Origin of the sequence: Delftia acidovorans NBRC 14950 (assembly GCF_001598795.1) — a bacterium.
Lineage (GTDB): Bacteria > Pseudomonadota > Gammaproteobacteria > Burkholderiales > Burkholderiaceae_C > Comamonas > Comamonas acidovorans.
Genome location: NZ_BCZP01000028.1, coordinates 1 through 55861, shown reverse-complemented (window position 1 = coordinate 55861; position 55861 = coordinate 1). Strand labels below are relative to the sequence as shown.

At 66.9% G+C, this 55861-nt stretch carries 54 protein-coding genes and 1 other RNA gene (1 of these 55 cut by a window edge); 25 read left to right on the top strand and 30 right to left on the bottom strand.

Going from position 1 to position 55861, the window contains the following annotated elements; genetic code table 11:
- The 4 genes from pssA to DA1_RS25130 form a co-directional block, all read right to left on the bottom strand.
- Positions 1-411, bottom strand: the 5' portion of a protein-coding gene (pssA, locus tag DA1_RS25145; RefSeq protein WP_012206663.1) for a CDP-diacylglycerol--serine O-phosphatidyltransferase. Its footprint begins 423 nt before the window's first position; the window shows 411 of its 834 coding nt (coding positions 1-411); it begins with the start codon at positions 409-411; the stop codon falls past the left edge of the window.
- Between the two features lie 210 nt (positions 412-621).
- Entirely contained in the window at positions 622-1638 is a 1017-nt protein-coding gene (gene ilvC, locus DA1_RS25140; protein WP_012206664.1) for a ketol-acid reductoisomerase, read from the bottom strand.
- Positions 1639-1710: 72 nt separating this feature from the next.
- Complete coding sequence (gene ilvN, locus DA1_RS25135; RefSeq protein WP_012206665.1) at positions 1711-2202, bottom strand: acetolactate synthase small subunit; 492 nt, start codon at positions 2200-2202, stop codon at positions 1711-1713.
- 154 nt (positions 2203-2356) lie between these two features.
- On the bottom strand, positions 2357-4138 hold the full coding sequence (locus DA1_RS25130; protein ID WP_034398836.1) for an acetolactate synthase 3 catalytic subunit: 1782 nt from the start codon (positions 4136-4138) through the stop codon (positions 2357-2359).
- Positions 4139-4415: 277 nt separating this feature from the next.
- Between DA1_RS25130 and DA1_RS25125 the strand changes: the two genes are divergently transcribed.
- From DA1_RS25125 to DA1_RS25100, 6 genes are read left to right on the top strand one after another with little or no spacing between them, the layout of a single operon-like run.
- A complete protein-coding gene (locus DA1_RS25125) occupies positions 4416-4988 on the top strand; it encodes an RNA polymerase sigma factor (RefSeq protein WP_034396049.1) in 573 nt (190 codons plus the stop codon).
- Entirely contained in the window at positions 4985-5443 is a 459-nt protein-coding gene (locus DA1_RS25120) for a DUF3619 family protein (protein WP_034396052.1), read from the top strand. Before DA1_RS25125 ends, DA1_RS25120 begins: the two co-directional genes overlap by 4 nt.
- 20 nt (positions 5444-5463) lie before the next feature.
- Entirely contained in the window at positions 5464-6315 is an 852-nt protein-coding gene (locus DA1_RS25115) for a DUF3106 domain-containing protein (protein ID WP_034398837.1), read from the top strand.
- A gap of 29 nt (positions 6316-6344) precedes the next feature.
- A complete protein-coding gene (locus tag DA1_RS25110) occupies positions 6345-6890 on the top strand; it encodes an RDD family protein (protein ID WP_034396055.1) in 546 nt (181 codons plus the stop codon).
- A 40-nt stretch (positions 6891-6930) separates the two neighbouring features.
- Complete coding sequence (locus DA1_RS25105) at positions 6931-7344, top strand: diacylglycerol kinase (RefSeq protein ID WP_034396058.1); 414 nt, start codon at positions 6931-6933, stop codon at positions 7342-7344.
- On the top strand, positions 7341-7934 hold the full coding sequence (locus tag DA1_RS25100) for an LOG family protein (RefSeq protein WP_012206672.1): 594 nt from the start codon (positions 7341-7343) through the stop codon (positions 7932-7934). Before DA1_RS25105 ends, DA1_RS25100 begins: the two co-directional genes overlap by 4 nt.
- Before the next feature lie 101 nt (positions 7935-8035).
- Here DA1_RS25100 and DA1_RS25095 read toward each other — a convergent pair whose 3' ends face one another.
- Together DA1_RS25095 and DA1_RS25090 are read right to left on the bottom strand one after the other, a co-directional pair.
- Positions 8036-8374: a P-II family nitrogen regulator gene (locus tag DA1_RS25095; RefSeq protein WP_012206673.1), complete on the bottom strand. Its 339-nt coding sequence runs from the start codon at positions 8372-8374 to the stop codon at positions 8036-8038.
- Between the two features lie 71 nt (positions 8375-8445).
- Complete coding sequence (locus DA1_RS25090; RefSeq protein ID WP_034396061.1) at positions 8446-10095, bottom strand: NAD+ synthase; 1650 nt, start codon at positions 10093-10095, stop codon at positions 8446-8448.
- Between the two features lie 86 nt (positions 10096-10181).
- Between DA1_RS25090 and DA1_RS25085 the strand changes: the two genes are divergently transcribed.
- Positions 10182-11399 (top strand): GNAT family N-acetyltransferase, encoded by a 1218-nt coding sequence (locus DA1_RS25085; protein WP_034396064.1) that lies wholly within the window; start codon positions 10182-10184, stop codon positions 11397-11399.
- A 3-nt stretch (positions 11400-11402) separates the two neighbouring features.
- On the opposite strand, the gene DA1_RS25080 is transcribed toward DA1_RS25085, so the two are convergent.
- The 4 genes from DA1_RS25080 to DA1_RS25065 form a co-directional block, all read right to left on the bottom strand.
- The gene (locus DA1_RS25080; RefSeq protein ID WP_080736947.1) at positions 11403-13241 is read right to left on the bottom strand and encodes a methyl-accepting chemotaxis protein; all 1839 of its coding nucleotides are present in this window, start codon (positions 13239-13241) and stop codon (positions 11403-11405) included.
- Between the two features lie 492 nt (positions 13242-13733).
- Entirely contained in the window at positions 13734-15494 is a 1761-nt protein-coding gene (locus DA1_RS25075; protein WP_034396067.1) for a methyl-accepting chemotaxis protein, read from the bottom strand.
- A 181-nt stretch (positions 15495-15675) separates the two neighbouring features.
- Positions 15676-16203 (bottom strand): inorganic diphosphatase, encoded by a 528-nt coding sequence (ppa, locus tag DA1_RS25070; RefSeq protein WP_012206678.1) that lies wholly within the window; start codon positions 16201-16203, stop codon positions 15676-15678.
- A gap of 153 nt (positions 16204-16356) precedes the next feature.
- The gene (locus tag DA1_RS25065; RefSeq protein WP_034396071.1) at positions 16357-16899 is read right to left on the bottom strand and encodes an Mpo1 family 2-hydroxy fatty acid dioxygenase; all 543 of its coding nucleotides are present in this window, start codon (positions 16897-16899) and stop codon (positions 16357-16359) included.
- A gap of 62 nt (positions 16900-16961) precedes the next feature.
- Between DA1_RS25065 and DA1_RS25060 the strand changes: the two genes are divergently transcribed.
- The 9 genes from DA1_RS25060 to DA1_RS25020 all read left to right on the top strand — a co-directional run bounded on the left by DA1_RS25060 (position 16962) and on the right by DA1_RS25020 (position 25314).
- Positions 16962-17798 (top strand): Crp/Fnr family transcriptional regulator, encoded by an 837-nt coding sequence (locus tag DA1_RS25060; protein ID WP_013801494.1) that lies wholly within the window; start codon positions 16962-16964, stop codon positions 17796-17798.
- A 104-nt stretch (positions 17799-17902) separates the two neighbouring features.
- Positions 17903-19336: an aldehyde dehydrogenase family protein gene (locus tag DA1_RS25055; RefSeq protein WP_034396074.1), complete on the top strand. Its 1434-nt coding sequence runs from the start codon at positions 17903-17905 to the stop codon at positions 19334-19336.
- A 75-nt stretch (positions 19337-19411) separates the two neighbouring features.
- A complete protein-coding gene (locus DA1_RS25050) occupies positions 19412-20011 on the top strand; it encodes a DUF2889 domain-containing protein (RefSeq protein ID WP_034396077.1) in 600 nt (199 codons plus the stop codon).
- Between the two features lie 24 nt (positions 20012-20035).
- Positions 20036-20821, top strand: coding sequence for an SDR family oxidoreductase (locus DA1_RS25045; RefSeq protein WP_034396079.1), 786 nt, complete (start codon positions 20036-20038; stop codon positions 20819-20821).
- A 65-nt stretch (positions 20822-20886) separates the two neighbouring features.
- Positions 20887-22023, top strand: coding sequence for a GTP 3',8-cyclase MoaA (gene moaA / locus DA1_RS25040; protein ID WP_013801490.1), 1137 nt, complete (start codon positions 20887-20889; stop codon positions 22021-22023).
- A gap of 86 nt (positions 22024-22109) precedes the next feature.
- Entirely contained in the window at positions 22110-22793 is a 684-nt protein-coding gene (mobA, locus tag DA1_RS25035; RefSeq protein ID WP_034396082.1) for a molybdenum cofactor guanylyltransferase MobA, read from the top strand.
- 52 nt (positions 22794-22845) lie between these two features.
- Positions 22846-24192, top strand: coding sequence for a molybdopterin molybdotransferase MoeA (gene moeA, locus DA1_RS25030; RefSeq protein WP_034396083.1), 1347 nt, complete (start codon positions 22846-22848; stop codon positions 24190-24192).
- 11 nt (positions 24193-24203) lie between these two features.
- Entirely contained in the window at positions 24204-24536 is a 333-nt protein-coding gene (locus DA1_RS25025; RefSeq protein WP_034396086.1) for a thioredoxin family protein, read from the top strand.
- A 46-nt stretch (positions 24537-24582) separates the two neighbouring features.
- Positions 24583-25314 (top strand): TetR/AcrR family transcriptional regulator, encoded by a 732-nt coding sequence (locus DA1_RS25020; RefSeq protein ID WP_225970995.1) that lies wholly within the window; start codon positions 24583-24585, stop codon positions 25312-25314.
- 53 nt (positions 25315-25367) lie between these two features.
- On the opposite strand, the gene DA1_RS25015 is transcribed toward DA1_RS25020, so the two are convergent.
- The 7 genes from DA1_RS25015 to DA1_RS24985 form a co-directional block, all read right to left on the bottom strand.
- A complete protein-coding gene (locus DA1_RS25015; RefSeq protein ID WP_013801486.1) occupies positions 25368-26345 on the bottom strand; it encodes a Bug family tripartite tricarboxylate transporter substrate binding protein in 978 nt (325 codons plus the stop codon).
- Between the two features lie 53 nt (positions 26346-26398).
- Positions 26399-27220 carry a TauD/TfdA dioxygenase family protein gene (locus DA1_RS25010; protein WP_034396088.1) on the bottom strand — a complete coding sequence of 274 codons (822 nt, stop codon included), beginning with the start codon at positions 27218-27220 and terminating at the stop codon, positions 26399-26401.
- A gap of 38 nt (positions 27221-27258) precedes the next feature.
- Positions 27259-29508, bottom strand: coding sequence for a xanthine dehydrogenase family protein molybdopterin-binding subunit (locus DA1_RS25005; RefSeq protein ID WP_034396091.1), 2250 nt, complete (start codon positions 29506-29508; stop codon positions 27259-27261).
- Positions 29486-29932 (bottom strand): (2Fe-2S)-binding protein, encoded by a 447-nt coding sequence (locus DA1_RS25000; protein WP_034396093.1) that lies wholly within the window; start codon positions 29930-29932, stop codon positions 29486-29488. Before DA1_RS25000 ends, DA1_RS25005 begins: the two co-directional genes overlap by 23 nt.
- Positions 29933-29983: 51 nt before the next feature.
- A complete protein-coding gene (locus DA1_RS24995; protein WP_034396096.1) occupies positions 29984-31069 on the bottom strand; it encodes a porin in 1086 nt (361 codons plus the stop codon).
- A 224-nt stretch (positions 31070-31293) separates the two neighbouring features.
- Positions 31294-31740 carry a ribonuclease HI gene (rnhA, locus tag DA1_RS24990; RefSeq protein WP_013801482.1) on the bottom strand — a complete coding sequence of 149 codons (447 nt, stop codon included), beginning with the start codon at positions 31738-31740 and terminating at the stop codon, positions 31294-31296.
- The gene (locus DA1_RS24985; RefSeq protein ID WP_034396099.1) at positions 31737-32567 is read right to left on the bottom strand and encodes a class I SAM-dependent methyltransferase; all 831 of its coding nucleotides are present in this window, start codon (positions 32565-32567) and stop codon (positions 31737-31739) included. The genes rnhA and DA1_RS24985 overlap by 4 nt, the downstream gene beginning before the upstream one ends.
- Here DA1_RS24985 and gloB point away from each other — a divergent pair.
- Both gloB and DA1_RS24975 read left to right on the top strand, forming a co-directional pair.
- Positions 32566-33339 (top strand): hydroxyacylglutathione hydrolase, encoded by a 774-nt coding sequence (gene gloB, locus DA1_RS24980; protein WP_034396102.1) that lies wholly within the window; start codon positions 32566-32568, stop codon positions 33337-33339. The two genes, DA1_RS24985 and gloB, sit on opposite strands and share 2 nt — an antisense overlap.
- Positions 33339-34874 (top strand): transglycosylase SLT domain-containing protein, encoded by a 1536-nt coding sequence (locus tag DA1_RS24975; RefSeq protein WP_012206697.1) that lies wholly within the window; start codon positions 33339-33341, stop codon positions 34872-34874. The genes gloB and DA1_RS24975 overlap by 1 nt, the downstream gene beginning before the upstream one ends.
- 67 nt (positions 34875-34941) lie before the next feature.
- Here the strand turns inward: DA1_RS24975 and DA1_RS24970 are convergent, their stop codons facing one another.
- The 5 genes from DA1_RS24970 to dnaX form a co-directional block, all read right to left on the bottom strand.
- On the bottom strand, positions 34942-36027 hold the full coding sequence (locus DA1_RS24970) for an ABC transporter substrate-binding protein (RefSeq protein ID WP_034396107.1): 1086 nt from the start codon (positions 36025-36027) through the stop codon (positions 34942-34944).
- Positions 36028-36122: 95 nt separating this feature from the next.
- Entirely contained in the window at positions 36123-36554 is a 432-nt protein-coding gene (locus tag DA1_RS24965; RefSeq protein ID WP_034396111.1) for an MAPEG family protein, read from the bottom strand.
- 45 nt (positions 36555-36599) lie between these two features.
- Complete coding sequence (gene recR / locus DA1_RS24960) at positions 36600-37190, bottom strand: recombination mediator RecR (protein WP_034396114.1); 591 nt, start codon at positions 37188-37190, stop codon at positions 36600-36602.
- Positions 37191-37335: 145 nt separating this feature from the next.
- Entirely contained in the window at positions 37336-37668 is a 333-nt protein-coding gene (locus DA1_RS24955) for a YbaB/EbfC family nucleoid-associated protein (RefSeq protein ID WP_012206701.1), read from the bottom strand.
- Positions 37669-37715: 47 nt separating this feature from the next.
- Positions 37716-39908: a DNA polymerase III subunit gamma/tau gene (dnaX, locus tag DA1_RS24950; RefSeq protein WP_034396118.1), complete on the bottom strand. Its 2193-nt coding sequence runs from the start codon at positions 39906-39908 to the stop codon at positions 37716-37718.
- A 100-nt stretch (positions 39909-40008) separates the two neighbouring features.
- Here dnaX and ffs point away from each other — a divergent pair.
- Positions 40009-40105: signal recognition particle sRNA small type (gene ffs, locus DA1_RS24945), an RNA gene on the top strand.
- 65 nt (positions 40106-40170) lie between these two features.
- On the opposite strand, the gene DA1_RS24940 is transcribed toward ffs, so the two are convergent.
- Positions 40171-41547, bottom strand: coding sequence for a TIGR03862 family flavoprotein (locus DA1_RS24940; protein ID WP_034396121.1), 1377 nt, complete (start codon positions 41545-41547; stop codon positions 40171-40173).
- Between the two features lie 271 nt (positions 41548-41818).
- Between DA1_RS24940 and trxA the strand changes: the two genes are divergently transcribed.
- Both trxA and rho read left to right on the top strand, forming a co-directional pair.
- On the top strand, positions 41819-42151 hold the full coding sequence (trxA, locus tag DA1_RS24935; RefSeq protein ID WP_012206704.1) for a thioredoxin TrxA: 333 nt from the start codon (positions 41819-41821) through the stop codon (positions 42149-42151).
- A gap of 266 nt (positions 42152-42417) precedes the next feature.
- On the top strand, positions 42418-43680 hold the full coding sequence (gene rho, locus DA1_RS24930) for a transcription termination factor Rho (protein WP_012206705.1): 1263 nt from the start codon (positions 42418-42420) through the stop codon (positions 43678-43680).
- Between the two features lie 73 nt (positions 43681-43753).
- On the opposite strand, the gene DA1_RS24925 is transcribed toward rho, so the two are convergent.
- Positions 43754-45163, bottom strand: coding sequence for a CoA transferase (locus DA1_RS24925; RefSeq protein WP_034396125.1), 1410 nt, complete (start codon positions 45161-45163; stop codon positions 43754-43756).
- 101 nt (positions 45164-45264) lie between these two features.
- Between DA1_RS24925 and DA1_RS24920 the strand changes: the two genes are divergently transcribed.
- The 4 genes from DA1_RS24920 (at position 45265) to DA1_RS24905 (ending at position 50077) form a co-directional block, all read left to right on the top strand.
- Positions 45265-46458 (top strand): citrate synthase family protein, encoded by a 1194-nt coding sequence (locus tag DA1_RS24920; RefSeq protein WP_034396128.1) that lies wholly within the window; start codon positions 45265-45267, stop codon positions 46456-46458.
- 114 nt (positions 46459-46572) lie between these two features.
- On the top strand, positions 46573-46818 hold the full coding sequence (locus tag DA1_RS24915) for a type B 50S ribosomal protein L31 (protein WP_013801474.1): 246 nt from the start codon (positions 46573-46575) through the stop codon (positions 46816-46818).
- Between the two features lie 155 nt (positions 46819-46973).
- Entirely contained in the window at positions 46974-48713 is a 1740-nt protein-coding gene (locus tag DA1_RS24910; RefSeq protein WP_034396131.1) for a hypothetical protein, read from the top strand.
- Positions 48710-50077, top strand: coding sequence for an MATE family efflux transporter (locus tag DA1_RS24905; protein WP_034396134.1), 1368 nt, complete (start codon positions 48710-48712; stop codon positions 50075-50077). Before DA1_RS24910 ends, DA1_RS24905 begins: the two co-directional genes overlap by 4 nt.
- A gap of 42 nt (positions 50078-50119) precedes the next feature.
- On the opposite strand, the gene phoR is transcribed toward DA1_RS24905, so the two are convergent.
- The 6 genes from phoR to pstC form a co-directional block, all read right to left on the bottom strand.
- Positions 50120-51514 carry a phosphate regulon sensor histidine kinase PhoR gene (gene phoR / locus DA1_RS24900; RefSeq protein WP_012206711.1) on the bottom strand — a complete coding sequence of 465 codons (1395 nt, stop codon included), beginning with the start codon at positions 51512-51514 and terminating at the stop codon, positions 50120-50122.
- Positions 51515-51631: 117 nt separating this feature from the next.
- The gene (gene phoB, locus DA1_RS24895) at positions 51632-52327 is read right to left on the bottom strand and encodes a phosphate regulon transcriptional regulator PhoB (RefSeq protein ID WP_012206712.1); all 696 of its coding nucleotides are present in this window, start codon (positions 52325-52327) and stop codon (positions 51632-51634) included.
- A gap of 20 nt (positions 52328-52347) precedes the next feature.
- Positions 52348-53049, bottom strand: coding sequence for a phosphate signaling complex protein PhoU (phoU, locus tag DA1_RS24890; RefSeq protein WP_012206713.1), 702 nt, complete (start codon positions 53047-53049; stop codon positions 52348-52350).
- 13 nt (positions 53050-53062) lie between these two features.
- Positions 53063-53845, bottom strand: a complete 783-nt coding sequence (gene pstB / locus DA1_RS24885) for a phosphate ABC transporter ATP-binding protein PstB (protein WP_012206714.1) — start codon at positions 53843-53845, stop codon at positions 53063-53065.
- A gap of 38 nt (positions 53846-53883) precedes the next feature.
- Entirely contained in the window at positions 53884-54747 is an 864-nt protein-coding gene (pstA, locus tag DA1_RS24880; RefSeq protein WP_034398840.1) for a phosphate ABC transporter permease PstA, read from the bottom strand.
- Between the two features lie 17 nt (positions 54748-54764).
- A complete protein-coding gene (pstC, locus tag DA1_RS24875) occupies positions 54765-55703 on the bottom strand; it encodes a phosphate ABC transporter permease subunit PstC (RefSeq protein WP_012206716.1) in 939 nt (312 codons plus the stop codon).
- Between the last annotated feature and the right edge of the window lie 158 nt (positions 55704-55861).

Below are 55861 nucleotides of genomic sequence, written 5' to 3'. Positions count from 1 at the left end.
CACCGTGCCGGTATTCACGTTGAAACGCGCCAGCCGCAGTGCAGCGCAGGCGCAATAGACAAAGGCGGCAATCCAGCCCCAGCGACCAATGCCCTTGAGCGCCCATTCATAGGCGATCAAGGCCGGAGCGGCTCCGAAGGACACCATGTCCGACAGCGAGTCCATCTGTTCGCCAAAGGCGCTTTGCGTATTGGTCATGCGTGCCACGCGGCCGTCAAGACTGTCCAGCACCATGGCGCAGAACACGCCTGCGGCAGCCAGTTCGAAGCGGCCATTCATGGCCATCACGATGGCGTAGAAGCCACCGAACAGCGCAGCCAGCGTGAACAGGTTGGGCAGGATGTAGATACCCTTGCGGCGCTTGCGCACCACCACGCCCTCAATCTCGTTGGACTCATTGTGGTTTTGCATCAATCCAGCCTCCAGCACAGCGCCTACGGGCGCGGGCAGCTATTAAAACGATAGTATTCTAAGGGAGCGGACTGCGCCGCCCCGAAAGGGTCAGTGTACCTGCGCGCCGCACCCCTTCCCTGCACGAAAAAGGCCACCCGTCGGGGTGGCCTTGTCCTGCACCTTGCGTAGGCCGCTTGCGCGACCCAGACAAGATGGAATGCAGCAATCTCAGTTGCGGCTCTGGTCAACCAGCTTGTTCTTGGAGATCCAGGGCATCATGGCGCGCAGCTGGCCACCGACCTTCTCGATGGCATGGTCGGCGTTCATGCGGCGGCGGGCCGTCATGCTCGGGTAGTTGGTGCGGCCTTCCTGGATGAACATCTTGGCGTATTCGCCCGTCTGGATGCGCTTGAGGGCAGCACGCATGGCTTCGCGCGACTTGTCGTTGATGACTTCGGTACCCGTCACGTACTCGCCGTATTCGGCGTTGTTCGAGATGGAGTAGTTCATGTTGGCGATGCCGCCTTCGTACATCAGGTCCACGATGAGCTTGAGCTCATGCAGGCACTCGAAGTAGGCCATTTCGGGAGCGTAGCCGGCTTCGGTCAGGGTCTCGAAGCCCATCTTCACCAGTTCCACCGCGCCGCCGCACAGAACGGCTTGCTCGCCGAACAGGTCGGTCTCGGTTTCTTCCTTGAAGTTGGTCTCGATGATGCCGCCCTTGCCGCCGCCGTTGGCCATGGCATAGGACAGGGCCAGGTCACGGGCCTTGCCGGACTTGTCCTGGTACACAGCGATCAGCGAAGGCACGCCGCCGCCCTTCAGGTACTCGGAACGCACGGTGTGGCCAGGACCCTTGGGGGCGACCATGATCACGTCCAGATCGGCGCGGGGCACGACTTGGTTGTAGTGGATGTTGAAGCCGTGGGCAAAGGCCAGCGTGGCGCCTTGCTTGATGTTGGGGGCCACGTTGTTGTTGTAGACCTCGGGGATGTTCTCATCCGGCAGCAGGATCATGACCAGGTCGGCGGACTTCACGGCGTCATCGACTTCCGCGACGGTCAGGCCAGCCTTGGCGACCTTGTCCCAGGAAGCGCCGCCCTTGCGCAGGCCGACCACGACCTTCACGCCGCTTTCGTTCAGGTTTTGCGCGTGTGCGTGGCCCTGGCTGCCGTAGCCGATGATGGCAACGGTCTTGCCCTTGATCAGGCTCAGGTCACAGTCCTTGTCGTAGAAAACTTTCATGTTGGCTCCAGGCTTCGTGTGTGTAGGGGTTGAAAAGGGGAAGGGGACAGGTTTCAGGTGCGTTGCAGCGCATCAAACGCGCAGGATGCGTTCGCCGCGGCCGATGCCGCAGGAGCCGGTGCGCACGGTTTCCAGAATGGCCGTGCGGTCCAGCGCCTGCAGGAAGGCGTCGTTCTTGGATTGGTCGCCGGTCAGCTCGACCGTGTAGCTCTTTTCGGTCACGTCGATGATGCGGCCGCGGAAGATGTCCGCCATGCGCTTCATCTCCTCGCGTTCCTTGCCCACGGCGCGGACCTTGACCATCATGAGTTCGCGCTCGGTATAGGAGCCTTCGGTCAGGTCCACGACCTTGACGACCTCGATCAGGCGATTCAGGTGCTTGGTTATCTGCTCGATCACGTCTTCGGAGCCATTCGTCTGAATGGTCATGCGCGACAGCGATGCGTCTTCCGTGGGGGCCACGGTCAGCGATTCGATGTTGTAGCCGCGGGCCGAGAACAGGCCCACCACGCGCGACAAGGCTCCCGGCTCGTTTTCGAGCAGCACGGCAATGATGTGTTTCATGAAAGAAAGATTCCTCTTTTCGCTGCCCTCCCCCGGCGCCGGTAAACGTCGGGCTTGGCAGGCAATAGATTCGTCAAAGGGGCCGCCTCGAGGACGGCTTACTGGAACGGATGCGGCAGGAATGAACCCGGGCAAATCCCGCAAGGGACCATACTCAGAGGTCGTCAGCTCCCAGCAGCATCTCGGTGATCCCACGGCCGGCCTGCACCATGGGGAACACATTCTCGGTGGGATCGGTACGGAAGTCCATGAACACCGTGCGGTCCTTGAGCTTGCGTGCCTCGCGCAGGGCGGGCTCCACGTCCTCGGGGCGCTCGATCAGCATGCCCACGTGGCCATAGGCCTCGGCCAGCTTCACGAAGTTGGGCAGCGAGTCCATGTAGCTGCTGCTGTAGCGACCCGAGTACTCGATCTCCTGCCACTGGCGCACCATGCCCAGGTAGCGGTTGTTCAGCGACACCACCTTGACCGGCGTGTTGTACTGCAGGCAGGTGGCCAGCTCCTGGATATTCATCTGGATGGAGCCTTCACCCGTGATGCAGAACACCTCGGATTCAGGCTTGGCCAGCTTGATGCCCATGGCGTAGGGCAGGCCCACGCCCATGGTGCCCAGGCCGCCGGAGTTGATCCAGCGGCGCGGCTCGTCGAAGCGGTAGTACTGCGCGGCCCACATCTGATGCTGGCCCACGTCGGACGTGATGTAGGCATCGGCGTCGCGGGTCATGTTCCACAGCGTCTCCACCACGTACTGGGGCTTGATGACCGAGCCATCGCCACGGCTGTACTGCAGGCAGTCGCGGCTGCGCCAGCCTTCGATGGTCTCCCACCATTGGCCCAGGGCCGCTGCGTCGGGACGGGCACTTGCCTCGCGGATCATGGAGATCAGCTCGGTCAGCACCTCCTTGACGTCGCCCACGATGGGCACGTCCACCTTCACGCGCTTGGAGATGGAAGAGGGATCGATGTCGATGTGGATGATCTTGCGCTCCACCGACATGAAATGCTTGGGGTTGCCGATCACGCGGTCATCGAAGCGTGCACCCACCGCCAGCAGCACGTCGCAGTTCTGCATGGCATTGTTGGCTTCGATGGTGCCGTGCATGCCCAGCATGCCCAGGAACTTGCGGTCGCTGGCCGGATAGGCGCCCAGGCCCAGCAGCGTATGCGTGACCGGGTAGCCCAGCATGTCCACCAGCGTGCGCAGCTCGTTGCAGGCATTGCCCAGCAGAACGCCGCCGCCCGTGTAGATATAGGGTCGCTTGGCGGCCAGCAGCAACTGCAGCGCCTTGCGGATCTGGCCGGCATGGCCCTTGCGCACCGGGTTGTAGGAGCGCATCTCCACCTTGTCGGGGTAGCCTGCGTAGAGCGCCTTCTTGAAGGACACGTCCTTGGGGATGTCCACCACCACGGGGCCGGGACGGCCGGTGCGCGCGATGTGGAAGGCCTTCTTCATCGTGTCCGCCAGCTCGCGCACATCCTTCACCAGGAAGTTGTGCTTGACGATGGGGCGGGTGATGCCGACGGTGTCGCATTCCTGGAACGCATCGGTGCCGATGTAGGCCGTCGAGGTCTGGCCGCTGATCACGACCAGGGGAATGGAATCGGTGTAGGCGGTGGCAATGCCGGTCACGGCGTTGGTCAGGCCGGGACCCGAAGTCACCAGGGCCACGCCGACTTCACCCGTGGCACGGGCAAAACCGTCTGCCGCATGCACTGCCGCCTGTTCATGGCGCACCAGCACATGCTGAATGGAATCTTGTTTGTAGAGGGCGTCGTAGATGTACAGAACCGCACCGCCCGGATAGCCCCAAAGCTGCTTGACACCTTCGGCCTGCAGGGACTTGACGAGGATCTCGGAGCCCATCAGCTCCTGGGGTGCATGGGACTGCGACGCCGCTGCTGCCGCGCTGGAGTACTCGGCTTTGGAAATTTCCATGATCAACCTTTGTGAATTTCTCTAACGAAAAACCTTGGGTGCCCCTTGCCTGAAGCCCTTGTGAGGCCGGTGCGGGACTTAGGACCAACAGACATGGGCGAGTGAGTAAACGCCGGACCGTGACCCGTTTGCCTTTTTGAATTGCAGCAGACATTATCGCACTGCAACAAGCCTGCGCGCCATCCTGCGAAAAAAATTGACAGTGCGGTGCGATAATCAGGCCCCGCACCCGTTCAGCCCCTCATCAACGAGCCCCTCATCCGGGCCTGCGTTCCTTTTGGCAACCGAGCAAGAACTATCCGACTTCCTCAAAAGCGTAGAAAAGCGAGCCTTCAAGCGCAGCTTTTTTCACGTCCGGGATGAGGAGGCGGCGCTGGACATCGTGCAGGACAGCATGCTCAAGCTGGCGCAGCACTATGGCGACAAGCCCATCAACGAGCTGCCCATGCTGTTCCAGCGCATCCTGTCCAACAGCACGCTGGACTGGTTTCGCCGGCAAAAAACGCAGAACGCCCTCTTCACCCGCATGAGCGATCTGGAGGCGTCGGCCAGCGACGATGCGGACTTCGACTGGCTCGAAACCTATGCCGACTCCGGCCAGAACGGCGAAACCGCCCGCAGCGCCGAAGATCTGACCGAGCGGGCCCAGATTTTGCAAAGCATTGAAAAAGAGATACAGGAGCTTCCAGCACGTCAACGCGAAGCTTTCCTGATGCGTTATTGGGAAGAGATGGACGTCGCGGAGACCGCTGCCGCGATGGGGTGTTCCGAAGGAAGTGTAAAAACACATTGTTTCCGCGCCATCCAGACATTGAGCAAGGCACTGAAGGCCAAAGGAATCGAGCTATGAAGACTGCGCCCACTCTCACTCTCCACAGCGAAATGGCGGCCGACCGCATCGCACGCCGGATCACCGCGCGCCTGGGTGACGGCGAGGCGTTGCTGCCATACGACATCACCGAGCGGCTGCGCGCTGGGCGCGAGCGCGCCCTGTCCGTTCGCCGGCGCGAGCTGCGGTCTGCACCGCTGCAGACCGCCAGCGCAACCCAGGCCCAGGGCGGCACGCTGACGCTGGGCTCGGGCGACGAGGGCGGCACCTGGTGGCGCGCGCTGATCTCGGCCGTGCCGGTGCTGGCGTTGATCGTTGGCCTGGTGGTCGTCAACGTGCAGACGGACCAGACAGGTCTGACCGAGGTTGCCGAGGTGGATACCGCCTTGCTGACCGATGATCTGCCGCCCGCCGCCTACGCCGACCCCGGCTTCATCCAGTACCTGAAGACTTCGGCCACCAACACGGAACGCTGATCCCCGCCTTGCCTGCCTGCATGCCCACTGATTCACGCGCCGCGTTCCACCGCTCAGCCGCCGCCATCCTGGCGGCGGTGCTGTTGATGGCGCTGGCCTGGACCGGCTGGCGCGTCGTGCAGCAGGTACGACTGGCACCCAGCACCGTCTCGCCGGCCACGATCGCAGCCTCCAAGACCCTGCACGGTGATGCAGCCACACGCCAGCGCGCCACGGACCTGGCCTCCGGCCCGCGCTGGGCAGAGCTGACACCGGCGCAGAGCAGCGTGCTTGAACCCCTGTCCGAGCGCTGGTCCATGATGGATGCGCTGCAAAAGCGCCGCTGGATGGCGCTGGCCGAGGGCTGGGACAAGCTCAGCGAGAAAGAGCAGGAAAAGCTGCGCGATCGCATGCAGACCTGGTCCAGCCTCAGCGCCCAGCAACGCAGCCAGGCCCGCCTGAATTTCGCCCTGACCAACCGCCTGGCCACAGACAAGCGCGCCCAGTGGGAGGCCTACCAGGCGCTCAGCGACGAGGAAAAACGCCTGCTGGCCGCGCGCGCCGCGCCCAAGGCCAAGGGCGCCGCCACCGCCATAGAGCCCGTGGCCCCCAAGCGGCTGGCGCGGATTCCGGCGGCCTCGGTGGCTCCGGCCACCATTCCGAATCCGCCGAAGATTCCGCCCGCCACCATCTACAACCCGCCGCTCCCCGTACCTCCGGCCCCATCCCCTCCAGGTGTGGAAACCCATCCCGTGCGCCCGCCGGCGCTGGTGGAGACGGCGCCGGTGGAAGTGCCCTCGGCCACGCCCATGCCTTTGCCGCCCATGGAACTGCATGACAGCCCCGATGCTGCATCCCAGCCATCGCACGGCGAAGCGCCCCTCTCGCATTGACGCACTGACGCACCGATCTCCCCGTCCGCATGACGAACGCCACATCCCCCGCCTCCACCACGGCAGCCGCAATCGCAGCATCCCCACAGATGGCCCCGCGACTGGCGCGGCGCATGGCCTGCTGGCTCTACGAGGGCATGCTGCTGTTCGGCGTGGTCTTCATTGCAGGCTATCTGTTCGGCACCCTGTCGCAGACACGCAATGCCATGGACAACCGCCATGCGCTGCAGGCCTTCATGTTCGTGGTGCTGGGGATCTACTTCGTCTGGTTCTGGTCCAAGGGCCAGACGCTGGCCATGAAGACCTGGCACATCCGCCTGGTGGATGCGGCAGGCCAGCCCGTCAGCCAGTTGCGCGCGCTGCGGCGCTATGTGTTCAGCTGGATCTGGCTGCTGCCGCCACTGGCGGCCTATTCGACCGGCGTGCCTGCACTGACCACGCTGATGCTGCTGGTGCTGTGGGTAGCGCTCTGGGCGCTTCTGAGCCGCTTTCATCCGCGCCGGCAGTTCTGGCATGACGCATGGGCTGGCACCCAGTTGATCCACCAGGCCCCGGCGCCCAGGAAAAAGCGCTGACAGCCCCAGAGGCAGCGTCGCATCTCCTACACTCGCAAGCATGCCCGCCGCATCTCCCGACCCGACCGACAGTGCACCTGTCAATCCCCAGAAAAGCCGCACAGGCCTGACGCGTGTCTGGCACGCGGCAGGCTATTCGCTGGCAGGCCTTCGCGCCGGATGGAATGAAAAAGCCTTCCGCCAGGAAGCGCTCGCCGCCATCGTGCTGATCCCTGCCGCCTTCTGGCTGGGAAGCAGCTGGATCGAGGTCGCACTGCTGGCGGGCACCGTCTTGCTGGTGCTGATCGTGGAGCTGCTCAACAGCGGCATCGAGGCCGTGGTCGATCGCATAGGCCCCGAATGGCACGTTCTGTCCAAGCAGGCCAAGGACATGGGCAGCGCGGCCGTGATGCTGGCGCTGCTGCTGTGCGCCGGCGTCTGGCTGGCCGCCCTCTATCAACGGTTCATTGCATGACAAATCCCACGTTTTCCATTTGTGTGTATTGCGGCTCGCGCCCCGGCGACCAGCCCGGATTCATTGAGGCGGCCCGCGCCACCGGCCGCTGGATCGGCGAGCACGGCGGCCAGCTGGTCTATGGAGGCGGCCGCAGCGGCCTGATGGGCGAGGTGGCCGAGGCCACACGACAGGCCGGCGGCCGCGTCGTGGGCGTGATCCCGCAGGCGCTGGTGGACAAGGAACTGGCCAACCATGCCTGCGATGAACTGCACATCGTCCAGACCATGCACGAGCGCAAGGCCATGATGGCCGAACGCAGCGATGCCTTCGTCGCCCTGCCCGGCGGCATAGGCACCTTCGAGGAATTGTTCGAGGTCTGGACCTGGCGCCAGCTGCGCTATCACGACAAGCCCATCGGCCTGCTCAATGTGGATGGCTACTACGACAGCATGCTGCAGTTCCTGCAGACCTGCGTGGGCCATGGCTTCATGGGCGAGTGGCAGATGGGACTGATCGAAAGCGGCAGCGACATCCCCACGCTGCTGCAATCCCTGGTGCAGAACGCCGGCACCGGCCTGGAGACTGCGCCCTTGCGCGCCGTGATCTGAACAGAAGCGGAAACGGAAACGGCCACCCTTGAGAGGATGGCCGCCAGCGTCGAGATATCAAGAATGCAGGGCGCCGAATGCGCCCTGCCCTGCTCTCGGACTCAAATGGCTCCGTCGTCGAGCTCGCCGGTACGGATGCGCACCACGCGCTCCACGGCCGTGACGAAGATCTTGCCGTCACCGATCTTGCCCGTGCGCGCCACGTTGACGATGGCGTCCACGCAGCGGTCCACGTCCTCGGTGCGGACCACGACCTCGATCTTCACCTTGGGCAGGAAGTCCACCACGTACTCAGCGCCGCGGTAAAGCTCGGTATGGCCCTTCTGGCGGCCAAAGCCCTTGACCTCGGTGACGGTCAGGCCGTTGACGCCGCAGTCGGCCAGTGCCTCGCGGACCTCTTCCAGCTTGAACGGCTTGATGATGGCGGTGATCATTTTCATGGGGTGAACTCCTCAGTGCATGCAATACGGGGCAAGACGGCTGGCCAGGAAACCCCGCCGCCTCAGGTGCTTCAAGCGCGGAAGCGGTTGGTGATGGGGTAGCGCCAATCCTTGCCGAAGCTGCGGCGCGTCAGTCGCGGCCCCACGGGCGCCTGGCGGCGTTTGTACTCGTTGATCTGGATCAGGCGCGTCACTCGCTCCACATCGGCGCTGGCGTATCCGTCGGCCACGATGGAGGCGATGCTTTCGTTATTTTCCATGTAACGGCGCACGATGGCATCGAGCACCTCATAAGCGGGCAGGCTGTCCTGGTCTTTCTGGTCAGGGCGCAGTTCGGCGCTGGGCGGGCGCGTGATGATGCGATCCGGAATGGGGTCCAGCCCCGTGCCGAACGGATCGTTGGCATTGCGCCAGCGCGCCAGCGCAAAGACCTCGGTCTTGAGCACGTCCTTGATCACCGCAAAGCCGCCCGCCATGTCGCCATAGAGCGTGCAGTAACCGGTGGACATCTCGCTCTTGTTGCCCGTGGTCAGCACCACGGAGCCGAATTTGTTGGACAGGCCCATCAGCAAGGTGCCGCGGATGCGGGCCTGCAGGTTTTCTTCGGTCGTGTCCTCGGCGCGGCCCGCGAAGGCCGGGGCCAGGGCGGCCTTGAAGGCCTCGAACTGGGGCGCGATGGAGATTTCGTCATAGCGCACGCCCACGCGCTCAGCCATGTCACGCGCATCAATCCAGCTGATGTCGGCCGTATAGGGCGAAGGCATCATCACCGTATGCACCTTGTCCGCTCCCAGGGCATCGACTGCAATCGCCAGCACCAGGGCCGAGTCGATACCGCCCGACAGGCCCAGCAGAGCGCCGGGGAAACGGTTCTTGCCCACGTAGTCGCGCACGGCCAGCACCAGGGCGGACCACAGCGCCGGCAGGTGCCCTGGCTGCGCAATCACCTCGCCTGCCAGCACCAGCGCATGCCCGCCCGTGCGGACCTCCACCCGCGGCAAGGCCTCGGCAAAGGCCGGCGCGCGCGCGGCAATGGAGCCGTCCGCCTGCACGGCAAAGGAGCTGCCATCAAAGACGATTTCATCCTGGCCGCCAACCAGATGTGCGTAGACCAGGGGCAGGCCAGTCTCGCACGCACGCGCGGCCAGCGTGGCTTCGCGTTCGGCCTGCTTGCCCTCATGGAAGGGCGAGGCATTGATCACGGCCAGCAATTGCGCACCGGCCTGAGCGGCGGCGCGTGCGGGTTCGGGATGCCAGGCGTCCTCGCAGATCAGCAGGCCCACGCGCACGCCCTGCACTTCGATCACGCAGGGCGATTGGCCGGCCACAAAGTAGCGCTGCTCGTCGAACACGCCGTAGTTGGGCAGGCATTGCTTGGCATGGCTGCATTCCACGCGCCCGTCGCGCAGCACGCTGGCCGCATTGCGCAACGCGCCACCGGCGCCGGGGTCGCGCCAGGGATGGCCCAGCACCAGCGCCAGGCCCGGCCATTGCGCGGTCTCCAGCGCAAGCTGCTGCACGGCCTGGTCGCAGGCATCCAGAAAGGCGGGGCGCAGATACAGGTCTTCGGCCGCATAGCCGCACAGGGCAAGCTCGGGCGTCAGCAGCAAGCGCGCTCCCGTGGCATAAGCTTCACGGGCTGCGGCAATGATTTTCTGGACATTGCCGGGCAGGTCGCCCACGACAAAGTTGAGCTGGGCAGTGCAGATGGAGAGCGTCATGGAATGCAATGGAGCCAACAGGGCCGACAAGGCCACCCCACAGCGAAAGGCGGCAGCGCGCGTCACACCGGCCTGCAAGGAATGGCATGGCTGAAACCGCAATTATCACCCGCGTGCTGGACAGCGTGCAGCAGCTCGATGCCCAGGCCTGGAATGCGCTGCTGGCATCGCAGGCCGCGCCCACTCCCTTCATGCGCCACGAGTACCTGAGCGCACTTGAATCCAGCGGCAGCGCCGTGCCGCAAACCGGCTGGGCCGGCCGCGTGGTCACGCTCTGGCAGGGCGGCGAGCTGGTCGCCGCCTGCCCGGTCTACGCCAAGGCGCACTCCTATGGCGAGTACGTGTTCGACTTTGCCTGGGCACGTGCCTACGCCCAGCACGGGCTGGACTACTTCCCCAAGGGCGTGCTGGCCGTGCCTTTCACGCCCGTGCCGGGCAGCCGCCTGCTGGCGCGCACGCCCTTGCTGCGTGCAGCCCTGGTGCGCGCGGTGCGCGAATGGGCCCAGGCGCAGCAGCTGTCTTCGCTGCACCTGCTGTTCAGCGATGCCGAGGATCTGGCCGCCTGCGATGCCGACGGCTGGATGCAACGCAGCACCGTGCAGTTCCACTGGAGCAACCAGAACGCGGGGGGCGCGGGCCACCGGGACTTCGACCACTTTCTGTCCACGCTGAACCAGGAAAAGCGCAAGAAGATCCGCCAGGAACGGCGCAAGGTGCACGAGGCCGGCGTGCGCTTTCGAGCGGTGCACGGACCCGACATGGGCCCTCAGGACTGGGCCTTCTTCTACCGCTGCCACGAACGCACCTATCTGGAACACGGCAACGCCCCGTACCTTCAGCCGGCCTTCTTCGAGGCCATGGCTCACCAGATGCCCGAGAACTGGCTGATGTTCGTCGCCGAGCGCGACGGCCAACCCATGGCCTGCAGCCTGATCGCACTCGATGCTGCAGCCGCACGGCTTTCGGCCGGCAGTTGCGCCCCGGACGCTCCACAGATCCCGCAGGGCACGGCCTACGGCCGCTACTGGGGCGCACTGGAGCGTGTGGATTGCCTACATTTCGAGGCCTGCTACTACCAGCCCATCGCCTGGTGCATAGAACGCGGCATTGCGCATTTCGAGGGAGGCGCACAGGGCGAGCACAAGATGGCGCGGGCGCTGTTGCCCGTGGTCACCCCCAGCGCCCACTGGATTGCCCACCCGTCCTTTGCCGATGCCATCTCGCGCTTTCTGGACCGCGAGGGCGAGGGCATGGCCGGCTATCTGCAGGAGCTGCAGGCCCACAGCCCGCTGCGCCAGGGGTAGGGCTCAGAAGGTTTCCCAGTCGTCATCGCCCTGACCGGGCTGGCCGGGCTGGCGTGGTGCCGGCTTGCCGGCCTGCGTGGGTCCGGCGCGCGGCCGGATGGGGGGCGTGGCATCGCGCTCAAGCCGGCGGGCCAGCGTCTCGCCGCCTGCAGGCGCACCGCCGCCGCCCAGGGCCGCAGGCCGCGCAGGGCTGGCGGGTGGGGCGGGCCGGACAGGCGGGGCTGCGGGGCGCGTTGCGGTGCTGGCCGGTGCCGCCGCCACCCTGTGCGGCACATGCGCATGGCTGTCCGTGGCGCCACGGGGCAACTGGAAGACGGCCACGGCCTCGACCAGGTCCTGCGCCTGCTTGCGCAGCGAGGCAGCGGCGGCCGCGCTTTCCTCGACCAGGGCCGCGTTCTGCTGCGTGGTCTGGTCCATCTGCGTGACGGCTTCGCCAACCTGGGCCACGCCGGAGCTCTGCTCGGTGCTGGCCGCGCTGATCTCGCCCATGATGTCGGTGACCCGGCCGATGGCGGCTACCACTTCGGTCATGGTCGTGCCTGCGCGGTCCACCAGTTGCGAGCCCTGCTCCACACGCTCCACGCTGGCCGTGATCAGCGCCTTGATTTCCTTGGCGGCCTCGGCGCTGCGCTGCGCCAGCGAGCGCACCTCGCCCGCGACCACGGCAAAGCCCCGGCCCTGCTCACCCGCGCGGGCCGCCTCCACCGCGGCATTGAGCGCAAGGATGTTGGTCTGGAAAGCAATGGAGTCGATCACGCCGATGATGTCGCCGATGCGCCGGCTGCTGTCGTTGATGCCCTTCATGGTTTCCACGGCCTCGGCCACCACGTCGCCGCCACGGCGCGCAACGCTGGATGCATTGAGCGCCAGCTGATTGGCCTGGCGTGCGTTGTCGGCGTTCTGGCGCACGGTGGAGCCCAGCTCCTCCATGGAGGCTGCCGTCTGCTCCAGGGCACTGGCCTGCTCTTCCGTGCGGCTGGACAGGTCGGCATTGCCGGAGGCAATCTGCGCGCTGGCCGAGGCCACGCCTTCGGCGTTCTGGCGCACGCTGCGCACGGTCTGCACCAGGCTGGACTGCATGCGCTGCAGCGCGCCCAGCAGCAGGCCGGTTTCGTCATGGCGGTCGATGCGGATGGTCCCGCCCAGATCGCCGTTGGCCACGCGGTCTGCGGCATCGACCGCATGCGCCAGCGGCGCGCGGATGGAGCGCGTCAGCCACAGGCCGGCCAGCACGGCCAGCAGCACGGCAGCCAGCGCCGCCACGCTGAGAACGACGACCGAGCGCCCGTACACGGCCTCGGCATTGCGGCTTTCCTGCAAGGCGGCATCACTGTTGAGCTTGACCAGCAGATCCAGCGTGTTCGACGAATCGTTGTAGAGCTTCAGCGACTCGCCGCCCAGCACCGCCTGGGCCTTTTCCTTCTCGCCCTGGCGCGACAGCGCCAGCACCTGCTGGCTCAGTTGCTGGTAGCGCTCGCGTTCCTGGACCAGTTGCGCGTAGAGCCTGCGTTCTTCGTCCGATGACAGCAGCGGCTCATAGGCCTTCTTGCGCTCGGCCAGGCGGCGCTGCAGTTGTTCCAGCTGCTTTTCCGAATCGGTCTTGTAGGCGGCATCGTCATTGTTGACATGGCGCACTTCCAGAAGGCGCGTGCGCACGACATCGGTGCCGATCTGGTTGATCACTTCCACGCTGGGCATGGCGTTGCCCGTGATGACTTCCATGCTGGCGCGCATGGAACGCAGTTGCACCAGGGCCGCGGCCACCACGGCCAGCAGCAGCAGCACCAGCAGGCCGAAGGTGCCCAGCATGCGCGTTGAGATCTTGAGGTTTTTCACGTTCATCTTTCTTGTCGAAGTCCTGCCATCTTGTTGTGCCTAGCTTTGTGTTGCGCCATGGACAGGCGTCAGCCAGGCCCGGCGCGGACTTCGCAAAAACAGATCTGCCGCAGCCGCGCAAGTCGGCTCGTTGGCAGGGATTGGAGAGGGAGAGCCACCGCGGTGGCGCGGCCTGCTGGAAGACTGATTGCCGCCAGGCGTGGCGACCATGAGAACAAGGTGATCACGGGATATCCCTTCGCTCCTAGGGAGCGGCGCCAGAAGCCGCCATTGTTCACGCTGTAAGAATAGGACTACATCCACTTACATTCTGCCAGTATCCAGGCATTGTTCAGGACAAGTTCAGGTACTGGTAGTAGGCAGAAACCTTCACTGGCAGATTTGTGCCACAGCCTCTCGCTCCCGTCTTGCGCCAGCTCAGCGGCAGACACAAAAGGAAAGCGGCCCCATGCAAAGCATGGAGCCGCCAGAAAAGGAAGCTGAACTGCGCGTGAGGCCTCAGAACGCGGCCCACTCCTCATCGTCGGCGGTGGCCGTCTTGGTGGCCTTGGCCGGGGTGGCCGCAGCGATCTGTTGTGCCGGCCTGGCGGCCATGGGAGCCAGGGCCGGACGCGGTGCCAAGGAGGCAACAACCGTTGCGCGCGATGCTGCGGCAGTCGCCACAGAGACAACTGGCGCATCGGCAGCCGCCGTGCGAAATACCGAGACCGAGGCCACCATGGCCTGTGCCTGCTGCTGCAGCGACTGGGCAGCGGCGGCGCTTTGCTCCACCAGGGCCGCATTCTGCTGCGTGGCCTGGTCCATCTGCGTGATGGCATCACCCACCTGGGCCACGCCCGCGCTCTGCTCGCTGCTGGCCGCGCTGATCTCGCCCATGATGTCCGTCACGCGCCGGATGGCGGTGACGATTTCCGACATGGTCTCGCCGGCCTTGTCCACCAGTTGCGTGCCCTGCTCCACGCGCTGCTCGCTGGCCTGGATCAGCGCCTTGATCTCCTTGGCCGCCTCGGCGCTGCGCTGGGCCAGCGAACGGACCTCGCCCGCCACCACGGCAAAGCCCCGGCCCTGCTCGCCTGCGCGGGCCGCTTCCACGGCCGCGTTCAGCGCAAGAATGTTGGTCTGGAAGGCAATGCCATCGATCACGCCGATGATGTCGGCGATCTGGCGGCTGCTGTCGTTGATGCCCTTCATGGTATCCACCACCTGGGCCACGACTTCGCCGCCACGCGCGGCGATGCCCGATGCGGAGGCCGCCATCTGGTTGGCCTGGCGTGCGCTTTCGGCGTTCTGCCGCACGGTGGCGCCCAGTTGCTCCATGGAGGCTGCCGTTTCCTCCAGCGCGCTGGCCTGGCTTTCGGTGCGCGCCGACAGATCCGCATTGCCCTGGGCGATCTCGCCAGCGGCCAGTGCCACGCCCTGCGCGTTGCCGCGCACCTCGCCCACCAGCTCGGCGAGCTTGCGGCGCATGTCTTCCTGCGCATTGATGAGCTGGCCCATTTCGTCGCGGCGGCGGCTGGTGACCGGCGTCTCCAGATGGCCGGCCGCCACGTTGCGCGCCACATGGACGGCCTGGGCGACGGGGCCGGTCACGGCACGCGTGATGGCCCAGCCCACCAGGGCGGCAATGGCCACCACCACGGCCAGCGTGCCCAGCACCCAGATGCGGGCGAGGTCAAAGCCGGCCTGCGCCTGCTGGCGTGCCTGCTCGCCCGCCTCGCGCTGCAGGGTCAGCAGGCGGCCGGCGCTTTCGGCCAGCTTGCCGAACTGCGCCTCGGATTCGCCGGCAAACATCAGCCCCATCTCGTCGGCCATGAAGGCCTGCTCCTCGGTGGTCGAATAGTTGCCGGCGCGCGCACGCTCCAGCAATCGCGCATGCATGGCCAGGAACTGCTGCTTGAAGCCGAGGTAGTCGTCAAAGGCCGCGCGCAGGCCCTCCTGGTCGATCAGCGCACGCAGCGCCGTCTCGTGCTCGCCGATGGTCTTCAGCCGGTCCTGCACCTGCTTGGCAAAGCCATCGACCTCGCCCAGGCTGCGCGCCGAGGCAATGCCGGCCTCGTGACGGCGCAGGCGGTTGTATTCGGATCGCATGGCGCCCGCATGGAACATGCTGGGCAGGGCAACATCCGACAAATGCAATGCGTTGCGGTGCATCTGCGCCAGCTGCAACCAGGCCACCGCCCCCAGGATGGCCGAGAACAGGACCATGACGAGGAATCCCATGCCCAGCTTCGTGCCCATGCGCCAATCTGCCAACTTCATTTGCTCGCTCCCGGGCTGATGGCTCGCACCAGCGCCTGATTGATCTGCCCAAACCCTGATCCACGACAAAACAAAAAACGCACCCGGCGCGTAGGCAACGGGTGCGTTTCAAATTGTATCAACTGCGAAGCGGGCATTTACCTCAGCGCAGTTGAGACTCCCTCAACGGGAGTGAAAAGGATCAGCCCTTGTAGTTGGCGATGCCGTCCACGACTTCCTTCTTGGCCTCGTCCACGCCCTTCCAGCCCAGCACCTTGACCCACTTGCCCTTTTCCAGGTCCTTGTAGTGCTCGAAGAAATGCTGGATCTGCTTGAGGGTGATCTCGTGGATGTCTTCCAGCGTGTTGATCTTGTCGTAGGCGGGCAGCAGCTTTTGCGTGGGCACGGCCAGGACCTTGCCATCCACGCCGGACTCGTCTTCCATCAGCAGGATGCCGATGGGGCGGCAGGCCACGACCACGCCCGGGGGCAGCGGGAAGGGCGTCATCACCAGCACGTCCACCGGATCGCCGTCGCCGGACAGCGTCTGGGGCACATAGCCGTAGTTGGCCGGGTAGTGCATGGCCGTGCCCATGAAGCGGTCCACGAAGACGGCGCCGCTTTCCTTGTCCACTTCGTACTTGATGGGATCGGAGTTGGCCGAGATCTCGATGACCACGTTGAAGGTTTCAGGAGCGTTCTTGCCCGGTGTGACTTTGTCGAAAGACATGATGGATGAGGAGAGTTGAAACAAAAAAGCCCCCGCAGGGGGATAGCAGCGTGATTTTAGGCGCAGGCACACGCCCCCACGGATGGCTCCGCAGGAACGCCTGCCATGCTACGGCGGCAAGCCTGCGCCAAGCTTGCAGCGCCCGGGCCGTTTTCAGGCGTGTGCGCCGCCCGCGCGCCGTTGCACGGGCCCGCTGCGCTGCTCCACCGCGTGCTGCACTTCGCGGCGCAGGCCCAGGGCAAAGCCCAGCTCGGCCAGCACGAACAGCGGCCCGATGACCAGGCCCACGATGTCATCCAGGAAAGCCGGCTTGCGGCCCTCGTAGTAATGGCCCACGAACTGGATCACCCAGCCCACGGCGAAGATGCCCAAGCCCCAGCCCAGCCAAGCCCCCATCGGCAGCATGGCGATGGGCTGGGCCAGCGCCAGCATCAGGGCAAGCACCAGGGCCATGGCGATGCCGTAGCGCAGGTCCAGCAGACAGTAGTAGATGCCTGCCGCCAGTGCCGCCAGCAGGGCCAGGCTCAATGGCAGCTCGGGCAGGCCATCGCCCAAGGGGACAGCCCACTGCAGGCGGGCCAGCAAAATCACCACCGCCCACATGATCAGCGGCACGCCGACGAAGTGCGTGAGGATGTTGCGCGGATCACGGTGATAGTCCGCGTACTGGGACAGTTGGTCGATGAGGGTTTTCATAGGCTGCACCTGCGGTGGATGTTGCGCAACCATGGTGGTGTCATCAAGGATTGGCGTCTGTCATGGATCCGACACAAGCCTCATCGCACACCTCGGGCTTACCCGCACCCGCCCCGGCAGCTCCGGCAGCCCACGCCGCCCCGCGCGGCGTACGGCGCCGTGCTGCGGCCGGCCCGCCGGGCATGGCCGATCTCTGGGCCACCATCGAGGCGGGCCGCTGGTTCCACGCCCTGCCGCCGGAGCTGGGCGCACAGCTCAAGGCACTGGCCCAGCCACGCACGCTGGCGGCAGGCGACTGGCTGTTCCGGCGCGGTGACCCGCCCTGCGGCCTGTATGCGGTGGCGCGTGGGGCGCTCAGCATCTCGGGAACGGCCGCCTGCGGCGAGCAGGCCCGCACGGCGCTGCTGACCCTGGTGGAGCCTCCCATGTGGCTGGGGGAAATCGCGCTGTTCGATGGAGCCGAGCGCACCCACGATGCTCAGGCAGCCACGGCCTGCACCGTGCTGCACGTGCCTCAGGCCCCACTGCAGGCATGGCTGGCGGCCCATCCCGAACACTGGCAGGTGCTGGCCTTGCTGCTGACCGACAAGCTACGCGTGTGCCTGATGGCGCTGGAGGAGCACACGCTGCTGCCTGCGCCGCAGCGCCTGGCGCGGCGCCTGGTGCGCATGGCCGAAGGCTTTGACCAGTGGCAGCCGGACGGCCAGGGCCGCCAGCGCTGGCGCCGCGAGCTGGATGTTTCCCAGGAACAGCTGGCGCGCATGCTGGGCCTGTCGCGCCAGACCACCAACCAGATCCTGCAGGAGCTGCAGCAGGCCGGTTGCCTGCAACTGCGGCGCGGCAAGATGGAGGTGCTGGACCGGCAGGGCCTGCGCGACGCGGGCTGGCCCGAGGACTGAAGCCACTGAAACCGCTGTAGCCGCTGGAGCCACCAAGGCGATCGAGGGGACGCAGCAACGCCCGGGACTGGACAAGCGGCGCGGGCACCCCACAATCGGGCTCCATGCAATACCACTACATCGGCAATGCGTCCGTGCCCACGGAGTCGGGACGCACGACCCCCGTGCTGGACCCGTCGGACGGGCAGGCTTTCGACGAGCTGCAGCGCGGCTCGCCCCAGGACATCGACCTGGCCGTGCGTTCGGCGCGCGAGTGCCAGGACAGCGTCTGGAGCAAGCTTTCTGCCGCAGAGCGCGGGCGCCTGCTGATGCGCCTGTCGGGCAGCGTGCTCCAGCATGCCGATGAGCTCACGGCCATTGAGCAGCGCGACTGCGGCAAGCCCACTCGCCAGGCCCGTGCCGACGTGCTGGCGCTGGCGCGCTACTTCGAGTTCTATGCCGGCGCCTGCGACAAGCTGCACGGTGAGACCCTGCCCTACCAGCAGGGCTACAGCGCCCTGACCTGGCGCGAGCCCCACGGCGTGACCGGCCACATCGTGCCCTGGAACTATCCCATGCAGATCCTGGGCCGCAGCGTGGGCGCGGCGCTGGCCGCGGGCAATACCTGTGTGGTCAAGCCCTCGGAAGACGCCTGCCTGTCCGTGCTGCGCGTGGCGCGGCTGGCCACCGAGGCCGGCTTTCCAGCCGGCGCCTTCAACGTGGTCACCGGCCTGGGTCACGAGGTGGGCGAGGCCCTGGCGCGCCATCCCGGCGTAGACCACCTGAGCTTCACGGGCAGCCCCGGCGTGGGCACGCTGATCCAGCAGGCGGCTGCCGAGCGCCACTGCCCGGTCACGCTGGAGCTGGGCGGCAAGAGCCCGCAGATCGTGTTTGCAGACGCGGACCTCGATGCCGCCGTGCCCGCCATCGTCAACGCCATCGTGCAGAACGCGGGCCAGACCTGCTCGGCAGGTTCGCGCGTGCTGATCGACTCGCTGATCTACGAGCCGCTGCTCGAACGCCTGGGCCAGGCCTTCGAGGCGCTGCGCGTGGGCCCGGCCGCCATGGACCTGGACCTGGGGCCGCTGATCCGCGCCAGCCAGCAGCAGCGCGTCTGGGATTTCCTGTCCGACGCCCAGGTGGCCGGCATTGCCGTGGTGGCGCAGGGCCAGATCGTCGAGGATGCGCCCGACAGCGGCTTTTACCAGGCGCCCACCCTGCTGCGCGACGTGCCGCCCGAGCACCGGCTGGCGCAGGAAGAGATTTTCGGCCCCGTACTCTGCGCCATGCCCTTCCATGACGAGGACCATGCCGTGCAACTGGCCAACGGCACGGCCTACGGCCTGGTGGCCGGACTGTGGACGCGCGACGGCGCGCGCCAGCTGCGTCTGGCGCGGCGCCTGCGCTGCGGCCAGGTCTTCATCAACAACTACGGCGCCGGTGGCGGCGTGGAGCTGCCCTTCGGCGGCGTCAAGTCCAGCGGCCATGGCCGCGAAAAGGGCTTCGAGGCGCTCTACGGCTTTACCACGCTGAAGACCGTCGCCATACGGCATGGCTGATCTTTGCGCGTGACGGAAAATCGCGGGATGCCCGGCGCCAGCCGGCAGCCCGCGACAGAAAGAACAGCTTCCCCCATGCCCTTGTCCCCCATTCCCGACCGCACGCCCCAGCATGAACGCGACGTGCGCTACCGCAGCTACGCCCGCGCCGATGGCCTCTGGGATATCGAAGGCGAGCTGCGCGACAGCAAGACCCATGACATCGAACTGAGCGGCGGCCGCCACATGCCCGCCGGCACGGCCATACACCACATGTGGATACGCACCACGGTCGATGCCCGCCTGGCGGTGCAGGCCATCGAGGTCGTCATGGATTCCCACCCGCTGGGCCACTGCCCCGAGGCCACGCGGGCCCTGCAGAAAATGGTCGGCTGCAGCATGGCGCGCGGCTGGCGCAAGGCCATCAACGAGAACCTGGGCGGCGTGGCCAGCTGCACGCATCTGCGCGAGCTGCTGTTCAACATGGCCACGGCCGCCTTCCAGTCCGTGCCGGGCGTCTTTGGCGATGCCGACCCCAGCCAGCCGCCACGCCACCTGGGCCAGTGCCTGGGCTGGGACTTCAATGGCCCCGGCGTGGCGCGCTACTACCCGCAATTCGTGGGCTGGCAGCCCGGCACAGGCGGCGCGACCCCGATCCCGGCGACCACAGCCACCACCGCAACCCAGGGGGCCTGACCCCCGACCGAGGAGCAAAGCCCGATGCGTGTCCAGGACAAATCCATCATCGTCACAGGCGCCGGCAGCGGCATCGGGGCCGGCATCGCCCAGCGGCTGGCCGCCGAAGGTGCCCGGGTCATCGTCAACGACATCGACCGCGAGGCCGGCACACGCGTGGCACAGTCCATCACCGCCGAAGGCGGCCGGGCACTTTTCGTGCAGGCGGACATGACACGCAGCGAACAGGTCAAGGCCCTGGTGGAGGCCACGCTGCAGGCGCATGGCCGGCTCGACGCCTTCATCAACAACGCGGGCTGGACGCACCGCAACCGCCCCATGCTCGAAGTCAGCGAGGCCGAGTTCGACCGCGTCTACGCCATCAACGTCAAGAGCATCTACCTTTCTGCCGTGCACGGCGTGCCCGCCATGCGCGCCAACCCGGCGCTGGCCGATGGCCGCCCTGGCGGCGGCAGCTTCATCAACATCGCCTCCACGGCCGGCCTGCGCCCTCGGCCGGGGCTGACCTGGTACAACGGCTCCAAGGGTGCCGTCATCATCACCAGCAAGTCCATGGCGGCCGAGCTCGGTCCCGAGAACATCCGCGTCAACTGCATCAACCCCGTGTTCAACCCGGACACCGGCCTGGCCGCCGAGTTCGCCGGCGGCCCGGTGGACGAAGCGCGCCGCGCACGCTTTCTGGCGACCATTCCGCTGGGCCGCTTCTCCACCGCAGGGGACGTGGCCAATGCCGCGCTGTATCTGGCCAGCGACGAGGCCGCCTTCATCAGCGGCACCTGCATCGAGGTGGACGGAGCGCGCTGCGTCTAGACACAGATCAAGAACTGCAGGCTTGCGCAGTGCCTGGACATAGGCATTCGGGCAAAATCACAGGCATGGCAGAACGAGTGATCCCCCTGGTCGACGAGCGCTCCCCCACGCGCCCGGCCGCCGTGCCAAGTCTGCTGCAGACGCCCACCGGCGATCTGCAGGACAGGCTTGGCCGGTCGCTGCGCGACCTGCGCATCAGCATCACCGACCGCTGCAACTTCCGCTGCAGCTACTGCATGCCCAAGGAAGTCTTCGACAAGAACTACAGCTACCTGCCGCACGGCTCGCTGCTGAGTTTCGAGGAAATCACGCGCACGGCGCGCCTGTTCGTGCAGCACGGCGTGCAGAAGATCCGGCTGACGGGTGGCGAGCCGCTGCTGCGCAAGAACGTGGAAACGCTGGTGGAGCAGCTCTCCGCCCTGCGCACGCCCGGCGGCCAGCCCCTGGACCTGACGCTGACCACCAACGGCTCCCTGCTGGCCCGCAAGGCCCGCGCGCTCAAGGACGCCGGCCTGAACCGCGTCACCGTGAGCCTGGACGGGCTGGACGACGCGGTGTTCCGCAGCATGAACGACGTGGACTTCCCGGTCTCCGACGTGCTGGCCGGCATCGAGGCGGCCCAGGCCGCGGGCCTGACCAACATCAAGGTCAACATGGTGGTCAAGCGCGGCACCAACGAAGACCAGATCCTGCCCATGGCGCGCCACTTCCAGGGCACGGGCGTGACCTTGCGCTTCATCGAATACATGGATGTGGGCGCGACCAACGGCTGGCGCATGGACGAGGTTCTGCCCTCCGACGAGGTCATCGCCCGGCTGCGCGCCGAACTGCCCCTGGTGCCGCTGCAGCCCAGCGCCACCGGCGAGACGGCCGTGCGCTGGGGCTATGCCGACGCGCGCGGCCTGCACGACCCGTCGCTGGGCGAGGTCGGCGTGATCAGCAGCGTCACCCATGCCTTTTGCGGTGACTGCAACCGCGCGCGCCTGTCCACCGAAGGCCGGCTGTACCTGTGCCTGTTCGCCTCCGAAGGCTGGGACCTGCGCAGCCTGCTGCGCAGCGGCGCCAGCGATGCAGAGGTCGCCTCCGCGCTGGCCCCCATCTGGCAGCAGCGCAGCGACCGCTACTCCGAACTGCGCGCCAGCCTGCCGGCCAGCACGGGCACGCAGCGCAGGCGCATCGAGATGAGCTACATCGGCGGCTGATCCGTGCGGCGTGCGCGGGGCGTCGGCGCCCTGCCATCGCCGCCCCGCCCCCTACTCCTTTTCCCCGCTGCCCCCCCCCGCCCCACATGCCCCCTTCTTCCCAGCCCGCCCCCCTGCCCCTGAACGACATCACGGGCTGCGTGCTGGCAGGCGGGCGCGGCATGCGCATGGGCGGCATCGACAAGGGGCTGCAGCCCTTTCTGGGCCAGCCGCTGGCGGCCCATGCGCTGGACCGCCTGGCGCCCCAGGTCGGGCATCTGCTGATCAACGCCAACCGCCATGCCGAGGCCTATGCGCAATTGGGCGCGGCCCACAGTGCGCAGGTCTGGCCCGATGCCGAACCCGACTATCCCGGCCCGCTGGCCGGCTTCCTGAGCGGCCTGATGCACTGCCGGACGCCCTGGCTGGTCTGCGTGCCCTGCGATACGCCGCTGTTCCCGCTGGACCTTGTGGAGCGGCTTGTGCAGGCGGCGCTGTCGCAGCAGCCTGCGGCCGACATCGTCGTCGCCCATGGCTGGGAGCGCTCGCTTGACGCAGATCAATCCCTGCTGCGGGCCCAGCCCGTGTTCTGCCTGATGCGGTCATCGCTGCGTGATAGTCTGCAATCGTTCATACGTTCGGGCGGCCGCAAGATCGATGCATGGACGGGCCAGCACCGCTGCGCCACGGCCCTCTTCGACCGCGCGGGCGACAGCCCGCTGGCCTTTGCCAACGCCAACACGCAGCAGGAGCTGCAGGCGTTGGCGCGCGCCGCAGCCACCCCGTCGTAGCGCCCCGCGCCGCCGGCCCGCACGCCGCCTTGCCCAACCGGATTCCGTTCTGATGACCGCATCCTTCCAGCCCGCATCCCCCACCACCGCATCCACCCAGGACCTGAGGGTCGATCAGGCCCTGTCACAGCTGGCCAGCCTGCTGCAGCCCCTGGGCCCGGTGGCAGAGTTGGAGACGCTGGCGCTGGCCGATGCGCTGGACCGCGTGCTGGCCGAAGACATCGTCTCCCCCGTCGATGTGCCAGCGCATGACAACGCCGCCATGGATGGCTATGCCTTCGATGGCGGCCAGCTGCAGGCTGCTCACGCCGGTTCGCCCGCTGCACCGCTGGTGCTGCGCGTGGTCGGCCAGGCCCTGGCCGGCAAACCCTGGCACGGCACCGTGCAGGCCGGCGAGTGCATCAAGATCATGACCGGCGCCGTGTTGCCGAGCGGGCTGGACACGGTGATCGCGCATGAACGCACCGTGTCCGCAGGCACTGACCACATCGGCATTCCGGCAGGCAGCGTGCGTGCCGGGGACAACCGGCGCCTGCGCGGCGAGGACCTGAGCCTGGGCCGCGTGGCCCTGGCGGCGGGCCAGCGCCTGCATCCCGCGGCCCTGGGCCTGATCGCCAGCCTGGGCCAGCCCCAGGTGCGCGTGCGCAGGCGGCTGCGCGTGGCCTATTTCTCCACGGGCGATGAAATCCTCCACCCCGGCACGGCGCCGCGCGAGGGTGCGGTCTACGACAGCAACCGCTTCAGCCTCATCGGCCTGCTGCAGCGCATGGGCGTGCAGGTGCTGGACCTGGGCGTGGTGGCCGATGAGCCCGAGGCCCTGCAGGAGCGCCTGCGCGAAGCCGCCTCCCTGGCCGACGTGGTGCTGACCAGCGGCGGCATCAGCGCAGGCGAGGCCGACCACACGCGCGCCATGCTGCAGCGCATGGGCTGCGTGCACTTCTGGCGACTGGCCATGCGGCCCGGCCGGCCGCTGGCCGTGGGCCTGCTGCAGCCCGATGCGGGCACGCCGTTTGCCGCAAGCCGCACGCCTGCACGCACCACGGTGCTGATCGGCCTTCCTGGCAATCCCGTGGCCGCCATGGTCAGCTTTCTGGTCTTTGTCCGTCCGGCGCTGCTGCAGCTCATGGGCGCTGCGCAGGCGGCTGCCGAGCCGGTCGCCCTGCCCCAGGCCGTGGCTGCCCATGCGCTGTCCAAACGGCCGGGCCGCACCGAGTACCAGCGCGGCCTTCTGTCCACAGGCGCCGATGGCCGCTGCCTGGTCCGCACGACCGGTCCGCAGGGTTCGGGCGTGCTGCGCTCCATGGCCGAGGCGGACTGCCTCATCGTGCTCGAACATGAGCGCGGTGCCGTGCAAGCCGGCGAAACCGTATCCATCCTGCCGCTGCAGGCCTTTCCCTGACAGGAGATTCCATGCCCTTCCAGTCCAAGCACCTGACCGACGCCCCCGATCGCAGCACCGTCGACACGCTGCCCGGCGCTACCTTGCTGGAGTTCGGCACCGCCTGGTGCGGCCACTGCCAGGGCGCGCAACCGCTGATTGCGCAGGCGCTGGATGCCGCCCCGCAGGTGGCGCACATCAAGGTGGAAGACGGCCCCGGCCGGGCCCTGGGTCGCAGCTACCGCGTCAAGCTCTGGCCCACCCTGATCTTTCTGCGTGACGGGCAGGAGGTGCAAAGGCTGGTGCGGCCCCAGCAGGCCCGCGAGATCGCGGACGCGCTGGCCCGCATTACCGCCCAGCCCTGACGCTTGCGGCGCGGCCGCTGCCTGTGTATCGCCGACAATGGCCCGCATGCCGCCTCAAAAGAAGCCAACCGAATCCGCGCCCAAGAAGCCCCGCCGCAACAGCGGCCGCCCGCTGGCCGACGATGCCGTGGGACGGGACATCATCCTGCAGACCACGGTCAACCTGCTCAAGACCCGCACGCCGGAGCAGCTGAGCATTCTGGAAATCGCGGCGGCAGCCGGTGTCACGCGTGCCCTGGTGCGCTACTACTTCAGCAGCCTCAAGGGCTTGCTGCAGGAGGTGACGGAGTCACTGATGCGCGAGTTGCAAAACCGCATGGAAGTGGCGCTCAGGACGCAGGGCACGGTGGAAGAGCGCGTCTACCAGCGCCTGCTGCTGCGGCTGGATTTCATGCGCGAGCACCCGCAGTTCGAGCGGCTGGCGCTCTCCGAGATCTACCACTACGAAAGCGAAGAAGAGCCGCCGCCCTCGGGCACGCCGCTGCAGCGCATCACGCGGCGCGGGCTGGAGCTAACCTCGACCATGCTGATGGACGGAGCGCAGGCCAGCCACCCGGCACAGGTGGACCCGCGCTTCATCCACCTGGCCATCCTCAGCATTTCGGCCTTCCTGCCCACGGCACGGCCGCTGCTGGCCGAACTGTTCGGTGAGGGACCCGAGGCAGACCAGCAGATCGAGCGCTACCTGCGCTTCATGTCCCACCTGCTGGCCGAGCGCATCAGGCAGGATGCGCCGGCGCAAGACCACCCTCCTTCCCCGGGCCACCACCCGGGATGACTTGCGCCGGCGCCCGCTGCTTCCTCCCTCCTTTCGTTCAGCGCCTGTTCAATCTAGTCCGGCTGTATGCCCAGCTCCTTGACCAGCCGCCCGAAACGCTCGAAATCGCCGGCATTGGTCTTGCCCAGCCGCTGGGGCGGGCCGCCCACAGGGACGGTTCCCAGCGTGGCCATGCGCGCCACCACGTCGGGCATCCTGAGGATCTCGTTGAGGTGCGTGTTCAGGAGCTTGACCACCTCGGCGGGCATGTTCCTGGGGCCGAACAGGCCGTACCAGGCAGTCAGCTCCACGTCCTTGTAGCCCAGCTCGGCCAGCGTGGGCACGTCGGGCGCCAGCGGTGAGCGCTGGGCGTCGGCCACGGCCAGCGCCACCAGCTTGCCGCCGGGCAGATAGGGAGCGATGGAGCCCAGCGTGCTGTAGGTGAAGGGCACATGGCCGCCCACCACATCGGTGACGGCCGGCGCCACGCCCTTGTAGGGAATGGCCTCGAAGCGGGCGCCCGTGGCGCGCCGGACCATCTCGCCGAGGAAGTGCATGGGCGAGCCATTGCCCGGCGTGGCATAGCCCAGCGAGCGGCCTTGGCTGGAGGAGATGGCCTCCTTGAAGCTGCGCACGCCCGCACCGGGCCCGGCGACGAGGAACAGCGAAGTGGAGCCGACCTCGATCACGGGCGTGAAGCCATTGAGCACGTCGTAGCCGTGGCCCGCGCCCAGCTTGAGCACCAGTTGGGCCATGGCAAAGGTATTGGGCGCCAGCAGCAGCGTGTAGCCATCGGCCGGTGCCTTGGCCACGAAACTGCTGCCTATGGTGCCGCTGGCGCCCGCGCGGTTGTCCACGAGCACGGACTGGCCGATGCGGGCCGACAGCTTCTCGCCCAGCAGCCGCGCCAGCGCGTCGGTATCGCCGCCTGCGGGGTAGGCCACGACGATGGTGACCGGCTTGTGGGGGTAGGTCTGGGCCTGCGCCGGACCGGCGAGCAGCGCCAGGGCCATGGCCGCGCCCAGGGCGAGCGTTCTGCGTTTCGCTTTCATGGAGAGGGCTTTCATCGTGGTTTTTTCATTGTCAGCAAAGTTCGTTGCCGGGCTCAAGCCTGGCGTATCGCCACACGGTGCATCCGCCGCGCTGCGGGGTGGTAGTCATTGACCGCGTAGTGCTGCGTGGCCAGGTTGTCCCAGATGGCCACCGAGCCCTTGCGCCAGCGAAAGCGCACCTGCCATTCAGGCACCTTGGCCAGCCCGCTGAGCATGGCGATCAGGGCCGCGCTCTCGTCGCTGGTGACGCCCTCGATGTGCGTGGTGTAGAGCGAGTTCACAAAGGCCACGGGCAGGCAGGTCACCGGGTGCACCAGGACCACGGGCTGCTCCAGCGGCGGATGCTTGAGGCGGGTGGCGCGATAGGCCTCGCCAGACGGATCTCGGCGCATCAGGCTTTGCCTGAGCGCTGGCGCCTCCCAGTTGTGGGTGGCGCGCAGCTTGCGCAGATAGGCCTGCAGCTCGGGCGCCAGCGAGGCGAAGGCCGTGGTCATGCTGGCCCACATGGTGTCGCCGCCCGTGGGCGGCACGTCCACGGCGTAGAGGCAGGCACCGGCGGGCGGCTTGGTCTGCCAGGTCAGGTCGGCATGCCAGATGTCGGTGCCGGTGCGCGTGCCCTGGCTGATCAGCAGCTCGACATGGGGATCGTCCGGGTGCGAGGGAAAGGTGGAGGACACGGGCTCTACCTTGCCGAACACCTGGGCCACGCGCACCTGCTGCGCAGGGTCCAGCGTCTGGTCGCGGAAGAAGATGACCTGGCGCTCGGCCAGCAGCCGGCGCAGCGCGTCCGCATGGTCATGCACCTGCGCCGGGTCCGAGAGATCGATGCCGTAGATCTCCGATCCTATGCACGGGGTGATGTGTTCGACTTGCATGAAATTCCTTTTCTCAAAAAAAGCGGGTTGGGGGGTGATCAGGTGGACGCGATGTCCTGCGGCAGCGGCATGGAGCGGAACCGGCGGCCGGTGGCATGGAACAGGGCCGTGGCCACGGCGGGCGCCGTGGGGCCCAGGGCCACTTCGCCGCAGCCCTGGGGCGGCCGGTCGCTCTCGACCAGGACCACCTCCACGCGGGGCATTTCGGACAGTTGCAGCAGCGGGTAGTCGTGGAAATTGCTTTGCTGCACCACGCCCTTGTCAAAGCCCAGCCGGCTCTTGAAGGTGTTGGTCAGCGCAAAGCCGATGCCGCCTTCCACATTGGCCTTGACCAGTCCCGGGTTGACCACGCGGCCCGCGTCGATGGCGCAGATGGCGCGCTCCAGCCGCACGCGGCCTTCCACAACACGCAATTCCATGACCAGTGCGACGAAGGTCTGGAAGCTCTCGCCCCGCCCCGTGTAGACGTTGAAGGTCATGGCGCGGTGCAGGCCTGCCGGTACGGGCTGCTCCCAGCGCGCGGCCCGCGCCGCCGCATCCAGCACGCCCAGCGCCAGCGGCTGGCCGGCCAGCAGGCGGCGCCGGTACTGGTAGTCGTCCACGCCTGCGGTGTGGGCCAGCTCGCTGATGAAGCTTTCCAGGAAGAACACGCTGGACGTGGTGCCCACGCTGCGCAGATAGCTCAGCGGTATGGGCTGCTGCACGTCCACGGCATCCACCAGCAGGTTGGGCACGCCGTAGATCAGGTCGTAGATGGACTCGACCATGGTCTCGTCCCAGCCGCCTGCATCGGCCATCTTCTTGGGGTTGATGGCCCCGTACAGCGACTGGCCCGAGATGCGTGCATGCAGCGCGGCAGGCAGGCCGTCGGCGCCCAGCACGGCACTCAGCCGCCCCGAGGCACCGGGCCGGTAGTAGGAATGCCGTATGTCGTCCTCGCGCGAGCGGATGACCTTGACGGGCCGGCCCACGGCCTTGGATGCCGCTGCCGCATGCAAGGCGAAGTCGGGCATGTACTTGCGCCCGAAGCTGCCTCCGAGGAAGGTGGTGTGCACGATGACCTTGTCCGCAGGCACCCCGCAGGCCTTGCCGAGTTCGCCGCGCAGGAAGTCCTGGCCCTGGTAGGGCCCCCAGGTCTCGACCTCGCCGTCGCGCACATGGACAGTGGCGGCCAGCGGCTCCATGGTGGCGTGCGTGATGTAGGGCGAGTGGTAGTCGGCCGTGATCGGCTTGCCCGCCGCCAGCATTTCGCGCGGCTTGCCCAGGCTGCGGGCAACGACGGCCTTGTCGCTGGCCAGGCCTGCGACGAACTGCGCATGGATGCGCTCGCTGTCCACGCCGGCCGCCGCGCCGGCGTCGAATTCGATGTCCAGCGCATCGGCGGCCTGCTTGGCGATCCAGTACGAATCGGCCACCACGACAACGGTGCTGGGCTCGGGGTCGGGCCACTGCGTGGTGCGCACGACGGCATGCACGCCGGGGCGCGCGCTCACCTCGCCCTCGTTGCGGATGCGCACGATGCGCCCCGTTACGCTGGGCGCCATGCGCACGGCGCCGATCAGCATGCCGGGCACCTCGACATCGATGCCGAAGACCGCACTGCCATCGACCTTGGCCGGGGTGTCCACCCGCCGCAGGTTGCGGCCGATCAGGCCCTGCTCGGAAGCCGACTTCATGCGCGGCCGCGCGGCCAGGGGCAGCCTGGAAGCCTCGGCCACGATCTCGCCGTAGCCCACGCTGCGGCCCGTCGCGGAGTGCAGCACGCGGCCGGCGCGCGTGCTGCACTGGGATGCCCGCACGCCCAGCCGGGCCGCGCCGGCACGCAGCAGCACATCACGGGCCTGGGCACCGGCCAGGCGCATGCGCTCGTAGAAATAGTTCATCGACATCGACGCGCCCACGAACTGCTGGAACGGCATCTCGCCCGCGTCGTTGCGATAGGCGTCGCGCCCCGTGACGAAGCGCACGGTCACGCTGGCCCAGTCGGCATCGAGCTCGTCGGCCAGCACCTGGGGCAGGCCCGTGTAGATGCCCTGGCCCACCTCGCACTGCGACACGCCGATCACGACCTGCCCCGAAGGCTCGATCCAGACCCAGTCGCCGATGGAGGAGGCCGTTGCTGCCGCTGCACCGGCCTCCGCTGGCGCGGCCTGCGCCAGCGGAATCAGCAGGCTGCCGGCAGCAGGCGCCACCAGCAGCGCAGCAGCGCTCTGGAGCAGATGCCTGCGCCGCAGCGAGATGGCAGAGCCGGCCGTGCGGCCCCGTTCATTGCTTGGACGCTGCGGCATGGATGGCCTCCCGGATGCGGTGGTAGGTGGCGCAGCGGCACAGATTGGTCATGGCCTCGTCGATCTGCGCATCGGTGGGCTGTGGATGGGTCTTGAGCAACGCGGCAGCGGCCATGACCATGCCGGACTGGCAGTAGCCGCACTGCGGCACGTCCTTGTCCATCCAGGCCTTCTGGATGGGGTGGGAACGGTTGCTGGACAGCCCTTCGATGGTCGTGACCGCCTTGCCGCCCACCGTCGAGACGGGCAGCACGCAGGAGCGCACCGGCTCGCCATCGACATGGACCGTGCAGGCCCCGCACATGCTGATGCCGCAGCCGAACTTGGTGCCGGGCAGCTTGAAGTGATCGCGCAGCACCCACAGCAACGGGGTCTGCCCGTCGCCGTCAAAGGCCACGCTTTGGGAATTGAGGGTGAATTTCATCGTGGGGTCTCCAATGCGCCCGCATCGACCGGGCTGCATGTCTCATGCCTCTCAGAACGAGTGGTGTATGCCTGCCGCAATCACGGTCTGCGTGCGCCCGCTGGCAACGCCCACGGAGTTCATCGCCGCCACGCCATCCGAGGCGCGCTGGTGCGTGACCGAGGCATGCAGCTGCGTGCGTTTGGAGAAGGCATAGCGCGCGCCCAGGTGGACCTGGTTCCACTTCGTCTGCTCGAAGCGGCTGAAGGAGTAGCCCGTGTTGATGGTCACGGCCTGGCTGGTCTGCCAGGCCAGGCCCAGGTCGAGCGCACTCATGTTGCTGGAGGCTGCGCCGTACTTGAGCGTGGAACGCGTCAGCAGCGCGTTGAGCCGGACCGGAAGCGCATCGAGCTGGTAACCGCCGCCGATGCCCAGCACCTGGAAGGTGTCGAGCACCAGCGGCCGGCCCGCCACCAGGTCCTGGCCCAGCGCGTTCGCCAGGCCCGTGCGCCCGGCGATATCGAAGGCACGGCCACGCGCATCGGTGTAGGCCACGGCCAGATTGAGCTTGGCACTGGAATAGCTGCCCATGACGCTATAGGTGCGGTTGGCCTGCGAGCGGCCCGGCACCTCGCCAAAGCCGTACTGCGCGCCGAACTGCATGCCGCCCATGCTGGGCGTCAGGTAGACCACGGAGTTGTCCACCGGAAACTGGCTGGACAGGCCGTCCAGGTTGCCGGGGTGGTAGAGATAGAAGTTGTAGAGCTGATAGCCGTTGCCCCACTGGCTCAGCGTGCCGGCCGTGAAATCGACCTGGCGACCCAGCCGCACCGAGCCCATCGACGCGCTGTCCAGACCCACCCAGGAAGCCCGGTTGAAGTAGCTGGTCGGCGAGATCGGCGAGCCGATGTCCGTGAGGAATCCGTTCTCCAGCTGGAACGAGGCCTTCATGCCACCGCCCAGATCCTCGGAGCCGCGCAGGCCCCAGAGGTCAGGCTGGGAAATGGCCGAATCCATGCGCGTCAGCCGGCTCCCGCGCACATCGCTGACCCAGGGCATGGTCAGGTCCATGCTGCCGTACAGCGTCACCGAACTCTGGGCCAGCGCCGCTCCCGCGCCGCCCAGCATCGCCAATGCGGCAATTGCTTTGTATTTCATCGCAAGGCTCTTTCATCGTGAGATGGTTTAAAAATTCCACAAGTGGCAATTTTGAACACCACACCACGGAAGATGCCTGGCAGGGCGCGAACTAATTTCCACTTATGGAAATATTAGCTGCGCGGGCCGAATTCTGGTTCTGGGGTTTTCATCTACCGCGTTGTAGGTAGGTCTCAGGAGGTGGAAGCAAGGGACGGGCATTGCACCCGCCCCGCACCAGGCGCTCAGCGCCCCAGTGCCTGGTCCACGCCCTTGTTGGCCAGGGCGTCTGCCCGCTCGTTGCCAGGGTCGCCTGCGTGGCCCTTGACCCAGCGCCAGTCGATGCGGTGGCCGCCGCCCTGGACAAGAGCGTCCAGCCGCTGCCACAGCTCGACGTTCTTGACCGGCTCCTTGGAGGCCGTCTTCCAGCCCTTGGCCTTCCAGCCATGGATCCATTCGGTGATGCCCTTGAGCACGTACTGGCTGTCGATGTAGAGCACCACATCGCAGGGCCGCCTGAGCGCGGACAGCGCCTCGATCACGGCCATCATCTCCATGCGGTTGTTGGTTGTGTTCAGCTCGCCGCCGAACAGCTCTTTTCTGGCGCTGCCGGCCTCCAGCACCACGCCCCAGCCGCCGGGACCCGGATTGCCCTTGCAGGCGCCGTCCGTGTAGATAACAACTTGATTCAAAAAATTTCCTTGGGTTGAATGGCCCGGCCTTCAGGCCGGCTGGAATGCGGATCGCTGCCCTGCACCGCCTGCGCCGGCATGCGGTGGGCCACAGGCACGGAGGCGCCCGACACGGCTGCACGGCCACGCCAGGCAGGCTCCAGCATGCGTGCACCCGGCACGCGCTTGACGGCCACCACGCAGTACACGCCGCCCAGCATGGGCCAGCCCAGCCGCCCCACGCGGTCCATGAACTGCCAGCGCCGCAGCCAGCGATCTGTCTGCACGGCAGGACGATAGCAGCCGAACTGCACGGCCTCGATCTCGAAGGCCAGCAATCGCAGCCAGTCGCGCAGCCGCCAGTAGCCCACGCCCCAGCCCACATCGGGCAGATACACGCCGCGCTCGGCACGGCGCTGCACGCCCAGCAGACTGGCGGGGTTGAGCCCGCACACGACGATACGGCCCTCGGGCATCAGCACCCTGGCCGCCTCGCGCAACACGGCATGCGGGTCCGGCGAGGTCTCCAGCGTGTGCGGCATGACGACGAGGTCGAGGCTGGCCTCGGAAAACGGCAGCGCGGCCGGATCGGCCAGCAGCGCCACGGGCACCTCCAGCGGCGGCACGCCCTCGGCTGGCACCGCATCCTGCATGGAATCCAGGGCCAGCCAGCGGTGCGGCATGCGATTGGCGCGCAGCCCCTGGAGCATGGGCATGCCCAACTGCAGGCTGTGATAGCCGAAAATATCGGCCACCGCCTCGTCGCAGCGCTGCTGCTCCCATTCCAGCAGGTAGTGGCCGAGGGCAGATTGCGTCCAGTGATGCGTCCCTATAATTTTGCTGCTCATGAACCTGTTGCCCATCCCCGCTTTTTCCGACAACTACATCTGGCTGCTGTACGACGCAGGGCAGGCCCTGGTCGTCGATCCCGGCGATGCAGCGCCCGTGCTGGCCAGCCTGCGCCAGCTGGACTTGCAGTTGCAGGGCATTTTAGTCACCCACCACCATGCCGATCATGTCGGCGGCGTGGCGCAGCTGCGCCAGGCCACGGGCGCCCAGGTCTGGGGCCCCGCCTACGAGCAGTTGCCCGAACCCGTGCAGCGCGTGCAGGGTGGCGATATCGTGCAGGCCCTGGGCGGCCCCTGGCAGGTCATTGACGTGCCCGGCCACACCAGCGGCCACATCGCCTTCTACAGCACGGCGGCGCAGGCGCAGCCCGTGCTGTTCTGCGGCGATACGCTGTTTTCAGGGGGATGCGGGCGCCTGTTCGAAGGCACGCCGCAGCAGATGCAGCAATCGCTGGACGATCTGGCCGCGCTGCCGGACAACACCCTGGTCTGCTGCGCACATGAGTACACAATGTCCAACCTGCGCTTTGCGCAGGCCGTGGAACCAAACAACCAGGCCCTGGCTCACTACCAGAGGCATTGTCAGGCGTTGCGCGAGGCCGGCCGGCCCACGCTGCCTTCCCTGATGGAGACCGAGCGCTCCATCAATCCCTTTCTTAGAACGCGCGAATCCGCAGTGGCCGCCGCCGCCGCAGGCTTCGACGCACAGGTGAGACAGCAGGACCCCGCCAGCGTGCTGGCCGGCCTGCGCCAATGGAAAAACGTCTTCTGATGAAACTGCTACACACCCTGCTGCTGGGCAGCCTGCTGGCTCTTGCGGGCTGCGCCACCACCAGCAGCCCGGACCTGGCCAGCACGGCCCCCGCCCCCAGCACCGCACCGCACTCCCCGATGTACCCCAACGGACCGCTGAGCCCGCTGGGCACAGGCAGCGCCGGCAACGGCGGCGTGGCCTCGCTGGAGACCACGGGCGATCTGTGGGTACGCATTCGCCAGGGCTTCGCCATGCCCGACCTGGACCAGGATCTGGTCAAGGACCGCGAGCAGTGGTATGCCAGCCGGCCCGACTACATACAGCGCATGACCGAGCGCTCCAGCAAGTACCTGTTCCACATCGTCGAGGAACTGGAGCGGCGCAACATGCCCACCGAGCTGGCGCTGCTGCCCTACATCGAGAGCGCCTTCAACCCGCAGGCCGTCTCCACCGCCAAGGCGGCCGGCATGTGGCAGTTCATGCCGGCCACCGGCACCTATTTCGACCTCAAGCAAAACGCCTTCCGCGACGACCGCCGCGACGTGCTGGCCTCCACGCGCGCCGCGCTGGACTACCTGCAAAAGCTCTACGACATGTTCGGCGACTGGCACCTCGCCCTGGCCGCCTACAACTGGGGCGAAGGCAGTGTGGGCCGCGCCATCAAGCGCAACGAGAAGCTGGGCCTGCCCACGGGCTACACCGACCTGCAGATGCCGGCCGAGACCCGCATGTACGTGCCCAAGCTGCAGGCCGTCAAGAACATCGTGGCCAACCCCGATGCATTCAACACCGAGCTGCCGCTGATCGAGAACCACCCCTACTTCCAGACCGTCACCATCACCCGTGACATCGACGTGGAACTGGTGGCCAAGCTGGCCGACGTGTCGACCGATGACTTCAAGGCGCTCAATCCCAGCTTCCGCAAGCCGGTGATCTTTGCGGCCGGCACGCCGGAGATCCTGCTGCCCTGGGACAACGCCAAGGTGTTCCGCCGCAACATGCAGGCCTTCGACGAAGGCCAGTACGCGAGCTGGACCGTCTGGACCGTGCCTTCCACCATCAGCGTGGCCGAGGCGGCCCAGCGCGTGGGCCTGGGCGAGTCCGACCTGCGCGCCCTCAACAACATCCCCCCGCGCATGCTGATCAAGGCCGGCTCCGCGCTCATGGTGCCGCGCGGCGCCAACGTGCGTGCCGACGTGGCCGGCCACGTGGCCGACAACGGCCAGATCAGCTTTGCCCCCGAGATCGTCACGCGCCGCACCACCATCAAGGCCCGCAAGCGCGACACGCTGATCAGCGTGGCCAACCGCTACGGCGTCAGTGCGTCCAATCTGGCGGACTGGAATGACCTGAAGTCCTCCGCCACCCTGCATGCCGGCCAATCGCTGGTGGCCTACCTGCCGGTGCGCGCCAGCAGCGGCGGCAATGCCCGGGCGGCCAAGTCCACCGGAACCGCGCGCAAGGTGGCCGTGCAGCCGCAAAACCGCAACGCCAAGGTGTCGGTCACCACGGCGCCGCGTGGCGGCAAGCCATCCAAGGTGAAAAAGCGCTGAAGGCGCCATCACTGCCCTCCTCCAAAGAGCCCGCTTTCGCGGGCTCTTTTGCGTGCGGCCCGGGGGCTCAGGTGTGGAAACGCTGGCGGGACTGCCGCACGAATTCGTTGGTGAACGAGCGCTCCAGGTCGATACCGCTGCGCGCCAGCGCAGGGTTGAGCCGGACCAGGGCGCGCAGGGCCGTGGCAGGCCCGTCATCGGGCATCAGGCCATCCGGCGAGATCGTGGTGCGCATGTGCTCGAAGGCCGACAGATAGGCGCGCCGCGAACCCAGCAGATAGGGTGCAGGCACGGCCCTGAGCACATCCATGGGCGCGGCGGTCTGCAGCCACTTGAGCGATCGGACCATGGCATTGCTCAGCGCCTGGGCCTTGGCCGGGTTCTTGCGCAAAAAGGCCTGGGTCGCGTACAGCGTGCCCGAGGGCATGGAGCCGCCGTACAGCTGCGCGCTGCTGCGCAGATCACGCAGGTCTCTGACGATGCGCACGGCACCCTTGTCCTCCAGCACGCTCATCAGCGGGTCCGCATGGCACAGCGCATGCACGCGCCCGGTGCGCAGCGCCTCCATGGCGTCAGGCCCCGAGCCCACACCCACCAGTTGCACCAGATCGGCCTCCAGGCCATCGCCCAGCAGCATCAGTTGCACGGCCCGGGCCGTGGATGCGCCCAGCGAGGACACGCCCACGCGCCGCCCGCGCAGGTCGGCCAGCGTCTGGTAGCGCGGCATCCAGCGCGAGGACACGCCCAGCGCAATCTGCGGCGCACGCCCCTGCACGACAAAGGCACGCAGCACACTGCCGCGCTGCTGCGCGACAAGCGTGTGTTCATAGGCACCCGCGCACACATCGGCGGCGCCCGATTCCAGCGCCTGCAGCGACTGCGACCCGCCCGGATAGTCATCGATGCGCACGGTCAGGCCCTCGGCCTCGAAGTACCCCAGTTGCTGGGCAATCACCAGCGGCAGGTAATACAGCAGGCCCTGACCGCCCACGGAAATCGTCACCAGCTCGGCCGAACCGAGGGAAGGAAGCGACCACAGGGAACCCAGCCCCATGAGGCTCAACAAGGTTCGGCGATCAAGCACGTGGGAAGACATGATGGTTATTTTGCTGCAGTGCAACACGATCATGCCCAGAGCCCGCATGCACAGCATCGGTGCTTGCCCGTATGTGAAACACCGTAGGCTTCAGGGCCAGCACGGCGCGCGGTGAACACGCGCCCGGCCCTCACCCAGGTCTCACCCAGGCCTCAGCGGTAGCCCGCGAAAAACAGCAGCAGATTCACCACCAGCGCCAGCGCCCAGGCCAGACTGCGCAGCGTGGCGCGGTCCGTCACATAGAAGGCGATGTAGGCAATACGCAACACAATAAAGGCCACGGCCAGGCCATCGACACGCGCGGACGGTGCACCCAATTGCCAGGCAACCAGCAAGGCGCCAATGAAGAACGGCAGGCACTCGAAGCTATTGGCCTGCGCCGCATTGGCCCGTGCCTGGTAGCCCGTCTGCTGCGCCAGCCAGGCCCGGGGTTCGTGGTTGTCGAAACCGCGCTGCCCCGGCCGGTGCTTCATGCCGGGCGCCTTGGCGATGTAGGCGCAGGCCAGCGGCAGCAGGGCCGCCACCAGCAGGCACCAATGCGCTATGGAGAAGCCGCCGGGCGGCAGGATGACAGAGGTCGGCATACAGGCTCCTGATGAATAGACAAGAAACGCCAGCCGCCTCGGCCACTACCGGCGGTCCACCAGCGCATGGGCGATCGTACCCAGGTCCACGTATTCGAGTTCGCTGCCTATGGGCACGCCGCGCGCCAGGCGCGTCACATGGATGCCGCGCGCCTTCAGGGCCTCGCTGATCGCATGGGCCGTGGCCTCGCCTTCGGCCGTGAAGCTGGTGGCCAGGATCACCTCCTGCACCTTGCCGTCGCCGGCACGCTCCAGCAGGGATGACAGGTTCAGATCGCGCGGACCTATGCCGTCGAGTGGCGACAGCCGCCCCATCAGCACGTAGTAATAGCCCTGGTAGGCACCCGTGCGCTCCATGGCCGCCATATCGGCGGGCGCCTCCACCACGCACAGCCGGGCCGCGTCACGCCCTTCATCCTGGCAGATGGAGCAGATGCGGCCTTCGGTGAAGGTATGGCAGCGCTCGCAGTGGGTGACCGACTCCACGGCCATGGTCAGGGCACGGGCCAGTTGCCGCGCGCCGTCCTGGTCGCGCTGCAGCAGGTGGAAGGCCATGCGCTGCGCCGACTTGATGCCCACACCCGGGAGCCTGCGCAAGGCCTCGATCAGGCCATCGAGCGATTGCACGTCCGACATGGCAGCTTCCTTTCAATGGAGAAGGTTCTCAGAAAAAAAGCGATCTGCAGGGGCAGATCGCTCGATGGCCACTCCACACGAGTGGGCAGCTGGAGAAGCCGGCATGGCCTCTCCAGGCTGTTCGGCACAACCGCTGGGGCCTGCCTCAGAATGGGAACTTCATGCCGCCCGGCAGGCCGGGCATGCCGGCCGTGAGCTTGCCCATCTTCTCGTTGGAAGTCTCTTCGGCCTTGCGCACGGCGGCGTTGAAGGCGGCAGCCACCAGGTCTTCCAGCATGTCCTTGTCTTCGGCCAGCAGGCTGGGGTCGATGGTGATGCGCTTGACGTCGTGCTTGCAGGTCATGACCACCTTCACGAGGCCCGCGCCCGATTCACCTTCCACCTCGATGTTGCCCAGTTCATCCTGGGCCTTCTTGAGGTTGTCCTGCATGGCCTGGGCTTGCTTCATCAGGCCGGCCAGTTGTCCTTTGTTGAACATGTGAGTTCCTTCTTCTGTAGGGTAAAAACGAAACGCTCTAGAGCGTGTCAGGGCTGAATGGATACGGGCTTGATACTGCCGGGCACGATTTTCGCGCCATGGCTGCGGATCAGGGTCTGCACCAGAGAATGATTCATCACGATGTCTTCTGCAATGCGCTGGCGCTCATGGCTGGCCACCGCATTGCGCCGCGCGGGGCTGTCTGTCACGGCGCCTTGCTCGACATGCAGTTGCCGCGCCAGGCCAGCGGCCTCCAGCGCCGCACGCAGGCGCTCGCGTGTGGCGGGCTGCGCCAGCGAGCTGCTTTCCACGCGCAGCGTCCATGCATCGCCATCGCGCGCCACCAGTTGAGACTGCAGCGCCAGCTGCCGCGCCAGCGCCGTGACGGCCTCGGCCTGCACCAGTTGCTGGACGGCAGCGTGCCAGACATCGCCATCGGGCGTGCGCTCCACGGTCGGCGCGGGAGGCGCAGCGGGGGACTGGCGGCCACGTTCGGGAGCGAAGTCCTGCACATCGATCTGAGTGTCGATCTGCGGTTCGGCCTGCCGTGCCACGGCAGCGGCAGGCGGCTCCAGGGCCAGATCTCCGTCATCGCTCCAGCGGCCTTCGTCGGCCCAGCCTTCATCGGGCATCCCGGCCCAGGCACCCTCGTCCGGTGCATCGGCATCCTGCGCCTGCGGCGCCTCATCGGCAGAAGAGTCTTCGTCTTCCTGCACATCGTCCACAGGCTCGTCCAGGGGCTCTTGGGCGACACCGGCGGCCGGCTTCACCTCTGGAGCAGCGGAAGGCCTGGCCTCCTGGACAGGCGCAAGCACAGGTTCCGGCCTGGCAACTGCGGCCACGGCCACGGGCGCCTGAACAGGCGCTGGAGCCGCAACGGCTTGCACCACGGGAGCGACCACGGCGGGCGCAGCGGTCACGGGAGATGCGACAGGCGCGACAGGAGCAGGAGGCGCGACCGGGACGGGCATGGCCGCCTTGGCTGGGGCAGCGGGAGCCTCGGGCAAAGCGGGAGCCTCAGGCACAGCGGGCTGTGCGGGCCGCGTCTGCGCCACGGGCGCGGGAGATTCAGGCTTCGCCGTGGAGGGGGTCAGCGCTGGAGTTTTTTTTTCAGCCGCGCCCGGGGCGGGCTCTGCAGATTGCGGCTTGAACGCCAGCAGCCGCAGCAGCGCCATGGTCAGCGCCGCGTACTCGTCGGGTGCCAGGCCCAGTTCGGCCCGGCCATGCAGGCAGATGCTGTAGAGCAGCTGGGTTTCGTCGCGCGGCATCAGCACCGCAAGGCGGGCGATCTCTGCGGCTTCTGGATCGCTGGCGTCGGCGGCCATCTGCGGCACGGCCTGTGCCACGGCCATACGCTGCAGTACGGCGCACATTTCCTCCAGCGTGGAGGCGGCGGACAGGCCATTGCGGCGCAGCGCCTCGGAGGTTTCCACCACCACCTGGCCATCGGCCTGGGCAAGTGCCTCGATCAGGCGGAACACATGGCTGCGGTCCACGCTGCCCAGCATCTGGCGCACCGTGGCCTCCTGCAGCTGTCCGCTGCCAAAGGCAATCGCCTGGTCGGTCAGCGACAGCGCATCGCGCATGGAGCCACGCGCGGCGCGCGACAGCAGGCGCAGGGCCTGGGGCTCGGAGGCCACGCCTTCCTGCCCCAGCACCTGGCCCAGATGCTCCAGCACGGTCTCGGGCGCCATGGGCCGCAGGTTGAACTGCAGGCAGCGGCTGAGCACGGTCACGGGAACCTTCTGCGGATCGGTGGTGGCCAGCACGAACTTCAGGTACTCGGGCGGCTCCTCCAGCGTCTTGAGCATGGCGTTGAAGGCCGTGTTCGTGAGCATGTGCACTTCGTCGATCATGAAGACCTTGAAGCGTCCCTGCACCGGCTTGTAGACAGCCTGCTCCAGCAGGCTCTGCACCTCGTCCACGCCACGGTTGGAGGCAGCGTCCAGCTCCGTGTAGTCGGGAAAGCGCCCGCTGTCGATTTCGGTACAGGCCGCACAGACGCCGCAGGGCGTTGCCGTGATGCCGCCCTGGCCATCGGCGCCCTGGCAGTTGAGCGACTTGGCCAGAATGCGCGAGACCGTGGTCTTGCCCACGCCGCGCGTGCCGGTGAACAGATAGGCATGGTGCAGGCGCTGCTGCGTCAGGGCATTGGTGAGCGCCTGAACGACATGCTCCTGCCCCACCATTTCAGAGAAATTGCGGGGGCGGTATTTGCGGGCCAGCACAAGATAAGACATCCCGCGATTCTACGGGGCTGGGCGCCCTTGCCCGAGGCGACCCGGGTTTGGCCGGCCATGTCGTCCGGGCGGCCCGGTGTTTGCCCCTATAATCGAGAGTGACGGGCCTCCTCGCATGGGGAAGCGGCCAACCGGGTCAGGTGGGGAACCAAGCAGCCCTAACCGTGAAACCAGTGCCGAGGGCAAGGCTCGTCACCTTCATTGAACAGCAGGCCCTGCGGGCGCCTGCCCCGTCCAGGCCCGCTGCGGCACCCACTCCTCCTTAACGCTCTGCGCCATCCACCTTGAGATAGCGCGCAACGCCTTGCGCCGCCTGCAGGCCGCTGGCCATGCACGCCGTCAGCAGGTAGCCGCCCGTGGGAGCCTCCCAGTCCAGCATCTCGCCGGCGCAGAAAACGCCAGGAGCGGCTGCGCACATGCCGTTGGCGTCCAGAGCTTCCAGCCGCACGCCGCCTGCCGTGCTGATGGCCTCGTCAATGGGTCGGGCTGCCACCACGGTGATGGGCAGGGCCTTGATGGCATGGGCCAGCCGCACAGGGTCGCCCACACCTTCCTTGCCCAGCACCTCATGCAGCACGGCGGCCTTGATGCCGTCCAGGCCCAGGCGCCCCTTCAGATGGCTGGCCAGGCTGCGCGAGCCGCGCGGATGGCGCACTTCCACCAGCACGCGCTCGGGCGTCAACTGGGGCAGCAGGTCGAGATGGACGGTGGCCTGCCCGTCGCGCGCAATGGCTCCGCGCAACGCCGCAGAGACGGCATAGATCAGGCTGCCTTCCACGCCCGTGGTCGTGGCAATGAATTCGCCCTTGCGCGAGAAAACATGGCCCTTGCCATCATCAAAGGACAGCGCCACCGACTTGAAGGGCTGGCCCGCAAAGCGCTCGGTGAAATAAGGACTCCAGCCGCGCGCAGGCTGAGGGCTGGCGCCCAGCAGCTCGGCCATGAACTCCCGGCGATCAATCTGTCCGCCCGAAGCCGCACCATCCAGACCCACATCGAACCCGCAGTTGGAAGGCTTCAACACAGCGACTTCAACACCGCGCTGCTCCAGCAAGGGCAGCCAGGCGCCATCCGAGCCCAGGCGCGCCCAACTGCCGCCGCCCAATGCCAGCACCACAGCCCTTGCCCGCACCTGCAGCCGCCCTTCGGGTGTATCAAAGCCCAGCGCATCGCCGTCTTGCCAGCCCACCCAGCGGTGGCGCGTGTGCAGCACCACGCCCTGGGTCTGCAGACGCACCAGCCAGGCACGCAGCAAGGGCGCAGCCTTCATGTCCTTGGGGAATACGCGGCCCGAGCTGCCCACAAAGGTTTCCACGCCCAGTTCACCGGCCCAGGCACGCAGTTGATCCGGGGACAGCAGCTCCAGCCAGCGCGATACCTCGGCACTGCGCTCGCCGTAGCGGGAGACAAAGGCGGGCAGGTTTTCGGAATGGGTCAGGTTGAGCCCGCCCTTGCCTGCCATGAGGAACTTGCGCCCAGCGGAGGACTTGGCCTCGAACACATGGACATCCAGCCCCTTGCCGGCCAGCCCTTCGGCCGCCATCAGGCCCGCAGGCCCCGCACCGATCACCGCCACATCGCAGTCCATCGTGCGCGCTGCCGCACCGGGTTCAAAAGCATCCATCACATCAGTTTCCATTCCATGCTCGCATTCAACTTGGCGCTGCCGGCCGGCACATATGCCTGCAGCGCGGGCGCGCAGAATACCCTGCCGCAGGCCGGTCTGCGCGCAGGCGCCACTAATTCCCGGAGTCCCGGCAACCCTGTCGCCACCCCATAAACAGCTATGACAGTCATAGCATTGAGCTACCGCCCATACGGTGCAGCAGGTGATAGGTTTCTGTCACAATCTTTTTGCGGTGCGGATTTTCCTGCGCCTTCCTCATTGCGAAAAATCAAGGACTCCACCCATGGCCAGCGAACTGATCAAACACATCTCCGACGCAAGCTTTGAAGCCGACGTCTTGCAGCCTGGCACCACGGTGCTGGTCGATTACTGGGCCGAATGGTGCGGCCCCTGCAAGATGATCGCCCCCATCCTCGACGAAGCAGCGCAGACCTACAAGGAAAAGCTGTCCATCGCCAAGATGAATGTGGACGAGAACCGCGAGATCCCTGCCAAGTTCGGCATCCGCGGCATTCCCACGCTGATGCTGTTCAAGGATGGCCAGCTGGCCGCCACCAAGGTGGGCGCCCTCAACAAGGCACAGCTGTCCGCTTTCCTGGAACAGCACTTGGCCTGATTCCCCCGACGGCCCCGCACACGGGGCCGTCACAGATGCGAGCCGGCGTTGACCGCAGCACCGCATCGCACTGGCGCATAAACGAGGCGCCAGCGCAAATTTCCCTGTGACCTTCGGATTTTTTCCTGTCATAATCCCCTTCATCACCGGCCTTATGCATTGAAGGCCGCGCTGAGACCCTCAGGCAAGCCAGCCCACTTCCACAGTGTTTCGCTTGGCTCAACGCCTTCCCCTGGTTTCTTTCCACTCCGTTCTGGAGTCACTCCATGCACCTTAATGAACTCAAGGCACTGCACGTGTCTGAAGTCCTGAAGCAGGCCGAAGCGCTTGAGATCGAAAACGTCGGTCGCATGCGCAAGCAAGAGTTGATGTTCGCCATCATCAAAAAGCGAGCCAAGGCAGGCGAACAAGTGTTCGCCGACGGCGTGCTGGAAATCCTGCCGGACGGTTTCGGCTTTCTGCGCAGCCCCGACACCAGCTATACGGCCAGCACCGACGACATCTACATCTCGCCCAGCCAGGTCCGCCGCTTCAACCTGCACACCGGCGACATGATCGAAGGTGAAGTGCGCACGCCCAAGGATGGCGAGCGCTACTTCGCACTGACCAAGCTCGACTCCGTCAACGGCGGCTCGCCCGAGCAGAACAAGCACAAGGTGCTGTTCGAGAATCTGACCCCCCTGTTCCCCACCCAGCAGCTGCGCCTGGAGCGCGAGATCAAGGGTGAGGAGAACATCACCGGCCGCATCATCGACATCATCGCTCCCATCGGCCGCGGCCAGCGCGCGCTGATCGTCGCACCGCCCAAGAGCGGCAAGACCATGATGATGCAGAGCATCGCCCATTCCATCACGGCCAACCATCCCGACGTGCACCTGATGGTGCTGCTGGTCGATGAGCGCCCCGAAGAAGTGACCGAGATGCAGCGCTCGGTCAAGGGCGAAATCATCGCCTCCACCTTCGACGAGCCCGCCACGCGCCACGTGCACGTGGCCGAAATGGTGATCGAGCGCGCCAAGCGCCTGGTCGAGCTCAAGAAGGACGTGGTCATCCTGCTGGACTCCATCACCCGCCTGGCCCGCGCCTACAACAACGTCGTGCCCTCGTCGGGCAAGGTGCTGTCGGGCGGCGTGGACTCCAACGCCCTGCAGCGTCCCAAGCGCTTCTTCGGCGCGGCACGCAATGTGGAAGAAGGCGGCTCGCTGACCATCATCGCCACGGCCCTGGTCGATACCGGCAGCCGCATGGACGAAGTGATCTTCGAAGAGTTCAAGGGCACGGGCAACAGCGAACTGGCCCTGAACCGCCGCCTCTACGAGAAGCGCGTGTTCCCCGCCATCGAACTCAACAAGAGCGGCACACGCCGCGAAGAACTGCTGCTGGCTCCCGAGATCCTGCAAAAGACCCGCATCCTGCGCCAGTTCATGTACAACATGGACGAGATCGAGGCCATGGAGCTGATGATCAAGAACATGCGGGCCACGAAGACCAACGTGGACTTCTTCGACATGATGCGCCGCGGCGGCTGATCGCAGAGATCCAGCCCACGGCCCCCACAGACGCCTCGCTTACGCGGGGCGTTTTGCATTCCAGCCTCCCGTCTCACCACGCTGCGACAGACGTGCCCAGCGCACAGGCCGCGCGCTCCCAGTGCATGGGCGCACCCGCCACCTCCACCGGCGCCCGCAGGCGCCGCGCCGCGCCCCAGGAGGTCGCCTCGATCGCCGCGCTGAAATCCTCGGCACCGTTCACCGGCGCCAGCGGACAGGCATCCGGGTCGCCCACGCCATGCCCCGCCAGAAGATGGGCCGTGCGCGCCAACGAGGCACGCACCGTGCTGCCGCCCTGCCCCTGCATGCGCCGCACCAGCGCCATCACCACGGCGGCAGCCATCAGATAGCCGGAGGCGTGGTCCAGCGCCTGCAGCGGCAGGGGCGTGGGCCGGTCACGGCCCAGCCGGTGCATGCCTGCATCGGCAATGCCGGCGCTCATCTGCACCAGACTGTCGAAGCCGCGCCGCTGCTGCCAGGGCCCGCTCCATCCATAGGCGTTGAGCGACACATCGATGAGCGAGGGATTCAGCCGACGGCGCCACGCGGCCCCGAATCCCAGCCCCTCCAGCGCACCGTCCCGGTAACCATGGACCAGCACGTCGGCGCCGCCCAGCAGTTGCTCAAACACGGCACGATCCTGGGGCGCGCGCAGGTCCAGCCGGGCACAGCGCTTGCCCAGCGTGACTTCAGGCACCGTACCCGGCTCCTCCCAACCAGGCGGATCGATGCGCAGCACCTCGGCACCATGGCCCGCCAGCCAGCGCGTGGCGGCGGGACCGGCCAGGATGCGCGTCAGATCCAGCACGCGCAGCCCCTGCAGCGGCCGCTGCGCCGATGGCTGCCACGCACCAGCACTGAAACTGAAGGGCTGGCCCGGCTGCGGATGCACCTGCCACGCCAGCAAAGGCTCCTGCTGCACGGCCTGCCCCTGCGGATGCGCAGCCCAGGCAGCCAGCCCGCGCATGGCGGCGGCACAGCCACCCTGCGCGACAACGGCCGACTCCAACTCATGCGCCGTCCAGCGGCTCACCGCCGTCGCCACAGCCTCCCGATTGGCCGGCGCGCCGAGCACGGCCAGCGCCGCTGCGCGGTGGTGGGGCGCATTGGTATGCAGGCGGATCCAGCCATCGGCCGTGCGGTAGTCACCGGCCACGGCGTCCCACAGCGCGGGCATCTCCCAGCCCAGCGGATGCAGGCTGCAGCCAAACCACAGGGACGCGAGTCTGCGGTCCACCACCACCTGCGGCGCGGCAGCGCCGCATTGGGCCACCAGATCGGAGATGGCGAGGCCTGCCACACCCAGGCTGGCCGCCGCCAGATCGGAGACCGGAAACACCGAGGTCAAGGCGCCTTGCCCGCGCATCTCCAGACGGTGCAGCGCGCCCTGGGCACCTTCCAGTGCCGCCCAGATCTGGGCGGCGCAGTGATCAAAAGCGCAAGGGGACGGAAGACTGGACATGGAGCACTCCTGGCAACGGAAACAAGGGTTGGAACCCGCACCATAGATTTCCAGAAAATATTGTCAATATTGATTAAATAAATCAACATATCATCACATCCATGCCCGACTACCTGAACTCGACCGAAGCCACCGCACTGCTGGGCGTGAGCCGCGCCACGCTGTATGCCTATGTCAGCCGAGGACTGCTGCACGCCCATGCGGCAGACACGCCGCGCGAAAGCCGCTACCTGCGCGAAGAGGTCGAGCAGCTGGCGCGCCAGCGCGGCCAGGGCCGCAAACCCCGCGAAGTCGCCCAGGCCGCGCTCAACTGGGGCCTGCCGGTGCTGGAGTCATCGATCACGCTGATAGAACAGGGCCGCCTCTACTACCGTGGCGAGGACGCCGTGGACTGGGCACGCTCGCACACGCTGGAAGAGACCGCCGCCCTGCTCTGGCAATACCCGGCCGATGCCGCCTTCGCCGCACACGCCGTGGAGGCCGCCCCTGTGTTGCCCGACCTGCAGCAGCGCATGGCCGGCCAGCCTTGCGAAAACACATTGCTGGCCCTGTTCACCGTCGCCAGCGATGACGCGGCCACTGCCGCATGGCAGCAATCGCCCGAACGGCTGGCGGCAGGCTGCGGAGCGCTCCTGCGCCTGCTGGCGGCCTGCCTGCTGGGCACGGCGCCGGACAAGACCCCCATCCACCTGCAATGCGCCCAGGCCTGGGCGCTGGACGCACAAGGCGCCGACCTGGTGCGCATGGCCCTGGTGCTGTGCGCCGACCATGAACTCAACGCCTCCGGCTTCACGGCGCGCTGCGTGGCATCCACGGGCGCCAGCCTGCGGGCGGCCGTGGTGGGAGGCCTTGCCGCCCTGACGGGCGGGCGCCACGGCGGCACGACCGCGCGCGTCGAGGCGCTCTGGGACGAGCTGGGCGAGGCGCAGGCCCCGGCACGCCTGCGCCAGCGCCTGGCGCGCGGCGAGACCCTACCCGGCTTCGGCCACCACCTCTACCCCGAAGGCGATGTGCGCGCCGCCCTGTTGCTGGAAATGCTGCCCAGGCAGGGACCGGCGGCGGCCCTGGCGGCCGAAGTGATGGCACTCACTGGCCTAGCCCCTTCGGTCGATTTCGCATTGGTGGCCCTGCGGCGGCACCTGCAGTTGCCGGCGGGCAGCGCCTTCGGGCTGTTCGCGCTGGGCCGCTGCGCAGGCTGGCTGGCACAGGCGCTGGAGCAGCGCGCCACACGGCAGATCATCCGGCCACGCGCGGCGTACACGGGGCTCAGGCCCGCCGGCTTGGCACGTAATTGAGCACTATGCGATAATGCAGGGCTTTTTCTTGCGGAAAGTACGCTTGATTTGAACCGCTACAAAGGTTGCAGCGGGTCAGGCACGGCTACCGCACTTGCATCAGAAGGAAAGATCATGAAAGAAGGCATCCACCCCAACTACCGCGAAGTTCTGTTCGTGGACCTGTCCAACGGCTTCAAGTTCGTGACCCGCTCCTGCGTGAACACGAAGGAAACCGACACCTTCGAAGGCAAGGACTACCCCCTGTTCAAGCTGGACACCTCGTCCGAGTCGCACCCGTTCTACACCGGCACGCAAAAGTCGGTGGACAACATGGGCGGCCGTGTGGAGCGCTTCCGCAACCGTTTCGGCAAGAAGTAAATCCTGCTTCTCCGGCCAGAAGGGCAGCACGGGCAACCGCGCTGCCCTTTTGTTTTTCGCAGTCCGGCCAATCCCTGCCGGCCAGGCATGTTCCACGCTTTTCGAGGCCCTTGCTTCGCGTATTCTTGCGCCCTCCGTTGCAGAAAGTCCTGTGAGTGAACCAGCCCACCCCTGCCATCGTTGCCCAAAGCGCCGTGCGCCGCCTGCCCCGCTGGTCGCTGCTGCTGCTGTGCCTGGCCTATGTCGTGCCCGGATATGTGGGGCGCAGCCCCTGGCGCATGGCCGACATGGAGGCCTTCGGCTACATGCGGGAGCTGGCCCTGGGCCATACCTCGTGGCTGGCACCGCGCATGGCGGGCCTGCTGCCCGAATCCGAGGGCCTGCTGTCGTACTGGCTTGGCGCACTGGCCATGCAGGGAGCGCCTTCCTGGCTGCATCTGGAGATGGCGGCACGCCTGCCCTTCATCGCCATGCTGGTGCTCACGCTGACGGCCACCTGGTGGGGCGTGTACTACCTGGCGCGCACGCCGGGCGCGCGCCCCGTGGCCTTTGCCTTTGGCGGCGAGGCACAGCCCACCGACTATGCGCGCGCCATGGCCGATGGCGGCCTGCTGGCCCTGGTGGCCTGCCTGGGCCTGGCCCAGCTTTCCCATGAAACCACCAGCTACATGACCCAGCTCGGCTGCGCGGCCCTGCTGTTCTTTGCCGCCGCAGCCATGCCCTACCACGGCCGCACCGCCATGCTGGCGCTGCTGCTGGGCCTGCCGGGCCTGGCGTTGAGCGGCGCGCCGACCGTGGCCACGCTGTTCGGCCTGGGCGGTGCGACCATGGCGTTTTTCTCGCGCACCTGGGGTGACGAGCCCTCGCCCGCGCCGCGCGAGGCGCGCATCTGGACCGCGCTGTGGCTGGGCGTCACGCTGCTGGCGGCTGCACTGTCCTTGTGGCTGGACCAATGGGCCTGGCGCCTGGTGGACAGCGGCACCGCCAAGGAATGGCAAAGCCTGGTCAGGCTGCTGCTGTGGTTCAGCTGGCCGGCCTGGCCGCTGGCCATGTGGACCCTGTGGGTCTGGCGCCGCCAGATCGCCGCGCCTCGCCGCTATCCCCATCTGGCGCTGCCGCTGTGGTTCGCCGTCATTCCGGTGATCGCTTCGCTAAGCACGCTGCCTGCGGACCGCGCCCTGCTGCTGGGCCTGCCCGCCATCGCCACGCTGGCAGCCTTTGCCCTGCCGACGCTGCGCCGCAGCATCAGCGCCTTGATCGACTGGTTCACCTTGCTGTTCTTCAGCGCCGCCGCCATTGCCATCTGGGTGATCTGGCTCTCGCTGCAGACGGGCGTTCCCGCCAAGCCGGCCGCCAATGTGGCCAGGCTGGCTCCGCAGTTCACGCCGGAATTCTCGGTGTTCTCCTTCGCCGTGGCGGTTGCCGCCACCTTGGCCTGGTGCGTGCTCGTCGCCTGGCGCACATCGCGCAACCGCGCCGCCATCTGGAAGAGCCTGGTGCTGCCGGCCAGCGGCGCCACGCTGGGCTGGCTGCTGCTGATGACGCTGTGGCTGCCGCTGCTGGACCACGCGCGCAGCTTCGAGCCGCAGATGCGCCAGGTGCTGGCCGAACTGCCCAAGGACGGCAGCTGCGTGCAAACCTATGGCCTGCCCCGCGCGCACATTGCGGCGCTGCGCTACTACGGCGACATCGACACCCAACGCCTGAGCATGGCCGGCGCCGCACGCTGCGACTGGATGGTGGCCGAGGAAGAAACCTGGCTGGACCCGCACAGCGCGCGCCTGCAGGGCACCTGGGAAACCGTGGCCCGCGTGGTGCGCCCCACCGATCGCAAGGACTTCCTGCTGGTCTTGAAGCGCAGGCCCGAGGCGAGCCGCGCCCAGGCCAGGCCATGAGCCAGCCCGCGCGCGCGCCACTGGGCACCGAACGGCGCACCATCGCCCAGCACGCGCTGACCGTGCTGGCCGGGCAGTTGGCGGTGATGGCCTTCGGCGTGACCGACACCATCGTGGCGGGCCGCTACGCCGAAGAGGCGCTGGCAGCGCTGTCCGTGGGCTCGGCCATCTTCGTGAGTGTCTATGTCTCGCTGATGGGCATCTTCCAGGCCCTGCTGCCGCTGTGGGCCGAGCATCGCGGTGCCGGACAGCCCGAGGCCATAGGCCGCACGCTGCGCCAGGCCATGTACATGCTGCTGGCCGCCTGCGCCCTGGGCATGGGCGTGCTGCTGTTTCCCGATGCGCTGCTGCGCTGGGCCGATGTGCCGCCACCGCTGCAGGTGGAGGTGCGGGCCTATCTTTCGGTGCTGGCCTGGAGCCTTCCGGCCGCGCTGCTGTTTCGCATCTACAGCACACTGAACCAGGCGCTGGGCCACCCCCTGCTGGTGACCTGGCTGCAGCTGCTGTCGCTGCTGCTGAAAATCCCCCTGTCGATCTGGCTGGCCTTTGGCGGTGCCGGCCTGCCTGCGCTGGGCGCCGAGGGCTGTGCCTGGGCCACGCTGGTGGTGAACTACGCCATGGTCGCCCTCGCATTCGTGCTGATGCGCAGCCAGAGCCTGTATGCGCCCCTGGCGCTGTGGCAGCGCATGGAGCCCCCGGACTGGCCGCAACTGGCGCAGTTCGCTCGACTGGGCGTTCCTGCAGGCCTGGCAATTTTGGTGGAGGTGACCTCGTTCACGCTGATGGCCTTGTTCGTGGCGCGCCAGGGCACGCTGTCCTCGGCCAGCCACCAGATTGCTGCCAATCTTGCGGCGCTGTGCTACATGGTGCCCCTGTCGCTGGCGATTGCCACCAGCGCGCGGATCAGCTACTGGCGCGGCGCGGGGGACGAGGCCATGGCGCGCCGCCTTGTCACCATGGGCTGGCGGCTTGCGGCAACGGGTGGACTGGTGCTGGCCTCGGCACTGTTCCTGTCCCGCGAGGGCCTGGCTCGCATCTACAGCAGCAACCCCGAGGTGGTGGCCACTACCGCCAGCCTGCTGGCCTGGGTGGCTGCCTACCATGTGGCCGACGCCGTGCAGACCTTCTGTCTCTTCGTGCTGCGCTGCTACCGCATCACCGTGGCGCCGCTGGTCATCTACTGCCTGCTGCTGTGGGGTGGCGGACTGGCCGGCGGATACTGGCTGGCCTACGGCACGGACAGCGCCCTGCCCGCCTGGCTGCACCATGGCACGCCCGCCCCGTTCTGGGCCAGCAGTGCCTGTGCGCTGCTGGTGACGGCCCTGGTGTTCAGCGCCATCGTGCGCAAAGCCACAAGCCGCTGAACGGCAACGGCCGTTCACACGGGGCCACGCCCACGCCTATGCCTATGCGGCGCGGCTTTCGCGGGCCTCGCCGACTTCGCGTGTGCCTGGGGCCGCGATGCGGACGCGGCTGGCCGGAAAGGTCACGGAAAACTCCGACCCCTGGCCCGGCGCGCTGGTGATGCCCAGCTTGGCGCCATGGCGCTGCAGCACGTGCTTGACGATGGCCAGGCCCAGGCCCGTGCCGCCGGTGTCGCGCGAACGGCTGCGGTCCACACGGTAAAAGCGTTCTGTCAGACGCGCCAGGTGCTTGGGTTCGATGCCTGGCCCGGAGTCCTGCACGGCAAAGCGTGCCGATCCATCAGGCAGGCTCTCCCAGGTCACCTCGATGCGCCCGCCTGCCGGCGTGTAGCGCATGGCGTTGGCCAGCAGGTTGGAGAAAGCGCTTTGCAGCTCGGCGCTGGCGCCGGCCACCTCACCGGCCTGCGCCAGCATCTCGGCCGACGGAAAGCTCAGCGCATGCGGCAGGGATTGCTTGCGCGTGAGCATGGAAGACAGGCCGCGCGCCTCGTTCTCGCAGCGCTGCATCAGCTGGGCCACGGGCACCCATTCGTTGCTGCTGGGCAAGGGGCTGCCCTCCAGGCGCGACAGCGCCAGCAGGTCTTCCACCAGATGCTGCATGCGCTCGGCCTGCTGGGCCATCAGTCCCAGGTAGCGGTTGCGCTCCTCGGGCTCCAGCGGCAGGTTCTGCAGCGTTTCCACAAAGCCCACGAGCACGGTCAGCGGCGTGCGGATTTCATGCGAGACATTGGCCACGAAGTCGCGGCGCATGGCCTCGGCCTGCTCCACCGCGGTGACATCGCGCGCCAGCAGCAGCTTGCGCCCTTCGCCATAGCCATACAGCTGCACCGACAGTTTGACGGGCCGCGAGGCCGTGCTTTCGCGGCCCTGCATGACCAGGTCGCGTGAGAAATCCTGGGTGGCGAAATAGGCGCTGAACTCGGGGTCGCGCACCAGGTTGCCAATGCTTTGCAGCAGGTCGCGTTCGGCATCGAAGCCGAACTGCCGCGCCGCGATCTGGTTGCACCATTCGATGCGCCCATCGGCGTCCAGCAGGACCACGCCATTGGGGCTGGCCTGCAGGGCGGAAAGAATGTCGTTGAGGCGCTGATCGCCCTGCTGCACCTGCTGCACGCTCTGGCGCAGCCACCGGCGCATGCGCACGCTGGCCTCACCCCAGATTCCGCTGAGCTCGGGCGCCTCCCGCAGCTCCGACTGGCGCAGCCAGGACAGCAGGCGCATGGCGTTCCAGCTGTCCACCAGCCACCAGATCCAGCCCGCGCACAGCGCCCCCGTCAGGGCCGCCACGGCCTGGGCGGCCATGCCGGGGCTGGAGGCGGACATGACGCCCCAGAGCCACCAGCCCAGCAATGCGCCCGCGATCTGGGACGCCAACAAGCGAAAACCTCGCCAACCCATACTTGCGCCTTCTTTGCGTTGTATTCGCTGCCCGGGGCAGCGGCGCCCTGGCATGGCCCGTGAAGGCCATGCGTGGATTCATGCGGAAAAAAGGCCTCAGGCCAGCGCCTGCGCGCTGAGCCGGTAGCCGGCGCCGCGTACCGTTTCGATCAATGCACCGGCCATGCCCAGCGCCTCGCGCAGCCGCTTGACGTGCACGTCCACCGTGCGCTCCTCGATGAAGACGTGATCGCCCCAAACCTTGTCCAGCAATTGGGCACGGCTGTGCACGCGCTCGGGGTGCTTCATCAGGTAGTGCAGCAGCTTGAACTCGGTGGGGCCCACCTTGATCATGTCGCCCTGCCAGCTCACGCGGTGCGCGGCGGCATCGAGCACCAGCTCGCCGATATTGACCTTGTCCTGAATCTGCTCGGGCGCACGGCGCCGCAGCACGGCACGGATGCGCGCGAGCAGCTCCTGGGTCGAGAAGGGCTTGGTGATGTAGTCATCGGCGCCCGCATCGAGCCCCGCCACCTTGTCGGGTTCATCGCCGCGCGCCGTGAGCATCAGAATGGGCACGGCCTTGGTGCGGCTGTCCGCGCGCCATTTGCGCGCCAGGGACAGGCCGCTGGCGCCGGGCAGCATCCAGTCAAGCAGGATCACGTCGGGCAGCACGGCATCCAACTCGCGCTGAGCCGTCACGCCATCCTCGGCCCAGACCGGCTGGAAGCCGTTGTGCCGCAGGTTGACAGCGATCAGCTCCGCGATGGCGGGCTCGTCCTCGACGATGAGGACCATGGGCATCTTCTTCATCCGTTGTTCGCCTCCGGCACTTACAGCACTGCCGACTCAATGGCATCCATGGTCTGGTGACGGACATCCTTGCCCTCCACCAGATAGATGATCAGCTCGGCCACATTCTTGGAATGGTCGCCGATGCGCTCGATGGCCTTGGCCAGGAACAGCAGGTCCAGGCTGGCCGAGATGGTGCGCGGGTCTTCCATCATGTAGGTGATGAGCTTGCGCACGAAGCCGTCGAACTCCTGGTCGATCAGATCATCTTCCTTGAGGATGGCCACGGCCGCCTTGGTGTCCAGGCGTGCAAAGGCGTCCAGCGTCTTGCGCAGCAGGCCCGAGGCCATCTCGGCCGCCGTGCGCAGGTCGCCCGTGGGCAGGGAGCGCGCAGCACCGCTTTCGATGATGGACTTGACCATGCGCGCCATCTTGTGCGCTTCATCACCCATGCGCTCCAGATTGGCCGTGGCCTTGGAGAAGGCGATCAGCAGGCGCAGGTCGCGCGCCGTGGGCTGGCGCCGGGCGATGATGGACGAGAGCTCGTGGTCGATCTCCACTTCCATGGCGTTGACGCGCTTTTCCGCGGCATCGACCTGCTCCACGGCCTCGATGCTGAAGCGCGACAGCGCATAGACCGCCTGGCGGATCTGGGACTCGACCAGGCCGCCGAGCTCCATGACGCGCGCAGAGACGCGGTTGAGTTCGCTGTCGAACTGGCTGGAAAGGTGTTTTTCGTTCATCGATTGCTCCTGCTCAGCCGAAGCGGCCTGTGATGTAGTCTTCCGTTTCCTTGCGCTGGGGCTTGAAGAACATCTGTTCGGTGTCTCCGAATTCCACCAGATCGCCCAGGTACATGTAGGCCGTGTAGTCGCTGCAGCGCGCTGCCTGCTGCATGTTGTGCGTCACGATGACGACGGTGTAGTCGTTCTTCAGCTCGGCAATCAGCTCCTCGATCTTGGCCGTGGAGATCGGGTCCAGGGCCGAGCAGGGCTCGTCGAGCAGCAGCACTTCGGGCTTGATGGCAATGCCGCGCGCGATGCACAGGCGCTGCTGCTGGCCGCCGGACAGTCCCGAGCCGCTTTGCTGCAGCTTGTCCTTGACCTCGCCCCACAGGGCCGCCTTGCGCAGTGCCCATTCCACACGGTCGTCCATGTCGGAGGAGCTGAGGTTTTCAAACAGCTTCACGCCGAAGGCGATGTTGTCGTAGATGGACATGGGAAACGGCGTGGGCTTCTGGAAGACCATGCCCACCTTGGCGCGGATCAGCGCCACGTCCTGCTTGCTGGTCAGCAGGTTCTCGCCGTCCAGCATGATCTGGCCTTCGGCGCGCTGCTCGGGGTACAGCTCGAACATGCGGTTGAAGGTGCGCAGCAGCGTGGACTTGCCGCAGCCCGACGGGCCGATGAAGGCCGTGACCTTCTTTTCGGGGATGTCCAGGTTGATGCCCTTGAGGGCGTGGAACTTGCCGTAGTAGAAGTTCAGGTCGCGAACCGTCAGCTTGGAGGAGTTCAGCGCGGTGGAAGAGGTCGCAGTCATTGCGTGATCCTTGTCCTTGTTGATTGCTTATTGCTGCATTACTTCTGGCGGGTCAGGAACCGCGCCAGGATATTGAGACCGAGCACCGCCACGGTGATCAGGAACACGCCGGCCCAGGCCAGTTGCTGCCAATTCTCGTAGGGGCTCATCGCGAACTTGAAGATCGTCACCGGCAGGCTGGCCATCGGCTTGGACAGGTCGGCATTCCAGAACTGGTTGTTCAGCGCCGTGAACAGCAGCGGAGCGGTTTCCCCGGCAATGCGGGCCACGGCCAGCAGCACGCCGGTGATCACGCCGGCACGCGCTGCACGCAGCGTCACCATGATGATGACCTTCCACTTGGGCGTGCCCAGTGCATAGGCCGCTTCGCGCAGGCTGGCAGGCACCAGCACCAGCATGTTCTCGGTGGTGCGGATGACCACGGGAATCACGATCAGCGCCAGCGCCACCACGCCCGCGTAGCCGGAAAAGCTCTTGAAGCGCGCCACGACCACGGTGTAGACGAACAGGCCGATCACGATGGAAGGCGCCGACAGCAGGATGTCGTTGACGAAGCGCGTGGTATTGGCCAGCCAGCCGCGCGCATCGTATTCGGCCAGGTAGACACCGGCCATCACGCCGATGGGCGTGCCGACGAAGGTGGCCAGCGCCACCATGATCAGCGAGCCGAAGATGGCGTTGGCAATGCCGCCCGCCTCGTTGGGCGGAGGCGTCATTTCGCTGAACAGCGCCAGGCTCAGGCCGCCGATACCCAGCGTGATGGTTTCCCACAGGATCCAGACCAGCCAGAACACGCCGAAGGCCATGGCAGCCAGCGACAGGGTCAGCGCCACCTGGTTCACGCGCTTGCGCTTGGCGTACTTGGCCTGGCGCACGCGCGTCAGTTCGGCGGCATTGATCATCTTGGTGGAGGTGCTGCTCACGAGCGGGCTCCTTCATTCTTCTGCAGACGGTTGAGCAGCACCTTGGAGCAGGCCAGCACCACGAAGGTGATGAAGAACAGCACCAGGCCCAGATAGATCAGCGAAGCCTGGTGCAGGCCTTCGCCCGCTTCGGCAAACTCGTTGGCCAGCGCCGAGGTGATGCTGTTGGCAGCCTCGAAGACCGACAGCGAGTTGAGCTGGTTCATGTTGCCGATCACGAAGGTGACGGCCATGGTCTCGCCCAGCGCACGGCCCAGACCCAGCATCACGCCACCGAGCACGCCGGTCTTGGTGTAGGGCAGCACGACCTTCCAGACCACTTCCCAGGTCGTGGAGCCAAGGCCGTAGGCCGACTCCTTGAGCAGGGCCGGCGTGACTTCGAACACATCGCGCATCACCGAGGCGATGAAGGGGATGATCATGATGGCCAGGATGATGCCGGCCGACAGGATGCCGATGCCCACGGGCGGGCCGGACACGAAGGCTTCCAGATAAGGAACGCCCTGAAACAGCTTTTGCAGCGGCTGCTGCACATAGGTGGAGAGCACGGGACCGAAGACCATCAGGCCCCACATGCCGTAGACGATGGAAGGCACGGCAGCCAGCAGCTCGACGGCGGTGCCCAGCGGGCGCTTGAGCCAGGCGGGCGACAGCTCGGTGAGGAACAGGGCGATGCCAAAGCTCACGGGCACCGCAATCAGCAACGCGATGGCCGAAGTGGCCAGCGTGCCGTAAATCATGACCAGGCCGCCATATTCGTTGCGAACGGGGTCCCAGACGCTGCGGCCCAGAAAGCTCAGGCCGTATTCATAGATGGCGGGCCAGGCGCCGACCAGCAGCGAAGCCAGGATGGCCAGCAGCAGGCCCAGCGTCAGCAGCGCGGCCAGACGCGCGAGAGCGCCAAACAAGCGATCCGCCACGCGCCCCGAGAGCATCGGGGGGCGTAGCGGAGAAGGTGTGCGTCGCTGGGAAGCCTGTGCAGAGGCGGCCAGCGAGTTCGAGGGCGACGTTGTGGACACGTGAGGCGCCTTTATTCGCGGTTTGTGGGGAGATCAGGGGGGCCATGATGCACCTGCCGGCGGTGCGCCACGGC

Coding starts and splice junctions, on each gene's coding strand:
- gloB (WP_034396102.1), top strand. CDS start 32,566: ATGAACCTGTTGCCCATCCCCGCTTTTTCCGACAACTACATCTGGCTG.
- DA1_RS25015 (WP_013801486.1), bottom strand. CDS start 26,345: ATGAAAGCGAAACGCAGAACGCTCGCCCTGGGCGCGGCCATGGCCCTG.
- DA1_RS25095 (WP_012206673.1), bottom strand. CDS start 8,374: ATGAAAATGATCACCGCCATCATCAAGCCGTTCAAGCTGGAAGAGGTC.
- moeA (WP_034396083.1), top strand. CDS start 22,846: ATGACCGCATCCTTCCAGCCCGCATCCCCCACCACCGCATCCACCCAG.
- DA1_RS25130 (WP_034398836.1), bottom strand. CDS start 4,138: ATGGAAATTTCCAAAGCCGAGTACTCCAGCGCGGCAGCAGCGGCGTCG.
- DA1_RS24965 (WP_034396111.1), bottom strand. CDS start 36,554: ATGCCGACCTCTGTCATCCTGCCGCCCGGCGGCTTCTCCATAGCGCAT.
- DA1_RS24920 (WP_034396128.1), top strand. CDS start 45,265: ATGCCCGACTACCTGAACTCGACCGAAGCCACCGCACTGCTGGGCGTG.
- DA1_RS25025 (WP_034396086.1), top strand. CDS start 24,204: ATGCCCTTCCAGTCCAAGCACCTGACCGACGCCCCCGATCGCAGCACC.
- DA1_RS25020 (WP_225970995.1), top strand. CDS start 24,583: ATGCCGCCTCAAAAGAAGCCAACCGAATCCGCGCCCAAGAAGCCCCGC.
- recR (WP_034396114.1), bottom strand. CDS start 37,190: ATGTCGGACGTGCAATCGCTCGATGGCCTGATCGAGGCCTTGCGCAGG.
- DA1_RS25110 (WP_034396055.1), top strand. CDS start 6,345: ATGACGAACGCCACATCCCCCGCCTCCACCACGGCAGCCGCAATCGCA.
- DA1_RS25085 (WP_034396064.1), top strand. CDS start 10,182: ATGGCTGAAACCGCAATTATCACCCGCGTGCTGGACAGCGTGCAGCAG.
- DA1_RS25115 (WP_034398837.1), top strand. CDS start 5,464: ATGCCCACTGATTCACGCGCCGCGTTCCACCGCTCAGCCGCCGCCATC.
- pstC (WP_012206716.1), bottom strand. CDS start 55,703: ATGCTCTCGGGGCGCGTGGCGGATCGCTTGTTTGGCGCTCTCGCGCGT.
- DA1_RS25045 (WP_034396079.1), top strand. CDS start 20,036: ATGCGTGTCCAGGACAAATCCATCATCGTCACAGGCGCCGGCAGCGGC.
- DA1_RS24925 (WP_034396125.1), bottom strand. CDS start 45,163: ATGTCCAGTCTTCCGTCCCCTTGCGCTTTTGATCACTGCGCCGCCCAG.
- mobA (WP_034396082.1), top strand. CDS start 22,110: ATGCCCCCTTCTTCCCAGCCCGCCCCCCTGCCCCTGAACGACATCACG.
- DA1_RS25090 (WP_034396061.1), bottom strand. CDS start 10,095: ATGACGCTCTCCATCTGCACTGCCCAGCTCAACTTTGTCGTGGGCGAC.
- ilvN (WP_012206665.1), bottom strand. CDS start 2,202: ATGAAACACATCATTGCCGTGCTGCTCGAAAACGAGCCGGGAGCCTTG.
- DA1_RS24955 (WP_012206701.1), bottom strand. CDS start 37,668: ATGTTCAACAAAGGACAACTGGCCGGCCTGATGAAGCAAGCCCAGGCC.
- DA1_RS25080 (WP_080736947.1), bottom strand. CDS start 13,241: ATGAACGTGAAAAACCTCAAGATCTCAACGCGCATGCTGGGCACCTTC.
- phoB (WP_012206712.1), bottom strand. CDS start 52,327: ATGAAGAAGATGCCCATGGTCCTCATCGTCGAGGACGAGCCCGCCATC.
- DA1_RS25010 (WP_034396088.1), bottom strand. CDS start 27,220: ATGCAAGTCGAACACATCACCCCGTGCATAGGATCGGAGATCTACGGC.
- DA1_RS25120 (WP_034396052.1), top strand. CDS start 4,985: ATGAAGACTGCGCCCACTCTCACTCTCCACAGCGAAATGGCGGCCGAC.
- trxA (WP_012206704.1), top strand. CDS start 41,819: ATGGCCAGCGAACTGATCAAACACATCTCCGACGCAAGCTTTGAAGCC.
- pstA (WP_034398840.1), bottom strand. CDS start 54,747: ATGATCAATGCCGCCGAACTGACGCGCGTGCGCCAGGCCAAGTACGCC.
- DA1_RS24995 (WP_034396096.1), bottom strand. CDS start 31,069: ATGAAATACAAAGCAATTGCCGCATTGGCGATGCTGGGCGGCGCGGGA.
- DA1_RS25105 (WP_034396058.1), top strand. CDS start 6,931: ATGCCCGCCGCATCTCCCGACCCGACCGACAGTGCACCTGTCAATCCC.
- DA1_RS25005 (WP_034396091.1), bottom strand. CDS start 29,508: ATGCCGCAGCGTCCAAGCAATGAACGGGGCCGCACGGCCGGCTCTGCC.
- DA1_RS24975 (WP_012206697.1), top strand. CDS start 33,339: ATGAAACTGCTACACACCCTGCTGCTGGGCAGCCTGCTGGCTCTTGCG.
- DA1_RS25050 (WP_034396077.1), top strand. CDS start 19,412: ATGCCCTTGTCCCCCATTCCCGACCGCACGCCCCAGCATGAACGCGAC.
- phoU (WP_012206713.1), bottom strand. CDS start 53,049: ATGAACGAAAAACACCTTTCCAGCCAGTTCGACAGCGAACTCAACCGC.
- dnaX (WP_034396118.1), bottom strand. CDS start 39,908: ATGTCTTATCTTGTGCTGGCCCGCAAATACCGCCCCCGCAATTTCTCT.
- DA1_RS25065 (WP_034396071.1), bottom strand. CDS start 16,899: ATGAAAACCCTCATCGACCAACTGTCCCAGTACGCGGACTATCACCGT.
- DA1_RS25055 (WP_034396074.1), top strand. CDS start 17,903: ATGCAATACCACTACATCGGCAATGCGTCCGTGCCCACGGAGTCGGGA.
- DA1_RS25075 (WP_034396067.1), bottom strand. CDS start 15,494: ATGAAGTTGGCAGATTGGCGCATGGGCACGAAGCTGGGCATGGGATTC.
- ilvC (WP_012206664.1), bottom strand. CDS start 1,638: ATGAAAGTTTTCTACGACAAGGACTGTGACCTGAGCCTGATCAAGGGC.
- DA1_RS25000 (WP_034396093.1), bottom strand. CDS start 29,932: ATGAAATTCACCCTCAATTCCCAAAGCGTGGCCTTTGACGGCGACGGG.
- DA1_RS24915 (WP_013801474.1), top strand. CDS start 46,573: ATGAAAGAAGGCATCCACCCCAACTACCGCGAAGTTCTGTTCGTGGAC.
- DA1_RS24985 (WP_034396099.1), bottom strand. CDS start 32,567: ATGAGCAGCAAAATTATAGGGACGCATCACTGGACGCAATCTGCCCTC.
- DA1_RS24970 (WP_034396107.1), bottom strand. CDS start 36,027: ATGCTGTGCATGCGGGCTCTGGGCATGATCGTGTTGCACTGCAGCAAA.
- ppa (WP_012206678.1), bottom strand. CDS start 16,203: ATGTCTTTCGACAAAGTCACACCGGGCAAGAACGCTCCTGAAACCTTC.
- rho (WP_012206705.1), top strand. CDS start 42,418: ATGCACCTTAATGAACTCAAGGCACTGCACGTGTCTGAAGTCCTGAAG.
- DA1_RS25100 (WP_012206672.1), top strand. CDS start 7,341: ATGACAAATCCCACGTTTTCCATTTGTGTGTATTGCGGCTCGCGCCCC.
- pstB (WP_012206714.1), bottom strand. CDS start 53,845: ATGACTGCGACCTCTTCCACCGCGCTGAACTCCTCCAAGCTGACGGTT.
- DA1_RS24905 (WP_034396134.1), top strand. CDS start 48,710: ATGAGCCAGCCCGCGCGCGCGCCACTGGGCACCGAACGGCGCACCATC.
- DA1_RS25060 (WP_013801494.1), top strand. CDS start 16,962: ATGGATCCGACACAAGCCTCATCGCACACCTCGGGCTTACCCGCACCC.
- DA1_RS24940 (WP_034396121.1), bottom strand. CDS start 41,547: ATGGAAACTGATGTGATGGATGCTTTTGAACCCGGTGCGGCAGCGCGC.
- moaA (WP_013801490.1), top strand. CDS start 20,887: ATGGCAGAACGAGTGATCCCCCTGGTCGACGAGCGCTCCCCCACGCGC.